This window comes from Achromobacter sp. Root83 (assembly GCF_001428845.1).
Lineage (GTDB): Bacteria > Pseudomonadota > Gammaproteobacteria > Burkholderiales > Burkholderiaceae_B > Achromobacter.
Window position 1 is genome coordinate 57,462 of sequence record NZ_LMIU01000009.1, and the last position, 57,671, is coordinate 115,132.

A 57,671-nucleotide genomic window follows, 5' to 3' on the forward strand; every position below is an offset into this window, starting at 1 on the left:
CCGCCTCTGCAGCCCGGCCCGCCAGTTCTACGAAGTAACTTGGATTGCAGGCCAAGTGCTGGACGCCCGTTTCGGGGTTGCCGGCGGTCGCATTCAACGCGCGTTCGAACTGCGCGGCAGCGGTCGACAAGGTGGCGTTTTGCGGGTTAGCGGCGGATATGCCGTCCTTGAACAATGCCAGGGCGGCGAGGGCGCTTTGGCGCAACTCGGCGTTTGTCTGAGCTGCATGGCCATGCAGCATGATGGCGTCGCGCACCACGTCCAGCGCCTTGGCACCGGGATAGACGTGGCTGTCGAGATACAGGATGCCCTGGGGCGACAACAAGCCGGCGCAGGCCGTCAGCAGCGCCTGCGCGGCGTCCGCCGGCAGATAGCTGTACACGCCCGTAACAATGATGTAGTCGAAAACGCCGAGCTGGCTGCCCAGGTCTGTCGCCTGGCCCACATACAGGGCCAGGTTGGCCGCGCCCATGCGTTTCGCCGTTTCCGTGCCTTGCGCGATCAAGGCTTCCGATACATCCACCCCGACCGCTTGCGCGTCGGGGTAGGCGAGGACGAAAGGAAGCAGTCCTTCCCCGGTGCCGCAACCGACGGCCAGCACGCGGGCGCGCTCGAGCGCGCGGGTTTCGACCCCATATAAATGCGCGGTGGCTCGCAACCTGACCGGGGAGTGGCTGGGCGACAGCGGTCCCGGATCTGCAATGGCTTGTCTGCTGGAAAAGGCCGGATAGGACATGTAGCGGTGGGGCTGGTCAAAGCTAGGGGAGTCTGATCCGGGAATTCTACGAAGGGTGGCGTCTCCGCATTCGTCGAATCAGCATCGGAATATCCGTCCAGTTTGGACAAAGCCCTGATCCGGGAAGACAAAAAAAAACCCGCCGTGAGGCGGGTTTTCGTGGTGGCCAGGTCCGGGGCGAAGGCTTGGACCTGGCTGCCAGCCAGGGGAAACCGGAGTTTCCCCTGCCGACCGTAGCCGTTGCTGAGAATTAACGCAGCAGCGACAGAACGGTTTGCGGCACTTGGTTGGCTTGAGCCAGAACCGAGGTACCAGCTTGTTGCAGGATCTGAGCCTTGGACATGTTCGACACTTCCGTGGCGTAGTCGGCGTCTTGAATGCGCGAACGAGCGTTGGAGAGGTTGTTGACCACGTTGTTCAGGTTGGAGATCGTCGATTCCAGGCGGTTTTGCACAGCGCCCAGTTCGCCGGTCAGCTTGTCCAGCTTGGTGAAGGCGGCGTCCAGCGTCTTCATCGGGTCCGTGGTCTTGGTGCCCTTGCTGGTGTCTTCCGTGGTCAGCTTGCCCGAGCTGTTGACCTTGGCTTCAGCGCCGACCTTGGCGGCGTAGTCGCCCGTGCCCGTGCCGCTCTTGACCGTAGCCTTGCCCGTGTTGGGGTCGACGGTGTAGGTCGTGTCGTACGTCTTGGTCGTGGTGAACGTGCCCTTGTCGTCAACCCAGGTGTCGGTCGACTTGCCGCTGGTGAACGTGACGTTGGCGCTGGTGATGCCTTGACCCAGCTTCACAACCACGGCGCCGGCGGTGGCGTTGGCCTTGACGTTGGCCAGCAGAGCATCGCTAGCGATGGTGTTGGTGAACGACAGAGCGTTGGCGGTGCCGGTGCTGGAGTACGTCTTGCCGCCGATGGCGACCGACGACGAACCAGCTGCGCCGGAGGTGGCAGCGGCGGTCAGCACGGTGTTCAGCGTGGCGGCCGTTGCGGAGGCGTTGTTGGTGGTCAGGTTGCCAGCGGCATCCAGGAAGGCGGCTTGGCCGCCGATGGTGACCTTGCCCGTAGCGTCAACTTCGAACTCGGTGGAGCCGCCGCTGTTGTGCGTGAAGGTAGCGGTGGTCGTGCCGGTGGCCGGACGCAGCGAGGTGGCGAGCGCCGTGATGGCGCCAGCGTCCGAAGCCGACTTGTCGGTGAACGTGAAGTTCTTGTTCGTGGCGTCGTACGTGTAGGTGGTGCCGGCGGAGCCGCCAACGGTCACGGTGTTGCCGTTTTCCAGCTTGGCGAACGTTTGGTCAGCGGTAGCTTCGGCGTGCGTCGTCGTAACCTTCCAGTCGTTACCGGTGGCCGCGCCGCCAGCAGCTTGCAGATCGGACACGGTGGCCGAACGGTTTTGGGTCACGCCCGAGCCGTTGACGTTGAAGCCGTCCAGACCCAGCGTCTTGACGCTGATTTCCGACAGGTTCAGGGTGATGGTTTCGCCGTCGTTGGCGCCGACTTGCAGCGTCAGGGGCTTGGCCGAATTCGACAGAACCTTCACGCCGTTGAAATCGGTTTGTTCCGAGATACGGTCGATGTCCGACAGACGCTGGTTGATTTCGTCTTGCATCGAGTTAAGCTGTTCTTGCGAGTAGCTGCCGTTCGAAGCTTGCACCGACAGTTCGCGAACGCGTTGCAGGTGGGTGTTGATTTCGGAGGCGGCGCCTTCCGTCGTCTGGGCCAGCGAGATACCGTCGTTGGCGTTACGAGCGGCTTGGGTCAGACCCTTGACGTTCGCGGTGAAGCGGTTGGCAATGGCCATACCGGCAGCGTCGTCCTTGGCGCTGTTGATGCGCAGGCCCGACGACAGGCGCTCGATGGCGGTGCCCAGGGAAGATTGCGACTTGTTCAGGTTGTTCTGAGCAACGAGCGACAAGTAGTTGGTATTAATGACTGCAGCCATGTGTAGGCTCCCAAGAGAGAAAGGCTTCTTCAAACCGGGCAGCGGGGCCGCCCATCGTGTTAACGGGAGAATTCGCTTTCTTGCGTCTTCGAATTTCTCCGTTGCCAGGATTACGGCAGTCGTAAATCAATCTTTAGGCTTTTTTTTTCTGTAGACGTAAATATGGTGCCGAAAGTTGATGTCCGGCTGCGGCGCCTGGGCGGCGAGGCAGCCGGGAGCTGGGCAGGTCAGTTCAGCAAGAGGCCGGAACGGCGCAGTTCGGTCAGCAGGGAGTTCAGGAATTCCTGTGCCACGGGCTCCAGATTGCGGGCGCCCTTATAGGATTGACCGTTCGGGTGGGGGTGGCGTCCGGAGGTCAACGCATCGCGGACCGCGCTGCGTAACTCGGTGAGGCTGCGGGCGCCGTCGATCTGGCTCAGGATATGCCGACTCAAGGCGTCGGCAGGCGGGGTCACGCCCTGGTTCCAGAGATTGTGCATGCTGACCTGGCAGCCGGCCTTGCTGACTTCGCGCAGCAGTTCCTGGGCACCCGCGATCAGGGCCGGCTTGGACTGCGGCGCCTGATACGCGGCGGGTTCCAGGCGGTATTGCAGAGCGTTGGACTGCACCAGGGCGATGATGTGGCTCAGAATGGCGCTGGTGAGGTCTTCGTCCTGCATGCCGGGAGCGTGCACACGGGCAGCCTCCAGAATTGCCTGGAAAGGCACTGTCCTCGGCCATGCCTCGGCCAGCATGTCCATGATGGTGTGTGCGATCGGGTCGTGTGAGGTCAGGGTGGCGCCGCGAGGGCTGCGATATTGGCGCTGCAGAGCCGGAGCGCCCGTCGCGGCGGGCAGGGCTTGCAGATCGGCGGCAAGCACCATGCCGGTGAAGGCGCTGCCTTCAGGCTGGTCCAGTATGGACGCGGCCCGCTCCGAATGCACGAGCAGGCTTTTGCGGAAGGAACGGCCCACCGCGAAATCCAGATACTGTTCCCGCATTTCACGCCCGGCGTTCACCGACAGCTTGTTCAAACCCAGCGCCACTTTCGTGCCGTACGTGGATGGGAAGGTCAGTTGGGGCTCGGCGTCCGTCACGTAGGCTAGGCCGGCCTGCTGCGCGGCGGCGGCGAATTCCAGAAAGTAGCAGGGGGTGTTGATGGCTTCCAGGTACTCGTGGACCAGATAGTGATCGGTTTGGCTGCGCAGCTTGTGCGCCGTGTGCCGTAGCGCCGATTGCAATGGGTTTTCGTCCCACAGGCCGTCTTCGATCAGTTCCAGCATGTCCTTGGCGCGAGCCAGTTTTTCCTGCGGGGTCTCGGCGCCGAAACTGTTGAGCATCATGGCGTCGCGTATGACGTCCGACGCCTTCCAGCCCGGGTAGATGTTGTAACTGATATAGGCAATGCCCTCGGGCGCAAGGTTCGTCCGGCAGATGCGGAAGATGGCGTGGCGCACCTCGGGCGGCACCCAACTGAACACGCCGTGGCAAATGATGTAGTCGAAGGTGCCGAAATCGGGGGTGATATCGGTCAGGCTCATTGCGCGCAGATCGAGATTGCGCACGCCCGCGGCTTCAGCCACGCGTTGGCCGGCCTCGATTTGCTGGGGCGACAGGTCGATGCCGACGGCCTGGGCCTCTGGATGGGCCAGCGCGAACGGCAGCAGATTGCCGCCCGCGGCGCAACCCAGTTCCAATACCCGGGCGCGATCAAGCGCGGGGGCTGTCAGGCCATACAGGCTGGCGACCGCGCGCAGGCTGCCGGGTGCCGTATAGGAAAAGGGCAGGGAGATGTAGGGGGTTTCGTCGTAGGCGTCAGAGATGGCCTGCGTCAAGCGGTCGGGTGCGCTCATGGCGAAATTCCGGGAAGGTCGTGGTGCGCCGCGCCGCCTTCGGGCGGATTGCCGCGCACAAGTTAGTGGGCTGGTTCGAAAGGCTAGCAGGCCGCTCGGGCGCCGGAAGGCTTGAACAAGGTCTGAATTCCCCCCGATTCCGCGACAGCGCCGAGGCGCCCGGAGACGGGTTCCGGGAATCAGATGATCTGCGCGATCTGCCCCTCCTGGGGCAGCGCATGCCACGCCTGGTCTTTCAGCTTTGCCCGGATGCGGGCCGTCGCCTGCGATCGCAGTTGGCACACGCGCGCTTCGGTCACGTTCATGATCGCGCCGATTTCCTTCAGATTCAGACCTTGCTCGTAGCACAGCGACAGCAGCAGCTTTTCGCGGTCGGGCAGGGCGTCGATGGCGTGGATCAGTGCCTGGCGGAAGTCGCCTGCCAACAGCGAGTCCAGCGGATTGCCGCCGGCCGATCCGTGGTTCAGGGTGGCCGACCAATCGGCCTGGCTGGAGGTCGAATCGGGCTCGGTCGTGAAATCTTCGTAATGAACGATCTGCACGCCCTGGGCGTCATGCAGGAGCGCTTGATATTCATTTAGCGGGACGTCGAGCTGTGCCGCGATCTCTGCCTCGGTGGGCGCGCGCATCAAACGCTGTTCGAGCTGCTGTATGGCCTGGTCGATCTTGCGCGCCTTGGTGCGCACGCTGCGCGGCAGCCAGTCCTGGCCACGCAGTTCGTCCAGCATCGCACCGCGGATCCGGGTCGTGGCGTAGGTCTCGAATTGGGCGTCGGCGGTTTCCTGATAGCGGCGTACGGCGTCGAGCAGGCCAATCATGCCGGCCTGTATCAGGTCGTCGAGTTCGACGCTTGCGGGAAGCCGGGCGAGCAATTGCAGGGCCAGCTTCCGCACTAGCGGCGCATATTCGACCAAGCTGTCATCTGCGTGGGGCATTGCGGGAATGTCGGGCGGTGTCCATCGTGGGGCGTTGTCGAATGTTGTCAATTTACGACATTGTCGACAAACGCGCGGCTGCGGTGAAGCTGGCGATTCTTAGTACGGGAAGTTGCCATTGTCGGCAATGGGAGGCCTTTCATTCCAAGAAGTACGCAACGTTTTGAATGCTTGTTTGGCAAATTGGCGCAAATTTGTCACTAAGTTATATGTCAAGGTGTATCGAAAACAGCACGTTGCGCAACATCAACAAAGATTTGTCATATAAGTCATAGAAAATGACATGACCTGTGGTAAATTTTACTTAATTTGCGAACAAATGATACATTTCGCATTAAAACAGGATGGATTGGGCAGCAGGCAACAAAACGTTGTTTGCGCTCTTGTTTATCGAGCCCCTTGGGTGGGATAGGGATAGGGAGTACGGCGTGCAACAAGTCGAAAATTCATTGCTGGCAGACATTCGCGAAGTGAATCTGTCATATCTGTTACTTGCGCAGCGGATGTTGCGCGATGACTATGCCGCATCGATGTTCCGCCTGGGGTTCAGCAATGAAGTCGCTGACATCCTCATGCGCCTCTCGCCGGCCCAACTGGTAAAGCTGGCAAGCTCCAGCTCGTTGCTGTGCCGGTTCCGCTTCGACGATTACAGCCTGCTGTCGGCGCTGACTCACGATGTACTCGGCGGGGCGCTGCAGCAAGCGCACGCGACCATCCTGCTGGCCAAGCAACCTGTTGAAGAACTGGCCTGACGGCCTGATGCATTCCTCCCGGAAAAACACGTAATGGCCTCCAAGAGCGTTTCCCAGGAAGCGGACGACATCCTGCTTGCCAGCTCCATGATCACCTTGGGCGCCCGGCTGCAGGTGCTTGAGGCTGAAACCAGCCTTAGCCACGACCGCCTGGCCCGCCTGTATAGAGAAATACGCGGTTGCTCGCCACCCAAGGGCATGCTGCCATTCTCGGTTGACTGGTTCATGACCTGGTTGCCGAACATCCATTCCTCGCTCTTCTATAACGTGTATTCATTTTTGAATGCACGCACCAGCAGCAAGGGCATCCGGGCCACGATCGACGCCTATCGCCTGTATCTCGAAAACGCCGGCCTGGATTCCTCGGAATCCGCCGAACCCGTCCTGAGCTTCACCCGGGCCTGGATGCTGGTTCGCTTCTTCGACAGCGGCATGCTGCAGCTTTCCGCCTGCCGCCAGTGCGGCGGCCACTTCATCGCTCATGCCCATGATCCCCAATCGGATTTCGTGTGCGCGATCTGCCGTCCGCCTCCTCGCGCCGGAAAGACGCGCGCGGCGGCCAAGGCGCGCGCCGGCAGCCGGTCCGCTCCCGTCGCGGAAGCCGTCCGGTCCTGACCGGCGGTATCCAAATACATCAACAGCCCTGGAAAACTCCCCCTAACCCGCCTTTTTGGGTCGGGGGGGACAGGGGATCATTGACGCCAGTTTTTCAGACTTCGTTGGCAGGGGCCGGATGTGTTGATTGTTATCGGTTTTCTCGTGGTGATCGTGTCGGTCGTCGGCAGTTTCATAGGGCTGGGCGGCCATTTGGGCGCGCTTTATCAGCCTTTTGAGCTGACGCTGATCTTTGGCGCGGCTTTTGGGGCTTTCCTGGCAGGCAACAGCAAGAAGTCGCTGATGCTGGTGAAGAAGGCGCTGCCCGATTCGCTGAAAAGCTCGCGCTACGGCAAGGACGTCTACATGGAGCTCATGGCGCTTCTGTACGTCCTGCTGAACAAGGCGCGCCGCGAAGGCCTGATGGCCATCGAATCGCATATCGAGGACCCGGGCTCCAGCCCGATCTTCAGCGAATACCCTCGCATCGCCAAAGACGCGAAGCTCATGGAGTTCATCACGGACTACCTGCGCATCATGATCAGCGGCAACATGAGCTCGTTCGAAATCGAAACCCTCATGGACGAGGAAATCGAAACCTACCGCCATGAACGGCACGTTCCGGCCCACGCCCTGCAGCAGATGGCCGATGGCCTGCCGGCCTTCGGTATCGTCGCCGCGGTGCTGGGCGTGATCAAGGCGCTGGCCGCCGTGGACCAGCCTCCGGCCATCCTGGGCGACCTGATCTCCAAGGCCATGGTGGGCACGTTCCTGGGCATTCTGCTGGCCTACGGCTTCGTGGGTCCGCTGGCCTCGCGTATCGAGCGCCGTACCGACGAAGCCGTGAAAGTGCTTGAGTGCATCAAGACGACGCTGCTGGCCAGCATGAACGGCTACCCGCCCCAGTTGGCGGTGGAATTCGGCCGCAAGGTGCTGTTCTCGTCCGTGCGTCCGACCTTCGGTGAGCTGGAAGAGCATGTCCGGCAGACCAAGTCGACCGGCAAGGCCTGACGGAGCGGGCAATGAGCACGGTAAACAATCACCGTGTGGTGGTCCGCCGCAAGAAGGTCAAGGGCGGCGGGCACCACGGGGGCAGTTGGAAGATCGCATACGCCGACTTCATCACGGCCATGATGGCCTTCTTCCTTGTGATGTGGCTGATCAGTGTCGTGCCGCGCGAGGAACTCAAGGGCATCGCGGAATACTTCCGCATGCCTTTGCGCGTGGCCATCACGGGCGGCCCCAGCAGTTCGGCGGAAACCAGCGCGGTGCCCGGCGGCGGGCGCGACCCGCTGCGTAGCGAAGGCGATGTGCGCCGCGGCCAGGGTAACCGGGTCGAGTCCCAGCCCATGGGCGACGCCGAGCGCCGCGAACAGCACCGCCTGGAAAACCTGAAAAAACGCCTTGAAAACGTCATCGAGTCCAGCCCGGTCCTGAAAAGCTTCCGGCCGCAGCTGCTGATCGACCTGACCACGGAAGGCCTGCGCATCCAGATCATCGATAACCAGAATCGTCCGATGTTCGCCACGGGCCGCGCGGAAGTGCAGCCCTACATGCGCGACATCCTGCGGGAGCTGGGGCCGGTGCTCAACGAACTGCCCAACAAGGTCAGCATATCGGGCCATACGGACGCGTCGCAGTATGCGCGCGGCGAGCGGGCATACAGCAACTGGGAGCTCTCGGCCGACCGGGCGAACGCCTCGCGCCAGGAATTGGTGGCGGGCGGTATGAGCGAAAGCAAGGTCATGCGTATCCAGGGTCTGTCTTCCAGCATGAGTCTGGTTAAAGATGATCCGTATGCGGCCGTTAATAGACGCATCAGCCTGGTGGTGCTCAATCAGAGCACCCAGCGGCGCATCGAGAACGAGAACGCCGCCGCGGCGGACGTTAGCGCCAAGGATGCGCGCGAGGTGGGAACGGCCGTGCAGGCGGTGCAAGCCGCCGGACAGGCCGTAACGGCAACCAAGCAAGGCGAGGCGGAGAGCATCCCGCCTGCTGAAGGGGTTCGATAGCAATGGCGGCAACGATTCTCGTGGCGGACGACTCTGCAACGATGCGGATGATCGTGCAGGCGACGCTGACTGGCGCGGGCTGGAAGGTCTTGACCGCCAGCAATGGCCAGGAAGCGCTGGAAATGGCCAAGGTCCACCCGGTGGATCTGGTGGTCAGCGACTGGAACATGCCCGTCAAGGGCGGCCTGGAGCTGATTCAGGGTCTGCGCGAAGAGGACAGGTACATGGACGTGCCGGTGCTGGTGCTGACCACCGAGGACGACGTGGATAGCAAGATGGCGGCTCGGGATCTGGGCGTATGCGGCTGGCTTTCCAAGCCGGTGGATCCCGATGTGCTGGTCGAATTGGCGACCGAACTGCTCGATGAGCAGTCCGGCGCGTAAGCAGGTTCATTTATGAAGGCGTACGGGTCATGAGTTCTGGTTTGGATCTCAGTCAGTTTTACGAGACCTTTTTCGACGAGGCGGACGAGCTGCTTGCGCAAATGGAGCAGCTTTTGCTCGAGCTCGATGTGGGCGCGCCCGACATCGAGCAGCTCAACGCCATCTTCCGCGCGGCTCACTCGATCAAGGGCGGTGCGGCCACGTTCGGCTGTTTCACGCAGCTGGCGGGCACCACCCACTTGCTTGAAAACCTTCTGGACGCAATCCGTCGCGGCGAAATGGCGCTGCGCACGGACATGATTGATATTTTCTTGGAAACGAAAGACGTGCTCAAAAGCCAACTGGATGCCTATCGGGCCTCCGAAGAGCCCGATGATGCCGTGTTTGAGCGTATCTGCGCCGTATTGAGGCAGCTTGCGCTGGAGCATAAGGATCCCGCCGCGGCTCCGGCGCCCGCCGCGCCGGCGCCCATTGCGGCCCCGGCCCCGGCCCCGGCCCCCGTCCCGGTGCAGCAGGCTCCCCAGCCCGCTCCCGCCGAGCCGTCCGCCGGTGCCGATGGCCTGCCGCTGCGCGTCCGGATCACGAAGGTGTCGGACAAGGACGCCGCATCGCTGCTCGAAGAAATGGGCAACCTCGGCACCGTCAAGGCCAGCGAACGCGCCAATGGCGTGCTGACTGTCTGGGTCGAAAGCACTTGCACGCCCGACGATATCGAGGCCGTGTGCTGCTTCATCGTCGACGGCGACCAACTGAACATCGCTCGCGAAGCCGTACCCGCGAGCAGCGCCGCGCCAGCCGAGGCCGCACCGGTCGCGGAAGCCGCAGCGGCGCCCGCGCCGGCGGCGCCGGAGGCCCCCGCGGCTGAATCGGCCGCTGCCGCCGACGTGGTGACGACGGGCGCCCGTGCGGCGGCTCGGCCCGCCACCGCCGCGCATGCCGACAAGGAATCCACGTCGATCCGCGTCGGCGTTGAAAAAGTCGACCAGGTGATCAACCTGGTGGGCGAACTGGTCATCACGCAGGCCATGCTGGCCCAGACGGCTTCCACGCTGGACCCGGTGCTGCACGACCGCCTGCTGAACGGCATGGAGCAGCTCGAACGCAACGCCCGCGACCTCCAGGAAGCGGTCATGTCGATCCGCATGATGCCGATGGACTATGTGTTCAGCCGCTTTCCCCGCCTGGTGCGCGACATCGCCGGCAAGATGGGCAAGCAGATCGAACTGCAGACTTACGGCCGCGCGACCGAGCTCGACAAGAGCCTCATCGAACGCATCATCGACCCGCTGACCCACCTGGTCCGCAACAGCCTGGACCACGGCATCGAGACGCCCGAAAAGCGTGTCGCGGCCGGCAAGGACCCGGTTGGCCAGCTGGTGCTGTCCGCGCAGCATAACGGCGGCAACATCGTGATCGAGGTCAGTGACGACGGCGGCGGCCTCAGCCGCGAGAAAATCCTGAAGAAGGCGATGGCGCAGGGCTTGGCCGTCAACGAAAATTCGCCCGACGACGAAATCTGGCAGCTCATTTTCGCGCCGGGCTTCTCCACCGCCGAAAAAGTCACCGACATTTCGGGCCGCGGCGTCGGCATGGACGTCGTCCGCCGGAACATCCAGGACATGGGCGGCCACGTGCAATTGTCGTGCGAGCCGGGCAACGGCACCACGACGCGCATCGTGCTGCCGCTGACGCTGGCGATCCTTGACGGTATGTCGGTGCGCGTGGGCGAAGAGACCTTCATCCTGCCGCTGAACCACGTCACGGAATCCCTGCAGCCCACCAACGACCAGATCTACTCCGTGGCCGGCAACGAGCGCGTCATGCATGTGCGCGGCGAGTACCTGCCGCTGGTCGAGATGCACCGCGTGTTCTCGGTGGGCCAGGCCCAGACCGATCCCACTCAGGCCATCGCGGTCATCATGCAGGCTGAAGACCGCCGGTTTGCGTTGCTCGTCGATCACCTGATCGGCCAGCACCAGGTCGTGGTGAAGAACCTCGAATCGAATTATCGCAAGGTCCCGGGCATCTCCGCCGCCACCATTCTTGGCGATGGCAGCGTAGCCCTGATTGTCGACGTATTTGCGCTTGCGCGCGCCAACCGAGAGCGTTGGTCGCAGCCCGAAGCCATTCTGAATTGATGGAGCACTAAAAATCATGGCAGCCAAACCGCAAGCGCAAGCCGCGCGCAATGAAGATGTCGGCAGCGAATTCCTGGTCTTCACGCTGGGCGACGAGGAATACGGCATCGACATCCTGAAGGTGCAGGAAATCCGCGGCTACGACGCCGATACGGTCACGCGCATCGCAAATGTCCCGCCGTTCATCAAGGGCGTGACGAACCTGCGCGGCATCATCGTGCCGATCGTCGACCTGCGCATCAAGTTCAACCTGGGCCGCGTCGAATACAACGAGCAGACCGTCGTCATCATCCTGAACCTCGACCGCCGTGTCGTGGGCATCGTGGTCGATGGCGTGTCGGATGTGCTCATGCTGAACTCCGGCCAGATCCGCCCGGCGCCCGAATTCGGCGCCACCTTGTCCACCGAGTACCTGACGGGTCTGGGCACCGTGGACGAACGGATGCTGATCCTGGTGGACATCGAAAAAATGATGACCAGCGATGAAATGGCGCTGGTGGAGAAGGTCGCTTCCTGATCGAAGTTTGACCTGAATGCGGGGTAAAGGCGCCATATTGTTTCCGATGTGGCGCTTTCCTTTAACGATTGCAGTCAAGGGGTGGTTCTTGTGATGCGCAAGTTTTTCGCGAACATGACGATACGCAGCAGCCTTTTGTGGGTGCTGGCGTTCTTCTCATTCATGTTGGTGATCGGAGCGGCGCTTGGCGTGCTGTCTCTGCGAATCAGCAATGGGACGTTGGCCGAAATAAAGCAATCACAGGAACTGAATGACGCGGTCAATCGCATTGTCCTGAGCTACAAGGACACCTTGAACGGCCTGGGCCGCTCGGCGTCGGCCAACTATTCGGACATCGTCCGCAGCGTGGGCCAGCCCACCTTGCTCGCGCAGGGGCTGTCCAGCGAGGCCGCCGGCCTGCTGGATCGGGCCAAGGCCTCGATGAACAAGGGCCAGGCCGAGTTCGACTACTACAAGTCCTTGCCCCGGCCCGCCGAGGCGGCGGAATCGCTGAAGGAAATCGAAGACTCCTATTCGGCGCTCTCGCAGCAAGGCCTGGGCCCGTTGGTGGCGTCCCTGGAAAAGGCGGACATGCCTGGCTACCAGGCGCATATCCAGAAGGTGCAGGATGCGCTGGAAGGCCGCTTCGCGCGCGCCGTCGAAGGCTTTGACTTCTGGCGCGCCAGCAAGATGCTGGACGCCTACGAAGTCGCGCAGGTGCGCTACCAATTCGTATTGATGGCGGTCAGCGCCGGCGGTGTGATCGCTTCGCTGCTGGTCTTTGCCACCTATGTCTTCCTGCGCCGCCGCGTGTTGCAGCCGCTGAAGGATGCTGGCCACCACTTCGACCGTATCGCCGGCGGGGATCTCACCGCCCGCGTGGAAGCCAATAACACCAACGAGATCGGCCAGTTGTTCGCGGCCCTCAAGCGCATGCAGGAAAGCCTGACCCGCACGGTGGCGTCGGTGCGCCGCGGCGTGGACGAGATCAATGTCGGTTCGCACGAAATCGCGGCCGGCAACACGGACCTGTCCAGCCGTACGGAACAGCAGGCGGCCTCGCTCGAGGAAACCGCGGCCTCGATGGAACAGCTTGCCTCCACCGTGAAGCAGAACGCCGACAACGCGCGCCAGGCCAACCAGTTGGCGGCCAGCGCGTCGGACGTGGCGGAGCGGGGCGGNCACGGAACAGCAGGCGGCCTCGCTCGAGGAAACCGCGGCCTCGATGGAACAGCTTGCCTCCACCGTGAAGCAGAACGCCGACAACGCGCGCCAGGCCAACCAGTTGGCGGCCAGCGCGTCGGACGTGGCGGAGCGGGGCGGCTCGGCGGTGTCGGAAGTGGTCAACACCATGCACGGCATTTCGGCCAGCTCGCGCAAGATCTCCGAAATCGTGTCGGTGATCGACGGGATTGCCTTCCAGACGAACATCCTGGCGCTGAACGCGGCGGTGGAAGCGGCGCGCGCGGGCGAGCAGGGCAAGGGCTTCGCGGTGGTGGCGGGCGAAGTCCGTTCGCTGGCGCAGCGCAGCGCGCAGGCGGCCAAGGAAATCAAGAGCCTGATCGAAGATTCCGTGACGAAGGTGGGCGCGGGTTCGCAGCAGGTGGAACGCGCGGGCGCGACGATGCAAGAGATCGTGGCGTCGGTCAAGCGCGTGACGGACATCATGGGCGAGATCTCGGCGGCGTCCGAAGAGCAGTCCAGNGGCGGCCAAGGAAATCAAGAGCCTGATCGAAGATTCCGTGACGAAGGTGGGCGCGGGTTCGCAGCAGGTGGAACGCGCGGGCGCGACGATGCAAGAGATCGTGGCGTCGGTCAAGCGCGTGACGGACATCATGGGCGAGATCTCGGCGGCGTCCGAAGAGCAGTCCAGCGGTATCGACCAGGTGAATCGTGCGGTGTCGCAAATGGATGAAGTGACGCAGCAGAACGCTGCGTTGGTGGAAGAAGCGGCGGCCGCGGCCGGTTCGCTGCAGGAACAGGCGCAGCGCCTGGCCGAAGCAGTGGCCGTGTTCAAGATCAACGCGGGCGAAGTCATCGAAGTGCCGGCGCATCGCCTGTCTTCGGTGTATTCGTCCGATGACGATGTCCGGTTGCATGCGCATGACGCGCTTGCGCTGGAACGCTAGAGGACTCTAGTGGCAACCTCGGCAAATACGGCCCCGTCCATTCCGGTGGACCGCCAGTTTGATTTCCGTGACGCGGACTTTTCCCGCGTCCGCAAGATGATCCACGCGCGCGCGGGTATTTCGCTCGGCACGCATAAGCGCGAGATGGTCTACAGCCGCCTCGCGCGCCGTCTGCGCGCGCTGGGCGGGCAGGACTTCGGCAGCTATCTGGACCGGCTGGAAGATGAGCCGGATGCGGCGGAGTGGGAAGATTTCATCAATGCCCTCACGACCAACTTGACGGCGTTTTTCCGCGAGTCGCATCACTTCCCGATCCTGGCCGACTTTGCGAAGAAGCGCGGCGGACCGGTATCGGTGTGGTGCTGCGCGGCGTCCACGGGTGAAGAACCGTATTCCATCGCCATGACGCTGGTGGAAGCGCTGGGCCCGCGCGCGGGCGGATCCACCGTCCTGGCGACCGATATCGACACCAATGTGCTGAACCGGGCGCGGACGGCCGTCTATCCGAACGAGCGCGTCGCGAAGATGGAAGCCGAGCGCCTGCGGCGCTTCTTCCTCAAGGGCCGCGGCGCGAACGAGGGGCAGGTGAGGGTGCGTCCCGAGATCGCGGAAATGGTGCGCTACGAAACGCTGAACCTTCTGTCGCCCTCATGGGGGATCAACGAAAAGTTCGACGTGATCTTCTGCCGCAACATCATGATCTATTTCGACAAGCCGACACAGGCGAAGATTCTGGAGCGCTTCGTGCCGCTGATGAAGCCGGGCGGCCTGCTGTTCGCGGGCCACTCCGAAAACTTCACCTATATCAGCCGGGATTTTCGTCTGCGCGGACAGACGGTCTACGAATGCGCAAATAAGGCCTGAACGGGCCAGGGCAGCAAAAGATGAAAAAAATAAGCGTTTTGTGTGTGGATGACTCCGCGCTTGTGCGCGGCTTGATGACCGAGATCATCAATAGCCAGCCGGATATGGAAGTGGTTGCGACCGCGCCCGATCCGCTGGTGGCGCGCGACCTGATCAAACGCCATAACCCGGATGTATTGACGCTCGACGTGGAAATGCCCCGCATGGACGGGCTGGATTTCCTGGAAAAGCTGATGCGCCTGCGGCCCATGCCGGTGGTGATGGTGTCGTCGCTGACCGAGCGCGGCGGGGAAATCACGCTGCGCGCGCTGGAATTGGGCGCGATCGACTTCGTGACCAAGCCCAAGCTCGGCATCCGCGACGGACTGCTTGAATACACTGAAATCATCGCCGACAAGATCCGGGCCGCGTCCCGCGCCAAGCTGCGCGCGCCGACGCCGCACGCGGAGCAGGCCGCACCGGTGCCCATGTTGCGCCGGCCGCTGTCCAGCTCGGAAAAGCTGGTGATCGTCGGCGCCTCCACGGGCGGCACCGAAGCCATCCGCGAAGTGCTCCAGCCCCTGCCGCCGGACAGTCCCGCGATCCTGATCACGCAGCATATGCCCGCCGGGTTCACGCGGTCGTTCGCGCAGCGCCTGGACGCGCTGTGTGCCGTGACCGTGCGCGAAGCCGTGCATGGCGACCGCGTCCTGCCCGGCCACGTGTATCTGGCCCCGGGCGGCGACACCCACATGCGGCTGGGCCGCAGCGGCGCCAACTACGTGATCGAGCTGGAAGCCAGCGAACCCGTCAACCGTCACCGCCCGTCGGTGGACGTGTTGTTCAACTCGGCCGCCGTTGCCGCGGGCAAGAACGCCATCGGCGTCATTCTCACGGGGATGGGCAAGGACGGCGCCGCCGGCATGCTGGCGATGCACCGGGCAGGCGCGCATACGATTGCGCAGGACGAAGCCAGTTGCGTGGTCTTTGGCATGCCCCGCGAGGCCATCGCCATTGGGGCCGCGACTGAAGTAGTGCCGTTGTCGGCGATGAGCGAACGCATTCTGACTCGCCTGGGCGACCGTGGACACCGCGTCTGACGCGGACCCGTACCACGATCGGTCTCAAGCAAATTTTTTCTGGAGTGAAAGATGGTAGACAAGGGCCTGAAGATTCTGGTGGTGGATGACTTCCCCACTATGCGGCGGATCATCCGCAACCTGCTCAAAGAGCTGGGTTTCGAGAACGTCGATGAGGCCGAGGACGGCGCCATTGGCCTGGAGAAGCTGCGCAATGGCGGCTTCCAGTTCGTCGTGTCCGACTGGAACATGCCCAACCTGGACGGCCTGGAGATGCTCAAGCAGATCCGCGCCGACGCCTCGCTGGCTTCGTTGCCCGTGCTGATGGTGACGGCGGAAGCCAAGAAGGAAAACATCGTTGCGGCGGCCCAGGCCGGCGCCAACGGTTACGTGGTCAAGCCTTTCACGGCGGCAACGCTGGAAGAAAAGCTGGTCAAGATCTTCGAGAAAATTGCCGGCTGAGGTGTGTGATGAGCTCAACGGAAAATGTTGACCCGGCGGAATCCCCTGACCTGATCCACCGGATCGCATCCCTGACGCGGATGTTGCGCGACAGTATGCGCGAGCTGGGTCTGGACCAGGCGATCAAGGACGCAGCCAACGCCATTCCCGACGCCCGCGACCGCCTGCGCTACGTGGCGCAGATGACGGAGCAGGCCGCCAACCGGGTGCTGAACGCGACCGAGCAGGCCGGCCCGATCCAGGACGGCATGGCCCGGTCGGCGCAGGCGCTGGATAGCCGCTGGCAGCAGTGGTATGACCAGCCCCTGGAAATGCCCGAGGCCCGCGAACTGGTAAAGGATACGCGCGCTTTCCTCAGCGACGTGCCGAAGCAGACGCAGCAGACCCAGTCCAAGTTGATGGAAATCATCATGGCGCAGGATTTCCAGGACCTGACGGGCCAGGTCATCATGCGCATGATGGACGTGGTGGGCGCGATCGAACGCGAACTGCTGCAAGTGCTGCTGGACAACGTGCCGCAAGAGCGCCGCGACGAAGCCAACAGCCTGCTCAACGGGCCGCAGATCAGCCCGCAGGGCAAGACCGACGTGGTCACCAGCCAGGACCAGGTCGACGACCTGCTGGCCAGCCTGGGCTTCTGATCCCCGGCTCCCGCCGCCGGACCGCGTCCGGCCGGCGGGGCGCACCCGCATCGCGACGCGCGGGACGGGCCGCGCCATGAACGTATTCCCTAAGGGCGGAAACACCGCCTGGCCGATAGACTGCCTGCCATAAGAATCGGGGCCTCGCAGCACGAGACAAGGCGCGCCCTGCGCGCCAGGCAACGGATGCCCAAAGAAGGCAATCCGGGCCAGCACAAGGAGGTTCATCTTGGCCAGATCCGTATTCCGTTTTGGCGGCATGTGGGGCTTGTTGCGGCGGCTCAACCGGGGCGACGCGATGCTGTCGGAGCGCGCCCTGTCGCTCAGCCCGTCCGCGTGGCCGCTGTACCGGTTTCTCGGGCAGATCCGCCGGCGGGTGATGACCGTCCGCCAGTCCAGCATAGAAATCGCGCTCAACGCGGCGCGCACGCAGTTCCAGGCGGGGCGATGTTCGCTGCTCGCGCAGGAGCAGGCGCGCGCGGCCGAGGCGCTGGCGTCGAGCGGCGCGCAGATCGCGGCCCTGTCCGCGACCACGTCCACGCAGGCGCGCGGCATCGCCGAGATCTCCGGAAACAACCTGGACGCCGCACAGCGGGCGCTGGCCGACCTGTCCGACGTCAAGGAGCGCGTCGACCGCATGACGCGCGAGATGGCGGCCTTTACCGAAGTCGTGGGGCAGTTGGCCATTCGGGCACGTTCGGTCGGCGACATCAGCAAGCTGATCAAGGACATCGCGCTGCAAACCCAGCTTCTGGCGCTGAACGCCGGCGTGGAGGCGGCCAGGGCGGGAGACGCGGGTCGGGGTTTCGCGGTCGTGGCCAGCGAGGTCGGGCGCCTGGCCGAACGCGTCAATTCGGCCACCAGCGATATCGGCCGGCATACCACCGAGATGCTGGACCTGGTGGATACCACGCAGCGCCAGACCGGCACGCTGCGCGAAGACGTGGACGCCTCCGGCGCGGTGCTGAACCGGACGTGCTCCGGCTTCGAGCAGTTCGTGCGGGACTTCGGCGGCATGAACCGGCAGGTCGGCGACGTCGTCCAGGCGATCGGCGAGGTCGACGCGACCAACCACGGCATGAGCCAGGAGGTGGGACGGATCGCCGCGCTGAGCGCGGACGTGCTGGAGCGCGTGGGCAGCATGTCCGGCGAGATCGACCGTATCCGCCGCCAGACCGAGAGCGTGCAGGAAGTCCTGGCGGACATGCGCACGGGCGCCACCGCCTTCGACAGCCTGTCGGAGGCGGTCGAGGCATTTCGCGACGCCGCCGCGGACTTGCTGGAAGACGCCCGAGGGCGGGGCGCCGATGTGTTCGACCGGCACTATCAGCGCATTCCCGGCAGTGAGCCGCCGCGCTATCACACCGTCTATGACCGCGGTATCGAGCAGCCGCTGACCCGATTGCTCGACAGCGTGCTGGACGCGGTGCCGGGTGGAATCTACACCATCCTGGTGGACAGCCGTGGCTACGCCCCTGCGCACAACAGCCGCTTTTCGCATTCCCCGACAGGCGATCCGAAGCAGGACATCGCCCGGGTCCGGCACAAGCGCATCTTCGACGATCCCGTGGGCGCGCGGCTGGCGGCCAATACCGGGTCGATCCTGTTCCAGACCTATTCCCGCGATACGGGCGAAATCGTCAACGACATTTCCGTCCCCATTTATTTGGGGGCAGAACACTGGGGAGCCGTGCGGATTGGCCTGGATTATGTGCGCTTCCAGGCCGCGGTCGAGGCCGACGGCGGGCGGCGCCGGACCGTCGCGGTGGCGGGCTGAAGGGGCCGGCGCGCCGCCCGCGCGGCGTGCATTGAAGGCGGGCTTGGGGCGGCCCGCGGGCGCATCCGCGAATAGCGCCGCTTTCCCCCCGTTTCTTGGCATATCGCCAAACCTCCGCGCCTCCTAGAATCTCGGCGGGCGGCTCGCAAACTCAAATTCCGCGAGCCCCAACGACACCGCAGAGCATGTCCGAAGAAAGCGACCTCGAAAAATCCGAAGCCGCCTCTCCCAGGCGCCTGGAAAAGGCGCGCGAGGAGGGGCAGATTGCGCGTTCCCGTGAATTGGGAACGTTCATGATGCTGGCCGCCGGTGTCGGGGCGATCTGGGCGGGCGGCGGTACGATCTACCAGGGCCTGACCGGGGTGCTGCGCAACGGCCTGGCGTTCGATCAGCGCGTCGCGATCGACCCGGGCGTGATGGTCGAGCAGGCGGTTTCCGGGTTTGGCCACGCCCTGATGGTGGTCTTGCCGATATTTGGCCTGCTGGCGGTGGTTGCGGTGCTGTCCAGCGTGTTGCTGGGCGGTATCGTCATTTCGGGCCAACCCCTGCAGCCGAAGTTCTCCAAGCTCAGTCTGTTCGCCGGCCTGAAGCGCATGTTTTCGTCGCAGACCGTGGTGGAGCTGATCAAGGCGCTGGCCAAGGCCCTGCTGGTGGGCGGCGTGGCGGTCTGGGTCATCTGGCGCCATCACGACGACATGTTGAGCCTGATGAACGTGGCGCCGTCGGCCGCGCTGACCAAGGCCCTGACGCTGGTCGCGATGTGCTGCGCCTTCATCGTGGCGTCGTTGCTGATCATCGTCATGCTGGACGTGCCCTGGCAGATCTGGAGCCATCTGAAGAAGCTGCGCATGTCCAAGGAAGATGTGCGCCAGGAACACAAGGAAAGCGAAGGCGACCCGCATGTCAAGGCGCGCATCCGCCAGCAGCAGCGCCAGGCAGCCCGGCGCCGCATGATGTCCGATGTGCCGAAAGCGGACGTGGTGGTGACGAACCCCACGCACTACGCGGTGGCGCTGAAGTACGACGAATCGAAGGGCGGGGCCCCCCGCGTGCTGGCCAAGGGCACTGGCCTGATCGCGGCCAAGATCCGCGAGCTGGCGGCGGAGCACCGCATACCCACATTGGAAGCGCCGCCCTTGGCGCGCGCCTTGCATCAACACGTCGACCTGGGACAAGAAATCCCGGCCGAGCTGTATACCGCAGTGGCGGAAGTGCTGGCATGGGTCTTCCAGCTGCGCTCCTGGCGCTCGGGATGGGGGGGCGAACCGACTGCCCCTACCAAACTGAACGTGCCAGAAGCACTGGACCCGCAGGCAAAAACCGCAGCACAAGGAGTTTAAGGAATGAGCGCTTTGCTCACCATGTTGAAGAGTAACGGCGGCACGCACGCGCGCCTGCTGGCGGGTCCGATCCTGATCGTGATGGTGTTGGGCATGATGGTGCTGCCCCTCCCCACGTTCCTGCTGGACCTGCTGTTCACCTTCAACATTGCGTTGTCCGTGATGATCCTGCTGGTGGCCATGTTCACGCGCAAGCCGCTGGACTTTGCCGCGTTTCCGGCCGTGCTTCTGTTCGCCACGCTGCTGCGCCTGTCGCTGAACGTCGCCTCCACCCGGGTGGTGCTGCTCCATGGCCATACCGGCCCCGATGCGGCGGGTAAGGTGATCGAGGCCTTCGGGCACTTCCTGGTGGGCGGGAACTTCGCCGTCGGGATCATCGTCTTCGTGATCCTGACCATCATCAACTTCATCGTCATCACCAAGGGTGCCGGCCGTATCGCGGAAGTGGGCGCGCGGTTCACGCTGGACGCCATGCCCGGCAAGCAGATGGCGATCGACGCCGACCTGAACGCGGGCCTGATCGGCGAAGACGAGGCGCGCAAGCGCCGCGCGGAGGTTTCCCAGGAATCGGACTTCTTCGGCTCGATGGACGGCGCCAGCAAGTTCGTGCGCGGCGACGCCATCGCCGGCCTGCTGATCATGGCGATCAACATCATCGGCGGCCTGATCGTGGGCGTCGCCCAGCACGATATGTCCATGAGCGATTCGGCGCGCGTGTACACGCTGCTGACCATCGGCGACGGCCTGGTCGCCCAGATTCCGGCCCTGGTGATTTCCACCGCGGCGGGCGTGGTCGTGTCGCGCGTGTCGACCGACCAGGACATCGGCCAGCAGATCATCAGCCAGCTCTTCTCCAACCCGGCGGTTCTGTTCCTGACGGCCGGCATCATCGGCATCATGGGCCTGATCCCCAATATGCCGCACGTCGCCTTCCTGACCCTGGCCGGCGCGCTGGGGTGGGGCGGCTGGGTGCTGCACAAGCGCAGGCAGGCCGCGGCGGTAGCCGCCGAGGAGGTCCCGCCGCAGGCGATCACCCAGGCGCAGGCTGCTGCCGCGGAGGCAAGCTGGGAAGACGTTTCCATGGTGGACCAGCTGGGCCTCGAGGTGGGCTACCGGCTGATTCCCCTGGTGGACCACGCCCAGAACGGCGAACTGCTGCATCGCATCCGGAGCTTGCGCAAGAAGTTCGCGCAGGACGTGGGTTTCCTGCCGCCGGTGGTTCACATCCGCGACAATCTGGAACTCAAGCCCAACGACTACCGCATACTGTTGTCCGGCGTTGAAGTGGGCAACGGCGTCGCGATGCCCGGCCAGTGGCTGGCCATCGACCCGGGCGGCGTGACGATGCAGATCAAGGGCACGCCCACCACCGACCCGGCCTTTGGCCTGCCCGCGCTGTGGATCGACGGTTCGCTGCGTGACCAGGCCCAGGTGGCCGGTTATACCGTGGTGGACGCGGGCACGGTCGTCGCCACGCACCTGAACCACCTGATGCATCGCCACGGCTCCAATCTGCTGGGCCGCCAGGAAGTCCAGCAGTTGCTGGACCGCATCGGCCGCGACGCGCCCAAGCTGGTCGAGGACCTGGTTCCCAAGACGCTGTCGCTCACCGCGCTGCAAAAGGTGCTGCAAGGCCTGCTGTCCGAAGAAGTGCCGATCCGCGACATGCGCACCATCATCGACACCCTGTCGGAACACGGGCCGCGCCTGGCCGCGCAGGCCGCGGGTTCGGGCGGCCAGCCCGATATCAACGAACTGATCGCGTTGACGCGCCGTTCGCTGGGCCGCGCGATCACGCAGCAGTGGTTCCCGGGCGAGGGCGAGTTGCGCGTCATCGGGCTGGACGTGAAGCTGGAGCGGGTGCTGTCGCAGGCCATGACGACCAGTGGCGGCCTGGAGCCGGGCCTGGCCGACACGCTCCTGCGCGAAGCGCAGGCCGCGGTCGAACGGCAGGAATCGCAGGGCAATGCGCCGGTGCTGCTGGTGTCGCCGGTCCTGCGCGCGCCGCTGTCGCGTTTCCTGCGCCACCACCTGCCGCAGTTGGGCGTGTTGTCGAACACTGAAATACCCGATGAGCGCATCGTCCGCGTGACGGCGCTGATCGGCGGGAGCAACGGGCAATGAAGATCAGCCGCTTCTTCGGGGCAAACAGCAGGGATGTGATGCGCCAGGTGCGCCAGATCCTGGGGCCGGACGCCCTGATCGTGTCGAACCGCAGTGTCGATGGCGGCATCGAGGTGCTGGCCACCGTCGATGGCGCATTCGACGACGATGCGGGTGCTTCGCCGCGCGAAACGGCGGCGCACGCGCCGTCCGTGCAGGAGCGGGCGCCGTCGCCGTCCAGCTCCCCGTTTGGCGCGCCGGCCCCGGCCGAGCGCCCGCCGGTCCCGCCCGTGGCCATGCCGCAGACCGGCTACTCGGCGCCGCCGCAGACCAGCTACATGGCCCCGGCGCGGTCCATTGCCGCTTATCAGTCCGCGTACGCCTCTTCGACACTGCCCGAGCCCGAGCACTCGCCGGATCCGGCCGGCTCCTTGGCGCCGGCATCCGCCGCGGCAGACGCGGCGGCAATTCCGCCAGGCACGGTTGATCCTTTGGCATACGTGCCGGCCGGGTCTGCCCATGGCGCGTTTGCTCCTGGCGTGTCGGCTCATGGCGCACCTGCCCAGCCCGCGTTTACTCCATCCGCGCCTCAGCCGGCCGCGCCTCAGCCGGCCGCGCCTAAGCCGGCCGCGCCTAAGCCGGCCGCGCCCATACGCGTCGAGCTGCCGGCCTTGCCGCCTGCGCGCCGGCCAATGGACGCAGGTGGTTCCGCCGCTGCACCGACGCGTGCGCATGCCGCTTCGATGGCGGCCGCCGCGCCCGCTTTCCACGTGCCGGCCGCTCCCGCGTCCGGCCTCGCCACGCCCGACGCCTACGTGCCGGCCAGGGCTTCTGCATATACGTCTCCAGCGGCGCCCGCAGCCGCTCCCGCACCCGCCGCGCCGTCCATGGCCCGCATGCCGGACGCGCCCGTGCGCCAGCCGCTCATGCCGCAGGCGGCGCTGCCCGTCGATACGGCGGCCGGATTGCAGGACGCGATCAGCGCCTTGCGCGGCGCGCTTGAAACCCGCATGGACGGCCTGCTTTGGGGCGGGCGTCAAGGGGCCGGCCGCGAACCCGCGGGCGCCGCGCTGTTCCGCAGCCTGCTGGATGCCGGCTTCAGCACGAAGCTGGTGCGCACGCTGGTCGAGCGTCTGCCGCAAGGGCTCGCGCCCGAGGCCGCGCTGAGCTGGGCCCGCAACGAACTGGTGACGCACCTGCCAGTGGTGCGTTCCGAAGATGAATTCCTGGCCGGCGGGGTGTATGCGCTGGTCGGTCCGACCGGCGTGGGCAAGACCACGACGCTCGCCAAGCTTGCCGCCCGCTGCGTTGCCCGCGAAGGCCGGGAGCAGGTCGCGATGCTGACCACCGACCTTTTCCGGATCGGGGCGCTGGAACAACTGCAGATCTACGGCCGGCTGATGGGCGTGCCGGCGCATTCGGTGCGCGACGCCGGCGAGCTGCGACGCATCCTGGCCGAGCTTGGCAATCGCAAGATTGTCTTGATCGACACCACCGGCATCAGCCAGCGCGACCGCCTGGTGGCGGAGCAGGCGGCGATGCTGTGCAATGCGGGCAAGCCCGTGCGCCGGCTGCTGGTCCTGAACGCCGCGAGCCAAGGCGACACGCTGGATGAAGTCGCGCACGCCTACCGCAATGGCGTGGGCGAGGACGTGGCCGGATGCATCATCACCAAGCTGGATGAGGCCACGCGTCTGGGAGCGGCGTTGGATACGGCCATCCGTCATCGGTTGCCCATCCACTACACGTCGGTCGGGCAGAAAGTGCCAGAACACATGGAACTGGCGCGGGCGGACACGCTGATCGACCGGGCTTTTTCGATGGTCGAGCGTGCCCGTGCCCTGTACACGCCCAGCGAAGCAGACCTGGCATCCCTGGTTTCGTCGTCGCGTGAAACCGAGGCCGTGGATCCCGTGCGCCGCCGCCAGTTGCTGGCGTCGGCCATTCTGCGTCCGCAAGGCGGGTCGGCCTCGATCGCCGCTGCGCAGAACCTCGATGACACCATCGCCTGGCTGGACAATGATCCGGCCTGCCTGCAGGCGCGCGCCGCCTGGCGGGAATACGTCAGCGATGGCGCCGGTTCCAGCCTTGCCGCGCTGGGCGACGATCCGCTTGCAATGGTGCGCCGCGAATTTTCCGCGGCCTGCGCCAGGAATCTGCTTGTCATGCACGGCAGGACCAGCATGAAGGGCGACGCTCTGCCCGGCGGCACCTTGCTCGGTTCGCTTCTGATGAGCGACCGCGGCGCGGCGCTGGCCGCGCCCTCGCAGCAGCTGGTGCTGCCGCACGGCATGCTCAGCTCGTTCGCGCCCGCCGCGCCTGCCCAGCCGGATCCCGTCCTGGCATTGGAAGCGCGCGTGCGCTGGCTGGGCGAGCGCCTGCCGGCTCTGCCTCTGGTGCACATGCTGGAGGCGGGCACCGTCGCATTGTGGCAGACCTTCAGCGAGCAGGACGTTTCCTGGGTGGCCCGCTGCCCGGGCGGCTTGCGCGTGATCCAGGACGAATGCCCCACCAATCTGAACGCCGTGGGCAAGAGCGTAGGCTACCTGCCCGTGGGCCAGCCGGGCGATATGCCCGGATTGCGCAGCGTCAAGGATGGCAAGGCCGTGCCGCTGGCGCTTTGGGCGTCGGGCACCGAAATCGTCCTGCCGGGCAAGGGGCAGGGCGCCGCCGTGCGCCTGATCTGCGCCCGGCTGATCGACACGGTCAGCGGTGAAGTCACCGGACAATTGTTCGGCACGACGAATCTCTCCGCGTCGCAGGCGGATGCCGCTACCGTCGCACGCTGGCTGGTCTTGCAGGACGAAGCCAAGGCCGGCTTCCGCTACATGGCCAACGCCTGGCAGGCCCTGCCAGCCGTGGACGGCGCGCACACGCTGGCGCGGCAATCGCTGATGGCGGGCCAGTTGGGCGCGGCATGTTGGCAGTTGGCGCATTCGGCGGCGGCGGAAGTCGCGCGCGGCCCCTTGTCGGCCATCGTGGGATCGGAACGCAAGCTGTCCGGCCGGATGTTGCCCGTGGCCCTGCTGAAGATGTTCGCCATGCTGGAGATGACTGGCGGGGCTTGATGGGGCCCGCTGGATGCTGGCCTGAGTGGGTTTCGTTTATTTCGAATTTCGAATATTTCGTTTAAACTGGGCATTGTTTCCCGCACTATCGGAGCCTCTCATGCCCCAGACTGCCCTGTCCAAAATGACGCTTCCCGTCGAGCGCGAGGTGGAAGCGGCTGTGCACGGCCAGCGTGCCTTGGCGGCCTATCTCGCGACCAAATTCGAAACCCAGAGCATTCAGATCTTCGACGAGCAGAACCAGGCCCATCAGGTGGAATTGCCTACCTCGGCGTTGCGTCTGCTCGTGGATATCCTGGCCGAACTGGCCGATGGCAATGCCGTCCAGGTTGTCCCGATCCATGCCGAGTTGACGACTCAGGAAGCAGCCGATCTGCTCAACGTTTCGCGGCCCCATATCGTCAAGCTGCTGGAAGAGGGCCTGCTGCCGTTCCACCGCACTGGCAAGCACCGCCGCGTGCGCTTCGCGGACCTGATGAAGTTCAAGACCGAACGCGAGCGCACCAGTGAGCAAGCCTTGGAAGAGCTGGCGAAGCAGGCGCAGGAGTTGGCGATGGGATACGAATGAGGCATTCGCCGTTCACCGCCATCTATGACGCCTGTGTCCTATATCCCGCACCGTTGCGGGATTTCCTTATGTGGCTCGGACTGTCCGGGCGTTTCCGTGCGCGCTGGAGTGCACAGATTCACGATGAGTGGAAACGAAATCTGCTGCTAAACCGTCCGGATCTCGCGCCCGAGCAACTGGACCGTACTTCGGCGTTGATGGACCGGGCCATCCCCGACGGTCTGGTGACCGGGCACGAAAGCCTCATTGATGGGCTGAACTTGCCCGATCCCGATGACTGCCATGTCCTGGCCGCCGCGATCCGCTGCAGCGCCAGCGTGATCGTCACGTTCAACCAGAAGGATTTCCCTGCCGCTGCGCTCGCCCCGTTCGGCATCGAGGTGCAGCACCCGGATGAATTCATCGAGAATCTGTTGGATCTGGATCAGGCCGCGGTCGTGTCAGCCGCTCAGCGTCAGCGTGCGCAACTCAAAAATCCGGCGATGGATGTGGATCGTTATCTGGATGCGCTGTTGAGGCAGGGGCTGGTTCAGACCGTCAAGGCGCTGACTACCTATCGCGCCATTCTGTGACGCATCGAGCAGATCGGCGCGGACGAACGCAGCCGGAACCTCGGTAAAGCGGGGACTCGGGCCCCGGACAGCCAAGGCTCGTGCCCAATGCGCGGTGAAATAAAAAAGGCGGCGTGTGATGCACGCCGCCATTTTTTTTACCCGGGTATTTCTTCAGCCGGCAACGATCGGTTTGCGGCCAGGAGCCCCGCGGGCGCCGCGGCCTTGGGCGTCGTAGGTCGACGCGCTGCCCACGCCGATGTTGCGCAGGGCGTCCAGCGACTGCTGCGTATAGCGCAGGTGCACGTCTATCAGGGCGCCGTTGCGCATGTTGATTTCGTTCGCCGAAGCCGATTTGGACAGCAGCGCCTGCCAGACGCCGGAAAGCTGAGGGTATTGAACGGCTGCCTGCTCGGTGCCGGCGTGCCCGGCGGGCAGGCCGATTTCGGTGAGCAGGCCGTCGCGCGTCTGGCTCAGGTCGACCAGCTGCTGGGCGACGCCGCGCTTGCGCTCGGTGATCTCATGCAGCGCGTCGACGTTGCCCTGTCCGACCAGCACCTCGGTTTCTTCTTCCAGGATGGCGGAGAACGCGGTGATCAGGACATCTTCCTGCTTCATGCAGGATTGCAGGGATTCGACGAGGCTCATGTGATGCGGCTCAGGTGCGGGGTGAAGGGGGCAGGCTACTTCAGCAGATCGCGGGCGCTGGCGATCAGGCTGTCGGCGATGCGGCCGGTGTCGATCTTGAGCTGGCCCGAGGCGATGGCGGCGCGAATGGCGGCAACGCGTTCGACATTGACGTCGTTCGAGCCGTCTTGCAGGGCGAGCATCTTGCGCGATGCGGAGCTCAGCGCCACTTGCGAGCTGCTCGAGCCGCTGGCGCTGCCGGCGCCGTAGGCCTGGCTGACCGCGGATTCAGCGCGGGCACCGATGGCGTCGGCCGATAGGGGCCGGTTGGTGGTCGAATTGATTTTCAAGGTTTTCTCCGCAGGGCGTCCTGGGTCGGTTTGCGACGGATCCGCCTACTCATGTCTCAGTAACGACAAGGTCCGAAGGAACTTTAGGGTATGTGCTCGGCCGTCGCAACGCGATATGTAACATTAACTACAGTTGTATTTCAACCAGCGTGGAGTTCCGGACAACCCCGCTGACCACCTGGCCGCCCGCGGTGCGGACCTGGACCATCGCGCCGGGCGCGGCATTGTCCATGGCCTCGCCCTCGCTGCTGACCACGAAGCCATTGCCTCGGGCGTTGATCCGGACATTCGTGCCCCGCGTCACCGACTGGGCGTTTCGCAACGAGGAGCCCCGGACCGGCTGGCCGGCGTTGATGCGGTAGGCCGCCGTCATGCCCACGACGGTCTGCGGGTCGGTGATGGCGCCCGGGGGCAGGGTGACCAGATCGCCGTCCCGGGGGGCCAGGTCGGCGGGGCTCAAGGCCTGCCCGGCGGCAATCATACGCGACGCCACGTAATAGGAGCCGGGCACGCTGACCGTCGCCTGCACGTAGGCCGTCCAGGGCTTGGGCGCGGTGCAGCGCACGCCGACGGTCATCCGGGAGCGCAGCTTCATTCCGGACGGCATAAATGGGGACATGGCATCGCACGGCGCCAGGCGTTCGACGCGCGGCGGGTCGATGGCGATGGCCGGCTGGCCGGGCAGGGCGGCCAATTGTTCCTGCAGGTAGGTCTGCGCCACGATGACGACCGCTTCGGGGGCTTGGAAAACCGCTTCCTGCGCCTGAACTGCGGCCGTGGAGGCCAGCAGCAGGGCGGCGAGGCAGCCGGCGCGCGCGCGGAGGTGTCGTGCGGAGATATTCATGATGGATGAATTGTAGAAGTGGATGGCGTTCGGCAATACGTGAATTGGATGAGAAATGACGGGTTATTTGGCTGATTGTGTTCCGCCCCTGGCCCCTATCATGCCGTCATCCAATGGGATAACGGTGTGCCCGGCATCCCGGGTTTCATCCGAATTGCAACGTACGAAGGCGCCACGATGCTCGACAGGCTTAACGAAGATTTCAAGTTCTACCAGCAATCCCTGGGACTGCGCGCGCAGCGCCAGGAAGTGCTGTCGTCGAACATCGCCAACGCCGACACGCCCAACTACAAGGCGCGCGACTTCGATTTCAAGGCGGCGATGCAGAACGCCATGGAAGGCACCATGCGCCTGCCCGACACGTCGCTTGCGCTGACGTCGGCGCGCCACATCCCCGCCAAGGCCGTGTCGCAGGGCCCCACCGAACTCCTGTACCGCCTGCCGTACCAGCCCAGCCTGGACGGCAACACGGTGGACATGGACATCGAACGCGTGCAATTCGCCGATAACACCTTGCACTATCAAAGCACGATGCAAATGATCTCCGGTCGCATCCGGACCATGCAGACCGCTATTCAGGATTGATCCTTAAAGGGAGCGACAGGCAATGTCCTTGTTGAGCATTTTCGATATCGCCGGTTCGGCGCTTAGCGCGCAATCGCAGCGCATGAACGTGGCGGCCAGCAACATGGCCAACGCCGACAGCGTCGTCGGACCCGATGGCCAGGCCTATCGCGCCCGCCAGGTCGTGTTCCAGGTCAATCCGGCCCCGGGGCAGGCCCTGGGCCAGGAAATCGGCGGCGTGCGCGTCGCCGGTGTCGTCCAGGACCAATCGCCCTTGAAGCAGGTCTACGACCCCAAGCATCCCATGGCGGACGCTCAGGGCTACATCAGCATGCCCAACGTCGACCCGGTGGCCGAAACGGTCAACATGATCGCGGCGTCGCGGTCGTACCAGGCCAACGTCGAGGTGCTCAACACCGCCAAGGCGCTGATGCAGAAGACGCTGACCATCGGTCAATCCTAATTTCCTGACAGAGTGAATCCATGACCACCGTCGACCAAAACACGAGCACCACCGGCCTGGGCCTGGCTCAGACCGGCGCCAACAGCGCCAGCACGGCGCAGGGCCTGCAGGACCAGTTCCTGAAGCTGCTGGTGACGCAGCTCCAGAACCAGGATCCGCTGAACCCCATGCAAAACGCCGAGCTGACCTCCCAGCTCGCGCAGATCTCCACGGTGGAAGGCATCACCAACCTGAAGAACACCATGCTCGCCATCAGCGGGCAGATCGACGTGTCCCAGTCGATGAACGCGGTCGCGATGATCGGCAAGGGCGTGCTGATTCCCGGCGCCAAGGTCAAGGTCGGCGTGGACAGCGACAATCCGGCTGACCGCGTGGTCACCCCGTACGGCCTCGACCTGCAAGGCGACGCCGCCAAGGTGCAAGTGCGCATCTCGGACGCGAACGGCGCGGTCGTGCGCACGATCGAACTGGGCGAACAGAAAACCGGCGTGTACACCCTGGAATGGGACGGCAAGAACGACAGCGGCGTGGCGCTGGAGGCGGGCGCATACAACGTGTCCGTGCTGGCCACCGACGCCGAGGGCACGAAGGTGAATTCGGAAGTGCTGAGCTACGGCATGGTCAAGAGCGTGGCGTATTCCACGAACGGCCTGCGTCTGGATCTGGGCCTTGACGGCCAGACCAGCATGCTGGACGTGCGCAAGGTGATCGGCGCCTGAACCGGGCGGAATTGAATAGGTGCCGGCGCACGGGCGGCGGCTCATCCACTAAAGATTAGCGAGAGAAAACATGGGCTTCGGACAAGGATTGAGCGGCTTGAACGCCGCTGCGCAGAACCTGGACGTCATCGGCAACAACATCGCCAACTCCGGCACGGTCGGCTTCAAGTCGTCCACGACGTCGTTCGCCGACGTCTACGCCAGTTCGCGCGTGGGCCTGGGCGTGAAGGTCGCGGCCATCAGCCAGCGCTTCACCGTGGGTACGGTGAACGGCGGTGGCGGCGAATACGACATCGCGATCGACGGCGCCAAGGGCATGTTCCGCGTAACGGACCAGAGCGGCGCGGTCATGTATACCCGCAACGGCGAATTCCTGGTCGACAAGAACAACTTCATCGTCAACGCGCAGGGCTACCGCATGACCGGCTACCCGCCCGGCGCCGTTGGCGCGAACCCGGTGGAACTGCAGCTCCCGACCGCCAACGTGGCGCCGGTGGCGACGTCCACGGCCACCACCGTGGCCAACCTGGATGCCAACGCCAAGGTCATCTACCTGACCGACACGGTGACGTCGCCGGCCGTCAACGGCTCGGTGACACTGACCGCTGCGGCTCCGCCTGCGGTCACCGGAAACTATACGTTCACTCGCAATCCCGCAGGCGACATCGTTTGGGAGACGGCGGCGCCCGCGCTCGGCGCGCCGCCGGCGGGCACTTACGGCACCGCGCCCAACCTGATCACCGTGGACGGCACTGGCGCCATCACCGCCGGCGACATCACGCAGGTGCCCGGCTACACCAACTACACGGCCGCCGTGACGGAATTGGCCAAGCCCTTCGATCCGAAGATCGCGGGCAGCTACACCAACGCGTCGCCCATGACCGTGTTCGACTCGCTGGGCAACTCGCACCAGGTGATGCAGTACTTCGTCAAGCGTCCCGCCGACGCCACGGGCAGCGTCTACGACGTGTACTACACGATGGACGGCCAGGCCATGGCGCCGACGACCGAAGTGGGCGGCGTGTGGGGCAACCCGCAGAAGTTCACGTTCAACAACGCCGGCACGATGACCAGCGCACCGACCGTGACCCTGAGTTTTGCCCAGCCCGGCGGCACGGCTACCCCTGCCGACCCGCTCAGCATCGCCGTCAACTACACGGGTACCACCCAGTACGGCAGCAACTACAAGCTGGTTGCCAAGCCCGACGGCTACACGTCCGGCGAATTCAGCGGCATCAACATCAGCGGCGACGGCAGCCTGGTCGCCAGCTACACCAACGGCGAAACCCAGGTGGTCGGCACGATCGTGCTGGCGGACTTCGCCAACCTGCAGGGCCTGCAGCCGGTGGGCAACAACGCCTGGAAGGAAACGGCGGCTTCCGGCCAGCCCATCCTGGGCCAGCCGGGTTCCAACGGCATGTCGAACGTGGTCGGTCAAGCCACCGAGGCCTCCAACGTCGACATGAGCAAGGAACTGGTCAACATGATCATTGCCCAGCGCACGTACCAGGCCAACTCGCAAACCATCAAGACCCAGGACGAAATCATGCAAGTCCTGATGAACCTGAAGTAATGCCGGGCAGGCACGCGACGACACCGACGGAATAGGCAATGGATAGAATCATCTACACCGCCATGAATGGCGCAGCGCGGATCACTGAGCATCAGGCCGCGCTCTCCAACAACATGGCCAACGTGAACACGGCGGGATTCCGCGAGCAGATCGCGCTTTACCGCTCGGTTCCGGTGACGGACGGGGTGAGCCTTCCTACGCGCGTTTCGACGGTGGCGTCCACGCCAGGCAACAGCTTTCAGATGGGCACCATGCAGACCACGGGCCGCGACCTGGACGTGGCCCTGTCCAGCGAAAACGGCTGGATCGCGGTGCAGACGCCGCAAGGCGAGGCCTACACGCGCGCCGGCAGCCTGCAGGTCGGCATCAACGGCCTGCTGCAGACCTCGTTGGGGCAACCCGTCCTGTCGGATCAGGGCGGCCCCATCGACGTGCCCGACCAGGCCGCGCTGACCATCACGTCGGACGGCACCATCACCGCCATCGGCGCGGGCGATGCGCCTAACAACATCCTGAACCTGGGCCGGCTCAAGCTGGTCAACCCGGACAACGCGCAACTGGTGCATGGCGACGACGGCGTCTTCCGCATGGCGCCCGTCAATGGCCAGCCGGCGCCGCCGGTGCCCGCGGACCCGGGCCTGCGCCTGTTGTCGGGCGTACTGGAAGGCAGCAACACCAATCCCATGGCGTCGATGGTAGGCATGATCGAAAACGCCCGCCGCTTCGAGCAGCAGATGCAGGTGATTCAGCATTCGGACCGCAACGCGGAACGCGCCAACGGCATTTTGTCCGTCAGCTGATTTAAATAAACAATACGCTCGCGGCCGGGCCGCGGCACCAGGAGTACTTCATCATGATGCGTTCGTTGTGGATTGCCAAGACGGGCCTGGAAGGTCAACAGACCTCCATGGACGTGATTTCCAACAACTTGGCCAACGTCTCCACCAACGGGTTTAAGCGCGGCCGTGCCGTGTTCCAGGACCTGATGTACCAGACGCTGCGCCAGCCCGGCGCCCAGGTGGGCGACGCCACGCAGCTTCCGTCCGGCCTGCAGTTGGGTACCGGCGCCCGCGTGGCCGCCACCGAGCGCATCCATTCTTCGGGCAACCTGAACAACACCGGCGGCGAAATGGACGTCGCCATCGACGGCCGCGGCTTCCTGCAGATCGAACTGCCCGACGGCACGCAAGCCTACACCCGGGACGGCGCCCTGCAGCGCGACCAGAACGGCCAATTGGTCACCGTCAGCGGCTATGTCATCCAGCCGCCGATCAACGTGCCGGACAATGCCTTGTCCCTCACGATCGGCAAGGACGGCATGGTGTCGGTGACGCAGCCTGGCGCCGCCGGGATCAACGTCCAGATCGGCCAGCTTCAGGTCGCCACCTTCATCAACCCGACCGGCCTGCAAAGCATCGGCGAAAACCTGTACCTGGAAACCGACGCTTCCGGTCCGGCCAACCTGCTGCAGCCCGGCGTGGACGGCGCGGGTTCGATCATGCAGAACTACGTCGAGACGTCCAACGTGAACGTTGCCGAAGAACTGGTCAACATGATCACGACGCAACGCGCTTACGAAATGAACAGCAAGGCCGTCAAGACTTCGGACGAAATGCTGGCCCGCCTGACCCAACTGTGATGCCCATGTCTGTCCTGCGTCTGGTATTTGCTGCCGCCCTGGCTATGCTGGCGGCGGGTTGCGCCATGATTCCGCCCGAACCCATCGTGACCGGGCCGACGACGGCGGCGCCTCCGCCGCCGCCCATGCCCATGGCGCAGCCCACGGGCTCCATATACCAGCCCACGACTTACGGCAATTACCCGTTGTTCGAGGACCGCCGCCCGCGCAACGTTGGCGACATCGTCACCATCGTCCTGAACGAGCGCACCAATGCCTCGAAGAACGTGGCGACGAACACCAACCGCACGGGTTCGACCACGCTGGGCATCGCCGCCGCGCCGTCCTTCATGGATAGCTGGGCGGGCGCCAACCTGAACACGGACGCCAAGGGCGGCAACGTGTCGCAGGGCAAGGGCGACAGCACGGCGAACAACGCCTTCACTGGCACCATCACCACGACGGTGGTGGGCGTGATGTCCAACGGCAACCTCCAGGTCGCCGGTGAAAAGCAGATCGCCATCAACCGCGGCAGCGAATACGTGCGCTTCGCGGGCGTGGTGGATCCCCGCTCCATCACGGGCACGAATACCGTGTCGTCCACCCAGGTGGCCGACGCCCGCATCGAATACCGCAGCAAGGGCGTCATGGACGAAGTCCAGACCATGGGCTGGCTGCAACGCTTCTTCCTGATCGCCTCGCCGTTCTAAGACATGAAACAACCGACTCCGATATCCGCCGTGCTGTCTCTGTTGGCGCGCGTCTGCGTCGCCGTCGGGCTGGCGGCTGGCGCCGGTACGGCGCAGGCTGAACGCCTCAAGGACCTGGCCTCCATCCAGGGCGTCCGAGGCAACCAGTTGATCGGCTACGGCCTGGTCGTGGGCCTGGACGGCAGCGGCGACCAGGTGCGCCAGACGCCCTTTACGCAGCAAAGCCTGACCAACATGCTGTCCCAGCTGGGCATCACGGTGCCCGCCGGCAGCAACATGCAGTTGAAGAACGTCGCGGCCGTCATGGTGACCACGACCTTGCCCGCGTTCGCCCGGCCCGGACAGACGCTGGATGTAGTGGTGTCGTCCATGGGCAATGCCAAGAGCCTGCGGGGCGGCACCTTGCTGATGACGCCGCTCAAGGGCGCCGACAGCCAGGTCTACGCCATCGCCCAGGGCAACATCCTGGTGGGTGGCGCGGGCGCGTCCTCGGGGGGCTCCAGCGTTCAGATCAACCAGCTCAACGGCGGGCGCATCAGCTCGGGCGCCATCGTCGAGCGCGGCGTCCCGACCACGTTTTCGCGCGACGGCTATATCCACGTCGAGCTGAACAATACCGATTTTGGCACCGCCCAGAACGTGGCGACGGCGTTGAACCGCAAGTTCGGCCAGGGTACGGCCACGGCGCTGGACGGCCGGGTCGTGCAGGTGCGCACGCCGATGGAACTGGCCTCGCAGGCCCGTTTCCTGTCGCAGGTCGAAGACCTGCAGGTGACGCGCGCGCCCACGGTCGCCAAGGTCATCATCAACGCCCGCACGGGGTCGGTCGTCATGAACCGCACGGTCATGATCGAAGAGGCCGCCGTGGCGCACGGCAATCTGTCCGTCATCATCAATCGCCAGAACGAGGTCTTCCAGCCGGATACCCCGTTCACGCAAGGGCAGACGGTGGTCGTGCCGAATACCCAGATCGAGGTGCGCCAGGACAACGGCTCGCTGCAGCGCGTGAATACCAGCGCCAATCTGGCCGATGTGGTCAAGGGCCTGAACGCGCTGGGCGCCACACCCCAGGACCTGCTGGCTATCCTGCAGGCGATGAAGACCGCGGGCGCCCTGCGCGCCGAACTGGAAATCATCTGACGGCCATGGCTTACACCAATGATGCGGCTCGCGGCGCCACTCGGCAGGATTCGGTCTTCGACATGGGCCGCCTGTCCGACCTGAGGCGCGACGTCAAGAAAGACCCCGCGGGCACCGAACAGCAGAAGCAGGTGGCCAAGCAGTTCGAGGCCCTGTTCCTGCAGATGATGGTCAAGCGCATGCGCGAGGCCACGCCCAAGGAAGGGCTGTTCGACTCGCAGCAGACCCAGATGCTGCAATCCATGGCCGACGAGCAGCTTGCGCTGCATCTGGCCTCGCCGGGCATCGGGCTGTCGCAATCCATCCTGGCGCAGATGCAGCAAGGCAAGCCCGGCGATGTCTCCGCCGACGCCGTGAAGAGCATCGGGCAGGGCGGCGACCTGGATTTCCGCCCGGGCGGCTCGCGCGAAGTCTCGGCGCTGCTCAATGTCATGCGCAACAACCGCCCCAGCGACCGCGCGCTCGCGGCGGCCGAAGGAGCCCCGGACCACGTGGTCAGCTTCGTATCCAGGATGTCGCGCGCCGCGAACCTGGCTTCGCAGCAGAGCGGCGTGCCGGCGCGGCTGATCATGGGCCAGGCGGCGCTGGAGTCGGGCTGGGGGCAGCGCGAGATCAAGCACGAAGATGGCCGTACCAGCTACAACCTGTTCGGCATCAAGGCGGGCTCCAGCTGGAAGGGCAAGGTCGTCAACGTGCTCACCACCGAATACGAAGACGGCGTCGCTAAAAAGGTGACGCAACCTTTCCGGGCCTATGCCTCGTACGAGGAATCGTTCGCGGACTACGCCCGCCTGATCGGTAACAGCCCGCGCTACGAAAGCGTGACGCAGGCCCGCAACGAGATCGACGCGGCGCGCCGGATCCAGGACGCCGGCTACGCGACCGACCCGCGCTACGCGCAGAAACTGATCGGCATCATGGGCCAGCTGCGCGGCGCGGCATCCAGCGTGGAAAATTCTCGCCAGATGCTGGAAGGACTCTAAATTTGGGTGGGCTCCTGCCGTAAACGGAGTATCCAGAGATATCAGCTGCGGTTACATACGGGGTTGTCAGCATGAATTTGTACAAAACGGCATTGGGTGGGTTGAACGCGGCACAGGCAGGTCTGGCGACCACTGGCCACAACATCAACAATGCCACCACTGTGGGCTACAACCGCCAACGCGTGATGACCTCGACCGCGGGCGCGCAAGCCACCACCAACGGTTACATCGGCCGCGGCGTCCAGGTCGACACGGTCGAGCGCAGCTACGACAGCTTTCTGTATAAGCAGCTTGTCGGCGCGAACGGCAGCGGCGCCCAGTTGCAGGCGCAGTTGGACCAGGTCTCGAAGATCAACAACCTGTTCTCCGATCGCACCGTCGGCATCGCGCCGGGCCTGACCAATTTCTTCACCAGCATGAACACGGTGGCCAGCAAGCCCGCCGATCCCGCCGCGCGCGCCGATCTGCTGGGTCAAGCCAATAGCCTGACTACCCAGATCCGCTCGGCCTACCAGGAAATGCAGAATCAGCGCGAAGGCCTGAATACGCAGATCACCACCACGGTCGACCAGGTCAACAGCTACCTGTCCCGCATCGACGACCTGAACCAGCAGATCTCGCTGGCTTCCGGCAAGGCCGGCGGCAGCCCCCCCAACGATCTGCTCGACCAGCGCGATCAGGCCGTGATGGAACTGAACCAGTTGATCGGCGTCACCACCTACGAGCAGGGCGACAAGATCAGCGTCTCGCTGACCAAGGGCGGCCAATCCCTGCTGTCGGGCACCACCATCTATCCGCTGCAAGCCGTTTCCTCGGCGGCGGACACCAGCCGCACCGTTCTGGCGTACACGCTGCCGGCGGGCTCGGGCAAGACCATCGCCGTCGAAATGAGCGACAGCGAAGTCACCGGCGGCAAGCTGGGCGGTCTGTTGCAGTTCCGCGCCTCGTCGTTGGACGTGCTGCAGAACCAGCTTGGTCAGATGGCTGTCGGGCTGGCGATGTCCTTCAACGAGCAGCACAAGCTGGGCCTGGACCAGAGCGGCAACCCGGGCACGGATTTCTTCAGCATCGGATCGCCGCAGGGCGTTCCGAACGCACAGAACAAGAGCAACGCGCAGATCTCCGGCGAATTCACGAACCTGGCGAACGTCAACGCCAAGGATTACGAGATCTCGTTCGACGGCACCAACTACCAGGTGCTGCGCATGCCGGAAGGCGCGCAGATCTACAACGGTCCGGCCACCGGCACGCCTCCTACCGCCACGTTGAACCTTGAAGGCGAGATGGGCGTCACGTTGACCATCAACGCGCCGCCCCAGGCGGGCGACAAGTGGTCGCTGTCGCCCACGCGCGATGCCGCGCGCGATATCAACGTCCTGATCACCGATCCGGAAAAGGTCGCGGCGGCCGATGCCGAGGGCGGTGACGCCAACGGCAAGAACGCCCTGAAGCTGGCGCAGTTGCAGAACGGCAAGCTTCTGGCGCACGGCACCATGAGCATCAACGACATGTTCGCCCAGGTGGTGAACACGGTGGGTGTGCAGACGCAACAGGTCAAGACGGCGGCCACGGCGCAGGTCAACCTGATCAAGCAGACCACGGCGGCCCAGCAGGCGGTGTCGGGCGTCAACCTGAACGAAGAGTACGTCAGCCTGTCGCTGTACCAGGAACAATATCAGGCCAGCGCTCGCATCATCGACGTGGCCAGCACGATTTTTGACACGCTGTTGGGCCTGCGCGGCTGATCGGCTCGTTGAACTGTGATTACTAAAAAGATTTTCGGAGTTGCACCATGCGCCTGAGCACCACGATGATGTACACGAACGGTCTGAGCGGTGTTCTTGCTCAGGAATCCGACATGAATCGCCTGGTCGAGCAGGTCGGTAGCGGACGCAAGTTTCTGAGCCCGGCGGATGATCCGCTGTCGGCGTCCCTGTCGATCGGCGTCGCGCAGACGCAGAGCATGAACAGCACGTATGGCCTGAACCGGAATACCGCAAAGACCAATCTGGGCCAGGAAAGCAACATCCTGGATTCGGTCACGACCGCCTTGCAGGACGTGCGTACCCGCGTGGTTCAAGCCGGTAACGGCACCTTCGCCGACAGCGATCGCCAAGCCCTGTCGACCGCGCTCAAGAGCGCCCGCGATGCGCTGCTGGGCCTGGCGAACAGCACCGATGGCAACGGCCAATACCTATTCTCGGGTTATCAAGGCGGCGTGGTGCCTTACGCCCAGGACGCCACGGGCAAGATCGTCTACAGCGGCGCCACCGGCGAACGCACGGTGCAGGTCGACCAGTCGCGCCAGTTGTCCACCAGCGACCTCGGCAGCGACATCTTCAATCGCGCCAATCCGGGCTCGCAGGCGTATGTCAGCACCGCCGCGCCCGGCAATACGGGTACGGCCCAGTTCAGCACCGTGTCGGTCACGCCGGGCAGCCCCAACATCGGCAAGAATTTCAGCCTGCAGTTCGAATCGGATCCCGCCACGGGCAACATGGGCTATCGCGTCATCACGACGGACCCCAATGCGACCCCGCCCGTGCCGCCGGTGATCACACCCGCGCCTCCCGCCACCCCCACGGTCTACACCCCGGATTCCAGCATCGATTTCGGCGGCGTCGCGGTGGTGATCAAGGGTACGCCCCAGAACGGCGACGTGATCAACGTCGAGAGCATCCAGTCCGCCGACGTGGACATGTTCAACACGCTCGACAACCTGATCAAGGTCCTGGATTCGCCTATTGCCGGCGATGAAAAGGCACTGGCCAAGTTGAACAACGAACTGGCCACCGCGAACAAGAAGCTGTCGTCCAACTACGACAACGTCCTGACGGTGGCCGCTTCGGTGGGTGCGCGCCTGAACGAACTGGATGCGCTTGACGCAACCGGTACGCAAAAGGGCCTGTCGTATTCCAAGTCCTTGTCGGATCTCGAAGACCTGGACTACTACGCCGGCGCCAGCCAGCTCGCATTGCGCCAAGTGGCATTGCAGGCGGCTTCGGCGGCTTTCATGACCATTCAAGGGTCCAGTCTGTTCAGCCGCAAGTAATGCGGTAGGCCTCAAGACCGCGTTCCACGGGGCGCGGCAAGTTGCGCATTTGCGGACGCTGCTGGCAAAAGCCGGGGCGTCCGTGGTTGCGTGTAGGGTAGGAAGTGTTGTTTCACGCTGCTTAACGTTCGCTCGGATATTTCATGCTTGGTAATTTGAAAGTTCGCACCTGTATCGTTCTGGTGCTGTTGCTCTTCACGGGCGCCATGTTCATATCCAATGGCGTGGCGTGGATGGGTTTGAACTCCAGCAATGAAAAGCTGGAGCGTGTGAACGACGCCTACTCCAATCAGGCGACGCAGCTCAATCGCGCCTACATGGCCTTCCTGCGGGGCCGGCTGCTGCTTGCCACGTCGCTGATGGACATGCAGCAGGGCAAGACCGAACAGGCCGCGTCGCAGACCAAGCGGGCCGAAGCCCTCATGCAGGAAGGCGGCAAGTCGCTGGATGCCTTCCGCAAGGCGCCGCGCATGGCCGGTTCTGAAGCGCTGGTGGAAAAGCTGGAAGCCGCCTACAGGCAGTTCGACGACGTCTACAAACGCCAGGCGGCCGCGCTGTCGACCATGGCCATTCAGCAGTACCTGGATCTGAACGACGCGGGCAGCGCGGCCAACACCGCCTTCCGCGAAGCCGTCAACGGCGTGCTGCAGTTCGTGGACGAACGCACCAACGAACTTGTGGTCCAGGCAGAGGCCGACCACCGCATCTCGCGCACCGTGACCATCGTGCTGCTGGCGATCGCGCTGATGCTGGCCGTGGGCTGCTGGCTGTTCATCAATCGCACCGTGCTGCGTCCGCTGCACGAGGCGGGCGATCACTTCGACAAGATTTCGGGCGGCGATTTCACGGGCCGCATCGAGGTCCGCAGCACCAATGAAATCGGCCATTTGTTTGGCGCGATCAAACGCATGCAGGAAAGCCTGACCCGCACGGTGGCATCGGTGCGCCGCGGCGTGGACGAGATCAATGTCGGTTCGCGTGAAATCTCCGCGGGCAACACGGACCTGTCCAGCCGCACGGAACAGCAGGCGGCCTCGCTCGAGGAAACCGCGGCCTCGATGGAACAGCTTGCCTCCACCGTGAAGCAGAACGCCGACAACGCGCGCCAGGCCAAGCGCGCCAGGCCAACCAGTTGGCGGCCAGCGCGTCGGACGTGGCGGAGCGGGGCGGTTCGGCGGTCTCTGAAGTGGTGAACACCATGCAAGAGATTTCCGGCAGCTCGCGCAAGATCTCCGAAATCGTGTCGGTGATCGACGGGATCGCCTTCCAGACGAACATCCTGGCGCTGAACGCGGCGGTGGAAGCGGCGCGCGCGGGCGAGCAGGGCAAGGGCTTCGCGGTGGTGGCGGGCGAAGTGCGCTCGCTGGCACAGCGCAGCGCGCAGGCGGCCAAGGAAATCAAGGGCCTGATCGAAGACTCCGTGACGAAGGTGGGCGCGGGTTCGCAACAGGTTGAACGCGCGGGCGCGACGATGCAAGAGATCGTGGCGTCGGTCAAGCGCGTGACGGACATCATGGGCGAGATCTCGGCGGCGTCCGAAGAGCAGTCCAGCGGTATCGACCAGGTGAANGATGCAAGAGATCGTGGCGTCGGTCAAGCGCGTGACGGACATCATGGGCGAGATCTCGGCGGCGTCCGAAGAGCAGTCCAGCGGTATCGACCAGGTGAACCGGGCCGTGTCGCAAATGGACGAAGTGACGCAGCAGAACGCGGCGCTGGTGGAAGAAGCGGCGGCCGCGGCGGGTTCGCTGCAGGAACAGGCGCAGCGCCTGGCCGAAGCAGTGTCGGTGTTCAAGATCAACGCGGGCGAAGTCATCGAAGTGCCGGCTCGCCAACTGGCGCAGCAACGTACGGCTCCGCGCGTTTCCGCGCCGCAGGCCGCTCCTGTCGCCGAACCGGAACAGGCTGCGACGAAGGCGCCACAAGCGCCTCGCTTGACGCAGGTTGCCCGCCCCAAGCCCGCAAACGCATCCGCGGCGCGCCCGCTGCGCCGGCCGGCCACGGCGCGGTCTGCCGAGACGGCAAACGCGGTCCCGGCCACGCCGTCGCCGGCTGCTCGCCGGCCGCCGCCCTCGGATGACGATTGGGAGTCCTTCTGACGGGGCATCCCGCCAGTGCATTGAACAGGCAGTAGAAAAAACCCCTTTTACGGTCCGGCGGCCAAAAGCGCGTCGCCGGGACGACTACCGGAATATACGGAAATGTTTAGCAATTTGAAGGTGCGCACGGGCTTGATGCTTGCCCAATTAGCCGTCGCCCTGGCCGCGCTTGTTGCCATTGTCCTGGGTTGGAACAGCATGCAGTCCAATGCCCGGGCGATCAACGCACTGGATGCCTTGAGCGTGCAGCAGAGCAATCTGATCAAGGATTCCTACACGCAGATGCTGCGCGCCACGATACGCGCCGACATCGCCGCCGCGCAACGCGCGGCGGGCGACACGAACGGCGCCGCCGAAAACTCGCGCACCGTGCAGCAGCTGGTCACGGACGCCAAGAAAAAGATGGAGACCTTCAAGGCCATCCCGAAGACCACCGAGCTCGGCAAGTCCTCCGAGGGCGAGCTCGTTGCCTCCTTCAACGGTTTCGCCGACGCCCTGCAATCCATGATGGCGGCGCTGGACAAGGGCGATTCGGCGACGTATCTGTCCCTGAAGAACACCAAGGCGGGCGCGGCAAGCGGGCTTTTCTTCAAGCAGCTTGGCGAATTCGCCGCCGACATCAATACCTACAGCGAAGAGATGGTGTCGTCGTCGCGTGCGCAGGCATCGACGATGGCCTACGTCTACATCGCACTGGCGGTGCTGATCCTGGCGGTTTCGCTGGGCGCCTTCCTGTTCATGAACCGCGTCGTCCTGCGCCCCTTGCGCGCTGTCAGCGACAGTTTCGACAAGATCGCCGGCGGGGACCTGACCGTGCGCGTGGAAGTGAATTCCAGCAATGAGATCGGCGTCCTGATGGCCGCCGTCAAGCGCATGCAGGAAAGCCTGGCCCGTACCGTGTCGACGGTGCGCCGTGGCGTGGACGAAATCAATGTGGGCTCGCGCGAGATCTCCGCGGGCAACACGGACCTGTCCAGCCGCACCGAAGAGCAGGCGGCCTCGCTCGAGGAAACCGCGGCCTCGATGGAACAGCTTGCCTCCACCGTGAAGCAGAACGCCGACAACGCACGCCAGGCCAATCAGTTGGCGGCCAGCGCGTCGGACGTGGCGGAGCGGGGCGGCTCGGCGGTGTCGNGCCTCCACCGTGAAGCAGAACGCCGACAACGCACGCCAGGCCAATCAGTTGGCGGCCAGCGCGTCGGACGTGGCGGAGCGGGGCGGCTCGGCGGTGTCGGAAGTGGTCAGCACGATGCAGGGCATTTCGGCCAGCTCGCGCAAGATCTCCGAAATCGTGTCGGTGATCGACGGAATCGCCTTCCAGACGAACATCCTGGCGCTGAACGCGGCGGTGGAAGCGGCGCGCGCAGGCGAGCAGGGCAAGGGCTTTGCGGTGGTGGCGGGCGAAGTCCGTTCGCTGGCGCAGCGGAGCGCGCAGGCGGCCAAGGAAATCAAGGGCCTGATCGAAGACTCCGTGACGAAGGTCGGCGCGGGTTCGCAGCAGGTCGAACGCGCGGGCGCGACGATGCANGCGCAGGCGGCCAAGGAAATCAAGGGCCTGATCGAAGACTCCGTGACGAAGGTCGGCGCGGGTTCGCAGCAGGTCGAACGCGCGGGCGCGACGATGCAAGAGATCGTGGCGTCGGTCAAGCGCGTGACGGACATCATGGGCGAGATCTCGGCGGCGTCCGAGGAGCAGTCCAGCGGTATCGACCAGGTGAATCGCGCCGTGTCGCAGATGGACGAAGTGACGCAGCAGAATGCGGCACTGGTAGAAGAAGCGGCTGCCGCCGCCGGTTCGCTCCAGGACCAGGCGCAGCGCCTGGCCGAAGCGGTGGCCGTGTTCAAGATCAATGCAGGCGAAGTCATCGAAGTGCCGGCACGGCAGTTGGCGCAGCAGCGCCGGCCCGCGCCGCGCGTCGTGGCGCCGGCGCCCCAGGCGGAGCCCGCAACGGCCGCCGCGGCGCCGAGGGCGGCTCCCGCCGCGCGCCTGACGCACGTTGCGCGCGCCAAGCCGGAAGCATCGGCCGGGGCGACGGCGGCGCGTCCGCCCCGCCGTCCGGCAGCGCGTCCTTCGGCGACGGCTCAGGCCGATCCGAAGCCGGCGCCCGCGGCCAGCAGCCGTAGGCAAGCGCCGTCGGACGACGATTGGGAATCTTTCTGATGCCGGCGACGCCGGCAAATGGGTAGAGGGTATGCGAGGCTATATACATCTTCTGGCGACGGCCGCGATTGCGGTCTTTCTCGCCGGCTGCGCGGCAACGGGTCACAATTTCGACCCCGGCAAGCTGTCGACCCTGACGCCCGGGCAGACCACGCTGGAAGAGGCCTCGCGGGCGCTGACCGCCCCGCCCGCCAAATTTTTCAAACAAAGCGACGGCACCTTGCTGGCGCTTTGGTCTTTCAAGATCACTTTTGTCACCGACGGCCTGTACAGCCGTAAGGAAGCCCTGTTGCAGTTCGGCCCCGACGGCCGGCTGATGCGGCTGGTCGACAGCACCAATATTCTGCTGGAACCTTGGGAACGCCAGAAATTGCTGGGACCCGCGCCTGCGCCTGAGTTGACTCAGGACTGGGCGAAGCCCGCGATGGAACCCGAGGTGCAAACCATCTATATACCCGGACCGGGCGAACCGGCCGGATTGGCGCCTCAGGGCAAATAGCCCTGCAGTTCAGTAGAGAGCATTGCGGCGCAAGCCGCAATGTACGTCGCCCTGAGTGTATGCCCCGTGTAACAGGGCGTGTCCACAGGGTGGTTTTTCATTTGGTCAGAGCAGTTCCTGAGGGATGGGGAAATACATGGAAGCGAGTCTCGAATCCGGTTCAAAGGCCGGCAAGGCCGGCAAGAAAAAAGCCGCGCGCGCACCCAAGGTCAAACGCAAGCTGCGGTTGCGCGATGCCCGCGTCGGCACGATGCTGCTGTGGGTCATGGCGTTCTTTGCGTTGTTGATCGCGGCGGTTGGAGGCTTGGCTGCCTACTTCCTGCAAAGCAATTATGAGTCGATACGCGAGGTCAATGCCCTGACCGAACGCGCCAAGCAGGTCGAGATCATCAATAGCGACATGCTGCGCGCGCGCGTGGGCTTGATGGTGGCCGCGCGTCACCTGCAGGAATCGGGCTGGGGCAGTGGCGAGAATTCCGCTCGCGACGCCGCCGCGGCGCTCAAGGGTTCGACGGACCTGCTGACTGGCGTGCGCAGCCGTTTCGCCGACTTCCAGAAGAACATGCTGCAGGACGACACCGGCCGCCAGCTTTCCATGAACCTGGTGCGCCGCTATCGCTCCTATATCGACGATGGCGTGGACACCATGGTCGAAGCCTTGCGCAGCGAAGACTATTCGACGTTCTATATGGTGAACAACGAATACGGCACGCCGCGCAGTGCCGCCTTCATCGAGGCGATCGGCCAGTTCGACAAGTACATCGCCGATCAGCAGCAGTCCACGATCGAACAGGCCGAAGCCAACTTCAACCTGGCCATGGTGGCTGTCGCCGGGGCGGTCGGTTTGGCGCTTCTGCTGATGGTGCTTGCGCGTATCCTGTTTGGCCGTCTGGTCGTCCGCCCCTTGGTGGAAGCCGGGCAGCATTTCGACAAGATTGCGGCGGGCGACCTGACCAGCCGCGTGGAAGTGCGTTCGCACAACGAGATCGGCCAGCTGTTCGCGGCCCTCAAGCGCATGCAGGAAAGCCTGACCCGGACCGTCTCGACGGTGCGCCGCGGCGTGGACGAAATCACCGTGGGTTCGCGTGAAATCTCCGCGGGCAACACGGACCTGTCCAGCCGCACCGAAGAGCAGGCGGCCTCGCTCGAGGAAACCGCGGCCTCGATGGAGGAATTGGCCTCCACCGTGAAGCAGAACGCCGACAACGCACGCCAGGCCAATCAGTTGGCGGCCAGCGCGTCGGACGTGGCGGAGCGGGGCGGCTCGGCGGTGTCGNGCCTCCACCGTGAAGCAGAACGCCGACAACGCACGCCAGGCCAATCAGTTGGCGGCCAGCGCGTCGGACGTGGCGGAGCGGGGCGGCTCGGCGGTGTCGGAAGTGGTCAGCACGATGCAGGGCATTTCGGCCAGCTCGCGCAAGATCTCGGAAATCGTGTCGGTGATCGACGGGATTGCGTTCCAGACGAACATCCTGGCGCTGAACGCGGCGGTGGAAGCGGCGCGCGCGGGCGAGCAGGGCAAGGGCTTTGCGGTGGTGGCGGGCGAAGTCCGTTCGCTGGCGCAGCGGAGCGCGCAGGCGGCCAAGGAAATCAAGGGCCTGATCGAAGACTCCGTGACGAAGGTCGGCGCGGGTTCGCAGCAGGTCGAACGCGCGGGCGCGACGATGCAGGAGATCGTGGCGTCGGTCAAGCGCGTGACGGACATCATGGGCGAGATCTCGGCGGCGTCCGAGGAGCAGTCCAGCGGTATCGACCAGGTGAATCGTGCCGTGTCGCAGATGGACGAAGTGACGCAGCAGAACGCGGCACTGGTGGAAGAAGCGGCTGCCGCCGCCGGTTCGCTGCAAGACCAGGCGCAACGCCTGGCCGAAGCGGTGGCCGTGTTCAAGATCAACGCGGGCGAAGTGATCGAAGTGCCCGCGCATCAACTGGGCGGCTATTCCACACCCACGCTGAACTAAGCGTCACGCTCCGGGCCGCGCCCGATTCCGCCTTGGCGGAGTCGGGCGCGGCCTTTTGCATTCAGGAAGAAAATGGCCGTGCAAAAGCGCGGCCATTTTCTATATGCATTTCAGATATAAGTGATGGATCAAAAGTCATAAGCACGTTAAGTTCCGGTGAATATGACCGTTAATAATAATAGCGCCCGATTTTGGGCGATAAACAGTGTTCGATGGCTGCGCGCGTCAGCGCGGGGACCAGCCAGACGGAACGGGCGGACGGAACGATGCGGGGCGTCGGGAGGTTTATGCGCCGTTATTCAATCGCTGTCGTATATGTTGTAACCGGAGACAAGCCGTGCGCGTCAACCTACCCGCCACTGATGTGGAAACCAAGCTGCGCGAAGATCAATACCTGATTTCGCGCACCGACAGCAAGGGCCGCATCGTTTATGCGAACCCCGCTTTCATCGAGGTCAGCGGCTTTTCGCGGGACGAACTCATCGGCAAGCCGCACAACATCGTGCGCCATCCCGACATGCCGGCCGAAGCGTACGCGGATCTCTGGGAGACCCTGGAAGCCGGGGAGTCGTGGCTGGGCGTGGTCAAGAACCGGCGCAAGGATGGCGGTTACTACTGGGTGCTGGCCAACGCCACGCCCATCATCGAGAACGGCGAGGTCGTGGCCTATTCCTCGGTACGCGTGTGCCCCTCCGAAGAACAGATCGAAATGGCCGAGGAGCTGTACGCGCGCATTCGCGAGGGCCGGGCCAAGGGCGTGCGCATCTCGCGCGGGCGGCCTGTGCGGGCAGGGTGGCGCCGCAGTGTAGACGTGCTGGCGTTTCCTTTCGGGCGCGGCGTGCGCAGCCGCATGCTGCGTCATGCGTCGCTGTCAGCCGGGATCGTGGCCGCCGCCGGCGCCTATGGCTTGCACGCCAACTGGCCGAACCTGGATACGTGGGGCGCCGCGCTGGGCTGCGGCGCGATTGCCGTGGGCGTCGTGGCGATCTTCTACATGGGATGGAGCCTGTCGCGTTCCCTGCTGGAGCCGATGCTGGACGCCGCGAACATGGCGCGGCAGGTGGCCGCGGGCAACCTGACCACGCAGATCGTGGCGGAGTCCGACGACGAAGTGGGCAGCCTGAAGTTCTCGCTCGACGTCATGCGCAAGAGCCTGATCGGCATCGCCCAGGACGTCTACCGGGGCATCGAAGGCACGACGCATGCGGCCGTGCACATCGCGCGCGGCAACCAGGAGCTGGCCGGCCGGACGGAAGGGCAGGCCGCCTCGCTTCAGCAGACCGCGGCCAGCATGGAACAGCTTACGTCCACGGTGCGCCAGAATGCCGATAATGCGCGGCAGGCTAACCAGTTGGCGGCCAGCAGCATGGACGTTGCGCGGCGCGGCGGCGTGGCGGTCGGGCAGGTCGTCGATACCATGCACGGCATCTCCGACAGTTCGCGCAAGATCGCGGACATCGTCACCATCATCGAAGGCATCGCCTTTCAGACGAACATCCTGGCATTGAACGCCGCGGTGGAGGCTGCGCGCGCGGGCGAGTCGGGCAAGGGATTCGCCGTGGTGGCGGGCGAGGTGCGCAGCCTGGCCCAGAAGAGCGCGCAGGCCGCCAAAGAGGTCAAGACCCTGATCGAGGATTCGGTACAGCGCGTCACGGAAGGTTCCGCGCAAGCCGAGCAGGCGGGCGCGACGATGCAGGAGATCGTGGCGGCGGTGCATCGGGTCACCGACATCATCGGCGAGATCTCTCAGGCTTCACAGGAGCAATCCAGCGGTATCGAGCAAGTGGATACCGCCGTGTCGCAAATGGACGTGATGACGGTGCAGAACACGGCGCTGGTGCAGGAGCTGGGCGGCGCGGTGAAGCAATTGGGCAACCAGTCGGGCGCGTTGCGGGAAACCATCCGCGTGTTCCGCGTGGTCGGGCAGTCCTAGCTACCGGCCGGCAAGCGCGTTCACGACGCGGCTCATGGCCGACAGGCCCGATTCGAACAGCGATTCCAGAAACGGCCCGGCATGCGGTAGCACGACGGTCAGGACGGCCACCCCGATGATCAGCGTCACGGGGAAGCCGACCGAAAACACTGACAGCTGCTGGGCCGCGCGATTCAGGATGCCCATCGCCAGATTGATGGTCAGCAGGGCGCAGATCAGCGGCAGCGCCAGCAGCAGGCCCGATACAAAGATGGTCTTGCCCCATTCCACCACCGCGCCCCAGCCATTCTGATGCAGCTGGATCATGGCGATGGGCAGGGTGTCGAAGGAGCGCACCAGCGCGGCCAGGACCAGCAGATGCCCGTCCAGCGCCAGGAAGGTCAGCATCGCGACGATGTTGAACAGCCGCGACAACACGGCCGTGTTGGCGCCGGCGCTGGGGTCGAAGAACGAGGCGAACGACAGGCCCATCTGCAAGCCGACGAACTCACCCGCCGTCTGCACGGCGGCGAACACCATGCGCATGGTGAAGCCCATCGCGATACCGATCAGCACTTGCTGCATCACCATCCAAAGTCCGGCGAACGAACCGGGCGAGATGGGCGGCATGGGGTCCAGCGCGGGACTGATGGCAACGGCCAGGACGAACGACAGGCCGACCTTGACCTTGATCGGTATCAGCGATTCGGAGAACAGGGGCGCGGTGCCCACCAGGGCCAGGATGCGCACGAACGGCCAGAGAAACTGGCCTATCCAGCCATTGAGCTGTTCGAGCGTGAAGGCGATCATGGCGGGAGGCCGGGCGTCCTGCGGCGGGCGCCGCTCAGGACACCAGCATGGGGATCTGGCTGATAAGCTGCCGGATGTAGTCCACCATGACGCCGATCAGCCACGGACCCAGCAGCACCAGCACGCCGCACATGGCCAGCAGCTTCGGAATGAACGACAGCGTCATTTCGTTGATCTGCGTGGCGGCCTGGAAAATGCTGATGACCAGACCGACGACCAGGGTGACGAGCAGGAGCGGGCCGGCCATCGCCAGGACGATCTTCATCGCCTGGTAGGTCATGGTCATGACGGTTTCCGCGGTCATGGCGATTCTCCTTCAGGCGTTACTGGTAGAAGCTCTGGGCCAGCGAGCCCATGAGCAGGTTCCAGCCATCGGCCAGCACGAACAGCATCAGCTTGAAGGGCAGGGCCACGGTCACGGGCGGCACCATCATCATGCCCAGGGCCATCAGGACGCTGGCGACGACCAGGTCGATGATCAGGAACGGGATGAAAATGGTGAAGCCGATCTGGAAGGCCGTCTTCAGTTCGCTGGTGATGAAGGCGGGCACCAGGATGCGCATGGGCACCTGCGATGGATCTTCCAGGGCGGGCTGCTTGGCCAGGTTCGCGAACAGCGACAGGTCGTTCTCGCGGGTCTGATGCAGCATGAACGTGCGCAGCGGCCCCGCGGCGCGTTCCACCGCCGTTTCGAATTGGATCGTTCCCTCGGACAAGGGCTTGTAGGCGTCGGCGTAGATCTTGTCGAACACCGGCGACATCGTATAGAAGGTCAGGAACAGCGCCAGGCCGATCAGGACGTGATTGGGCGGCGACATGGCAGTGCCCATGGCGCTGCGCAGCAGGCCCAGCACGATGATGATGCGCGTGAAGCCCGTCATCATCAGCAGCGCGGCCGGCAGGAACGACAGCGACGTCATCAGCAGCATGGTCTGCATGCTGAGCGAATACGTTTGCGAACCGTCCGCCCCGGGCGTGGCGGTCAGCGCGGGCAGCGTGGCCTGCGCAACGACACCGGCCGGAAAGAATGCCAAGCCCAAGATCGCCGCGGCGGCCAGCAGGGGCAGCGCGCGTTGGCGGGCGCTGGCGGATGTCGTGCTTGTGAGCAAACTCATGGGTGTCGCTTGAATCGCGCCGCGGCGGGAGGCCCTATCGGCGCTTGAGTGCCTGGCCCAGCTTGGCGGCGAAGGCGGCAGTGGGCAGAGGCGAACCCTCCGGCATTTGGCCGGCGGGCAGGGTATGCAGGGTGGTGAGCTGGTTCGGGCCTACGCCCACCACCAGCCAGGTGTCTTCGATTTCAACGACGACGATGCTTTGGCGCGGGCCGACCGGCAGGCTGGCGACCTGGCGGAGCAGGTTGCCGCCGCCGCGCTGCATCAGTCCGGCGCGCTTGGCCAGCCACGCCGAAACCAGAATGGCGGCCACCACCAGCACGAGGCCGACGATGACGCGCAGCAGGGCGGGTTCGGTCATGGCGCCAGGCGTCAACGACGGTTGTTCAAGCGGTTGATCCGCTCGGACGGGGTGATGATGTCGGTCAGGCGGATGCCGTACTTTTCTTCGACGACCACGACTTCGCCCTGGGCGATCAGGTAGCCGTTGACGAAGATGTCCATGGGCTCGCCCGCCAGGCCGTCGAGCTCGACCACGGAACCCTGGCCAAGCTGGAGCAGGTTCTTGATGGTCAGGCGGGTACGTCCCAGTTCAACCGTCAGTTGGACGGGCACGTCCATGATCAGGTCGATGTCGCTGCCATTGCCGGCGGCGGCGCCGGCCAGGGGCTTGAATACCGACTGCGCCGCCGATTGCGCGGCGGGGGCAGGGGCGGCCGGTGCCGGTGCCGGCGCGGCGGGAGCCGGCGCCGCGGGCGGCGCGGCGGCGGTCTGTTCAGCCATCGCGGCAGCCCAGTCGTCCTGCGGCTTCAGACCGTCGGCTTGCGTGGGCGGCGTGGCGCGGGATTGTTCGGCGAGCGCGTCGGCCCAGTCGTCGGCCGGGGACGAGCCGGTGCCGGGCTCGTTCTTGTCAGTCATGGTCAGAGGCCTCGTTGGATTCTGTATCGTGGGTAAACATGTTCTGTACGCGCAAGGCGTACTGGCCGTTGAAGACGCCGTAGCCGCATTCCATCAGCGGCACGCCATCGACGCTAGCGATGATGGATTCCGGCACGTCCACGGGAAGGACGTCGCCTGCCTTCAGGCTCATCAGCTCGCGGATCGACGACGGAATGCGCGCGAATTCGGCGACGACGTCGATGTCGGCGCTGCGCACCTGGCGGGAAAGCTGCTGCGACCAGCGCTGGTCCACTTCTTCGAGCGTGGTTTCCTGCAGCGGCCGCGTCAGCAGATCGCGCACAGGCTCGATCATGGAATAGGGCAGGCAGATGTTCAGGTCGCCGCCGGTCGCGCCGAATTCGATGTGGAACGAGGTGACGACCACCACTTCATTGTTGCCGGTGATGCTGGCGAACTTGGTGTGCATCTCCGAGCGCACGTACTCGAACTCGATCGGATAGACGGGGTCCCAGGACTTGCCGTAGCTTTCCAGGGTCAGGTTGAGCAGGCGCCGGATGATGCGCTGTTCGGTGGTGGTGAAGTCCCGGCCCTCGACGCGCGTGTGGTAGCGGCCATCGCCGCCGAACAGGCTGTCGATGACCAGGAACACCAGGTTCGGGTCATACGTGAAGAGCGCCGTGCCGCGCAGCGGCTTCATCTGAATCATGTTCAGATTGCTCGGCACCGGCAGGTTGCGCTCGAAGTCCGCGTACTTCTGGATCTTGATGGTACCGACGGTGATGTCCGCGCTGCGCCGCATGAAGTTCAGCAGCACGTTGCGCATGTGGCGCGCAAAGCGCTCGTTGATGAGCTCCAGCGTCTGCATGCGGCGGCGCACGACACGCTCGGGCGAGCTCAGGTCGTAGGCGCGCGCGCCCCCGGCCTGGCCAGCGGATTCCTTCTTACTATCGCTCTCGCCGGTGACGCCCGCCAGCAGCGCATCGACTTCGTCCTGCGAAAGAAATGCCTCGTAGGCCATGCTTATTGCACCACGAACGCCGTGAACAGCACGTCGGTGACATACTGGCCGTCAGGCAGGGGCGAGAAGGGACGGTTGACCGCTTGCTTGATGGCCGTGACCATGTCGTTCTTGCCTTGCTGCGTCTGCACGCCGGTGGGCGATTGAGCCGACAGCACCATCAGGATGCGGCTTCGCACTTCAGGCATGTACTTTTCCAGGCGCGTGCGGGTCTGTTCATCGCTCACGCGCAGCGTCAGGCCCACGTGCATGATGCGCTCGGTTTCGGCGTTCTGCAGCGTGACGGTGAACGCTTCGATGGGAACGAAGATCGGGGCGGGCACGGCAATGGGCGTGGCAGACGGCGCGACGAAGGTCGTCGGCGTGGCCTGGGGACCCTGTGCGGGCTGACCCGGCTGGCCGGGCTGGCCGGCGGGCGTCTGTCCGACGCCAAGCTGCACCGTGGCGCCGTTCTGCTGCGGTTGCATGCGCTGGGTGATGAACCAGGTTGCTCCCGCGCTGGCAGCAGCCACGATGAGCAGTACCAGGATCGCCAGCAACGGGCGAAGGATACGGCCGATGCCGCCGGAGGTCGTCGCGCCGCGCGACGGTGCGGGAATTGGTTTGATTGTCGCCATCTGGGTATCGATGCGTGTTGTGCCGCCGGTGAAAACGGATTCTTAGTGGATGAAAGCATTCTGCCCGAAATCCCGCCTCGGCTTGGAGGCGAAAAACAGGGCGAAAGCCGCGTATCTCAAGCTATTGCTGCAGTGCCCGCATCCGTTGCCGGCCGCGGGCGCCTGTTCATCATCACGCGAAGGTGTCGACCAGCGCGTTGGCGTTGCGCGCCACCGTCACCGCGGGCTGCGCGACATCGGCCGCGCCATCCGCGCCGTTGGATCCGCCACCTTGCTGGCGCTGCGATCCATTACCGTTCTGTTGCGCGAATTCCTGCTGCGCGGCCTGCTCTCCCACGCTGGTCTGACCCAGCGAGATGCCTGCCTGAGCGAGTGCCTGCTGCAGTTGGGGAATCGCGACTTCGATGGCCTGGCGCACCGAGGCATGCGCGGACACGAACGAAGCGCTGGCCACGCCGTCCGCCAGATTCAGGCTGACGCGCAGCGGCCCGAGATCCGGGGGATCCAGACGCAGTTCCGCGGTCTGCATGCCTTGGCGTGCGTTGCTGCTCATCATGACCATCTGCTGGCCGAGTTCGGTGCCCCAATGGGTGGCGCCGACCGGGGTGGCGACCTGCAGGACGACCGGGACGACCGGCACGGCGACGGCAGCCTGATTGACGGCCGGAGCCGCCTGGCGTTGCGTCGCGGCGGCGAGCGCCTGAGCGAGCGTGTCCTGGGCGGAAGCGCCGTGCTGGGGCGCCTGGAATTGCTGGGCCGTGCTGGTCAGCAGTGCGGCCTGCTCTTCGTCGCTGGCGTGCACGGGCAGAGTGGCGGCGGGCTCGGCTTCGGCGCGCGTGTCGCGCGCGGGCCGCGGCAGAGAGATTTCAGGCGCGACGCGCGGCGTCTCGGCCTTGGCGGCTACCTTGGTGTTGACGGGCGCTTCGGCAACCGTTGCGCTGCCCGGCTTGACGGCGGCGGTCACGACCGGCAGCGCGGCTGCCGCGTCGCGGGTGGCCAGCGCGGCGGCGGCTTCGGCCTGCGGAGCGGTGGCCGCCACGGGAACCTGGGCGGCTTGCGGGGTCTGCGGGGCGGCGGTGTCGGCGGCGTTCAGCGCGGCGGTCAGCACGGCGGCGCCGTTGCTCATCGCGGTGGCGGCGGCCGCGGCGTTGCCGCGTGCCAATTGCACTTGCTCGGCGGCCTGGGCGGCGATTTCCAAAGCCTGCTGCGGCAGCACCGGGGCAGCGGGTTGCTGCGCGGCGACGGCCAGGGCGCCGGCCTCGGCCTGAGCGGCGGTCTGCAAGGCGCCATCGATCGCGCCGGCGGCTGCGCCTTCAGCGGCGCTGGCTGCGTCGTTCGCTTCTTTGCCGCTGGCCGAAGGCTTGGAGCCGCTGCCCGCGGGACGCGAGTCGGCGGACTGATTCGGGCGCTGCTGGGCCGGACGCTGCTGGGCCAGCACGTCCGAGAAGCTGGGGCCTTTCTTGTCCGCGGACTTGTTCGCGGAGGAGGACTTGGCGCCAAGCGTGTCGGCGATCGACGTCTGAGGGACGGGCGCGATCGAGGGCAAGGGCAGGGGAGCGGTCATCTTGGGCTTCCTGTGAGGTATTGCTTAATGCATGCCGCCGGCTTGGCGCTGGACCAGGCGGGCGGAGTATTCGTCGTTGGCGCGCTGTTCGCGGCGGGACTCCACGACGGCCCGGGCGCGCATTTCGCGCTGCGCCAGGGTGTCGTAGGAGTTGAGTTTGCGTTTTTCCTGCTGCCAGTAGAGGCGGCCCTTGGACAGGTTTTCGTCCGCCTGGAGCAGCACGCCTTGCTGTTGGCCGATCGCGTCGTCGAGCGTGCCGATGAAGCGCTGGTAATTGTGGCAGTCGCTCGCCGCCATGCCGCTGGTCATTGCCTGCTGCAGGCGTTCCAGGTAGTCCTGGCGGTAGTCGTGCAGCATGGAGAGCTGGCGTTCGGCGTTGCTGCGCTCGGCGCTGAGCCGGCCCAGCAGGCGCGCGGCTTCATCCGTGCTTTCCTTGGCCAGGTTGATCAGCATGTCCAATGGCAATTGGCTAGGCATAGGTGTCCCTTGACTCGAAACTGGCTCGAAGTTGGTTGACGGCATCTTCATAGCCGATGTTCTCGCCGATGTCCTGTTGCAGGAAGGCTTCCAAACGGGGATAGCGGGCAATGGCGTCGTCGAGCTGCGGGTCATTGCCGGCGGCATAGGCGCCCACGGCGATGAGGTCGCGGTTGCGCTGGTAGCGCGACAGGCTTTGCTTGAACCGGCGCACCACGGCGAATTGCTGCGTCGAGATCAGCGAAGTCATGGCGCGCGAGATCGACGCCTCGATATCGATGGCGGGGTAGTGGCCCGCTTCGGCCAGGTGGCGCGACAGCACCACGTGGCCGTCCAGGATGGCGCGCGCGGAATCGGCGATGGGATCCTGCTGGTCATCGCCTTCGGCCAGCACGGTGTAGAACGCCGTGATGGAACCGGCCTTGCCGGAAGGACCGGGCGCACCCATGCCGGCGCGTTCGACCAGCATCGGCAGCTTGGCGAACACCGACGGCGGATAGCCCTTGGTGGCGGGCGGCTCGCCGATGGCCAGCGCGATTTCCCGTTGCGCCATCGCGTAGCGGGTCAGCGAGTCCATGATCAGCAGCACGTCCAGGCCCTGGTCGCGGAAGTGCTCGGCCAGGCGCGTGGCGTAGGCGGCGCCTTGCAGGCGCAGCAGCGCCGAGACGTCGGCGGGCGCAGCGACCACGACCGAGCGCGCCAGGCCTTCGGGGCCCAGGTTGTGCTCGATGAATTCCTTGACTTCGCGGCCCCGTTCACCGATCAGGCCCACGACGATGACGTCGGCCTTGGTGTAGCGGGCCATCATGCCCAGCAACACGCTCTTGCCCACGCCGGAACCCGCGAACAGGCCCATGCGCTGGCCGCGGCCGACGGTCAGCAGGCCGTTGATGGCGCGCACGCCGGTGTCCAGCACGGTATCGATCGGCGCGCGCGACAGCGGGTTGATGGGCTGGGCGGAAAGGGGAGCCAGTTCGGCGCCCGTCAGCGGGCCCAGCCCGTCCAGCGGGCGGCCCGCGCCATCGAGCACGCGGCCCAGCAGCGCGTTGCCCACCGGCAGGTGACGGCCTAGCTGGGGCTTGGCATTGCCGTTCAATTCAGCCTTGCGCGGCAGCGGGATCTGGCGCTGCACAGGCGGTTCGCCGGGCACGACACGCGCGCCGGGGGGCAGGCCGGAGATATCGGCCTGGGGCATCAGGTACAGCGTATGGCCGTCGAAACCGACGACTTCGGCATCGGCCCAATGGTCGTGGCCGCGCGCGATCTCGATGCGGGCGGCGGCGCCCACCGGCAGACGCAGGCCGGTCGCGTGCAGCACCAGGCCGGTGGCCCGCGTGATCTTGCCGCTGACCAGCCATGGGTCGGTCGACGCGGCGCGGATCGAACCGATCTGCAACTGGGTCTGCCAGCGGTCGATGACGGGAGCCGCCGACGCCGGCGCGGCCGGCGGCAGCGCCGCGGCCTGGCCGGGTTGCACGGGGACCGGAGCGCCGTTCACGCCGGTTCCTCCCAGGATGCGTTACGACCCAGCGAGGCCGCCACGCGCCGCCAGCGGGTCTGCAGCGTGGCGTCGATGTCGCCGAAGGGCGTTTCGGCGCGGCAGCCGCCGCGCGTGATGGATTCATCGGCCAGGACGCGCCAGTGGCCTTCTTTCAGTTCGTCCGCCAGGTGCAGGCGGATCAGTTCGATGTCGTCCGGGTTGGCCCACAAACGCATCTGGCCGCCCGCGGTCGGATTGATGTGCAGCACATCGCGCACGGCGCTGGCCACGGTGTCGGGCTGTTCGGCGAGGGTGGTGCGAACGACTTGCTGCGCAATATCCAGAGCCAGGGTCAGCAGGCTCTGGCCCATCTTTTCTTCCAGCGCGCCGAGCGACAGGGCGCAGGCTTCGACCAGGGCGTGCAGGCGCTGCGCTTCCGTGGCGGCCTGCGCGCGGCCCTCGGCCAGGCCTTCGGCGTAGCCCGCCTCGCGTCCGGCGGCAAAGCCGGCTTCGTGGCCGGCCTGCTGGCCCGCTTCGTGACCGGCGGCGTGGCCGCGCGCCATTCCTTCTTCGTGGCCTTCCGCAATGGCCTGAGCGCGCAACTGCGCCATCACCACAGCGGGATCCGGGCCCGGATCGGGTTCGGGTTCGGGCTCGACTTCGACGGGCGCCGGCTCGTCGAACGACAGCATCTGCCAGCGCCGCCAGGCGGCGCTGCGCGAGATGAGCGTCGTCGCGCCGTGGTCCGCTTCAGACATACGCGTCGTCTCCGGAGTTGCCCAGGACAATCTGGCCGCTTTCGGCCAGGCGGCGGGCGATCTGGAGGATCTTCTTCTGTTCGGTCTCGACCTTGGACATGCGGATCGGGCCTTGCGCTTCCAGGTCCTCGCGCAGCATTTCGGCCGCACGGCTGGACATGTTGCGCAGGAACTTCGCGCGCAGCTCTTCCTGGGCGCCCTTGAGCGCGACCATGAGCGTGTCGTTGTCGATTTCCTTGAGGATGAGCTGGATGGCGCGATCCTCGACGTCGAGCAGGTTGTCGAAGACGAACATCTCGTCGATGATCTTCTGCGCCAGGTCGTTGTCGCGTTCGCGCAGGCTGGCGACGACCGTCTCTTCCTGGGTCGAGTTCATCATGTTCAGGATCTCGGCCGCGGTGCGCACGCCACCCATCTTGCTGCGCTTGGCGCCCTGGCCGGCGAGTACCGAATTCAGCACTTCGGTCAGTTCGGACAGCGCGGCAGGCTGGACGCCGCCGAACGTGGCGATGCGCAGCATGACGTCGTTGCGCAGGCGTTCGGTCAGCAGCGCCAGTACGCCCGCGGCGCGGTCGCGCTCCAGGTGCACCAGGATGGTCGCGATGATCTGCGGATGCTCGTCGCCGATCAGTTCGGCCACGGTGTTCGGGTCCAGCCAGTTCAGCGCGTCGATGCCGCTGCCGCCGTCGCCGGCTTCCAGGATGTCTTCGATCAGGCCGGCGGCGCGGTCGCTGCCCAGCGCCTTGGTCAGCACACTGCGGATGTAATCGTCGGAACCCAGCGTGACGGCCATGAACTGGTCGGCTTCCTGGCGGAACTCTTCCAGCACCACGGCGACGTCGTTGCGCGTGACCTGCTTCAGGCTGGCCATGGCGCCGCCGACCTGCTGGACTTCACGGGCGCTGAGGTACTTGAAGACCTCGGCTGCGGCGTCCTCGCCCAGCGACATCATCAGGACGGCGCTGCGCGTCATGCCGTCCATGGGTAGGGAATCATTTTTCATCTTTGCTCATCCAGGTGCGCAGAACCATTGCGACAGCGCGCGGATCCTTGTTGGCCATGGTGCGGGCGCGCTCCAGGTTGTCCTGGTAGCGGTCCGTTTCCTTGGCGCGGGCCAGGTCCTGGGCCTCGCGCGCCGCTTCGACGCGCTCGGCTTCAGCCATTTCCGGATCGACCGGCGGGTACAGGTAGTCGCCCACCGTGCGGCGCAGCTTGCGATACAGCCACAGTGCCAGCACGCCACCCAGCAGCCACGCCAGAATCGTCTTGAACAGCGAGATCATTTCGGGAT

The 57,671-nt window shown here is 65.0% G+C and carries 53 protein-coding genes and 7 pseudogenes (2 of these 60 cut by a window edge); 40 read left to right on the forward strand and 20 right to left on the reverse strand.

Going from position 1 to position 57,671, the window contains the following annotated elements:
• The 4 genes from ASE30_RS11180 to ASE30_RS11195 all read right to left on the reverse strand — a co-directional run.
• Positions 1-736, reverse strand: the 5' portion of a protein-coding gene (locus ASE30_RS11180) for a bifunctional class I SAM-dependent methyltransferase/glycosyltransferase (protein WP_057284386.1). It extends 2,678 nt beyond the left edge of the window; only the first 736 of its 3,414 coding nucleotides appear in the window; its start codon is at positions 734-736; its stop codon lies beyond the left edge, outside the window.
• A 250-nt stretch (positions 737-986) separates the two neighbouring features.
• Positions 987-2,666, reverse strand: coding sequence for a flagellin (locus ASE30_RS11185; protein ID WP_057284387.1), 1,680 nt, complete (start codon positions 2,664-2,666; stop codon positions 987-989).
• Between the two features lie 227 nt (positions 2,667-2,893).
• A complete protein-coding gene (locus ASE30_RS11190; RefSeq protein ID WP_057284388.1) occupies positions 2,894-4,498 on the reverse strand; it encodes a methyltransferase regulatory domain-containing protein in 1,605 nt (534 codons plus the stop codon).
• A 179-nt stretch (positions 4,499-4,677) separates the two neighbouring features.
• Complete coding sequence (locus ASE30_RS11195) at positions 4,678-5,433, reverse strand: RNA polymerase sigma factor FliA (RefSeq protein ID WP_057284389.1); 756 nt, start codon at positions 5,431-5,433, stop codon at positions 4,678-4,680.
• 428 nt (positions 5,434-5,861) lie between these two features.
• On the opposite strand from ASE30_RS11195, the gene flhD reads away from it, so the two are divergent.
• The 20 genes and pseudogenes from flhD (at position 5,862) to ASE30_RS11290 (ending at position 26,390) form a co-directional block, all read left to right on the forward strand.
• Positions 5,862-6,185 carry a flagellar transcriptional regulator FlhD gene (gene flhD, locus ASE30_RS11200; RefSeq protein ID WP_006219025.1) on the forward strand — a complete coding sequence of 108 codons (324 nt, stop codon included), beginning with the start codon at positions 5,862-5,864 and terminating at the stop codon, positions 6,183-6,185.
• 33 nt (positions 6,186-6,218) lie between these two features.
• Entirely contained in the window at positions 6,219-6,800 is a 582-nt protein-coding gene (gene flhC / locus ASE30_RS11205; RefSeq protein ID WP_057284390.1) for a flagellar transcriptional regulator FlhC, read from the forward strand.
• A 120-nt stretch (positions 6,801-6,920) separates the two neighbouring features.
• Positions 6,921-7,790, forward strand: coding sequence for a flagellar motor stator protein MotA (gene motA, locus ASE30_RS11210; RefSeq protein WP_057284391.1), 870 nt, complete (start codon positions 6,921-6,923; stop codon positions 7,788-7,790).
• Between the two features lie 11 nt (positions 7,791-7,801).
• Positions 7,802-8,791: a flagellar motor protein MotB gene (motB, locus tag ASE30_RS11215; protein ID WP_057284392.1), complete on the forward strand. Its 990-nt coding sequence runs from the start codon at positions 7,802-7,804 to the stop codon at positions 8,789-8,791.
• A gap of 2 nt (positions 8,792-8,793) precedes the next feature.
• Positions 8,794-9,174 (forward strand): response regulator, encoded by a 381-nt coding sequence (locus tag ASE30_RS11220; RefSeq protein WP_057284393.1) that lies wholly within the window; start codon positions 8,794-8,796, stop codon positions 9,172-9,174.
• A 29-nt stretch (positions 9,175-9,203) separates the two neighbouring features.
• Positions 9,204-11,312, forward strand: coding sequence for a chemotaxis protein CheA (cheA, locus tag ASE30_RS11225; RefSeq protein WP_057284394.1), 2,109 nt, complete (start codon positions 9,204-9,206; stop codon positions 11,310-11,312).
• 16 nt (positions 11,313-11,328) lie between these two features.
• Positions 11,329-11,829, forward strand: a complete 501-nt coding sequence (gene cheW / locus ASE30_RS11230) for a chemotaxis protein CheW (protein WP_008159692.1) — start codon at positions 11,329-11,331, stop codon at positions 11,827-11,829.
• 93 nt (positions 11,830-11,922) lie between these two features.
• On the forward strand, positions 11,923-12,989 hold a 1,067-nt coding region (locus ASE30_RS11235; protein ID WP_156407619.1), incomplete at its 3' end, for a Tar ligand binding domain-containing protein.
• Position 12,990: 1 nt separating this feature from the next.
• Positions 12,991-13,512, forward strand: a pseudogene (locus ASE30_RS29515) (methyl-accepting chemotaxis protein); the annotation flags it as partial.
• Position 13,513: 1 nt separating this feature from the next.
• A pseudogene (locus tag ASE30_RS28485) lies at positions 13,514-13,937 on the forward strand (methyl-accepting chemotaxis protein); the annotation flags it as partial.
• A 9-nt stretch (positions 13,938-13,946) separates the two neighbouring features.
• Complete coding sequence (locus ASE30_RS11245; RefSeq protein ID WP_057284396.1) at positions 13,947-14,801, forward strand: CheR family methyltransferase; 855 nt, start codon at positions 13,947-13,949, stop codon at positions 14,799-14,801.
• 20 nt (positions 14,802-14,821) lie between these two features.
• Positions 14,822-15,880: a chemotaxis response regulator protein-glutamate methylesterase gene (locus tag ASE30_RS11250; RefSeq protein ID WP_057284397.1), complete on the forward strand. Its 1,059-nt coding sequence runs from the start codon at positions 14,822-14,824 to the stop codon at positions 15,878-15,880.
• Positions 15,881-15,931: 51 nt separating this feature from the next.
• Positions 15,932-16,321 (forward strand): chemotaxis response regulator CheY, encoded by a 390-nt coding sequence (gene cheY / locus ASE30_RS11255; protein WP_057284398.1) that lies wholly within the window; start codon positions 15,932-15,934, stop codon positions 16,319-16,321.
• 8 nt (positions 16,322-16,329) lie between these two features.
• Entirely contained in the window at positions 16,330-16,962 is a 633-nt protein-coding gene (gene cheZ / locus ASE30_RS11260; protein WP_057284399.1) for a protein phosphatase CheZ, read from the forward strand.
• Between the two features lie 229 nt (positions 16,963-17,191).
• Entirely contained in the window at positions 17,192-18,739 is a 1,548-nt protein-coding gene (locus ASE30_RS11265; protein ID WP_235515250.1) for a methyl-accepting chemotaxis protein, read from the forward strand.
• A gap of 185 nt (positions 18,740-18,924) precedes the next feature.
• A complete protein-coding gene (gene flhB, locus ASE30_RS11270) occupies positions 18,925-20,079 on the forward strand; it encodes a flagellar biosynthesis protein FlhB (protein WP_057284400.1) in 1,155 nt (384 codons plus the stop codon).
• Between the two features lie 3 nt (positions 20,080-20,082).
• Positions 20,083-22,203 (forward strand): flagellar biosynthesis protein FlhA, encoded by a 2,121-nt coding sequence (gene flhA / locus ASE30_RS11275; RefSeq protein ID WP_057284401.1) that lies wholly within the window; start codon positions 20,083-20,085, stop codon positions 22,201-22,203.
• Positions 22,200-25,250, forward strand: a complete 3,051-nt coding sequence (gene flhF, locus ASE30_RS11280; protein WP_057284402.1) for a flagellar biosynthesis protein FlhF — start codon at positions 22,200-22,202, stop codon at positions 25,248-25,250. Before flhA ends, flhF begins: the two co-directional genes overlap by 4 nt.
• A gap of 100 nt (positions 25,251-25,350) precedes the next feature.
• Positions 25,351-25,818, forward strand: a complete 468-nt coding sequence (locus tag ASE30_RS11285; protein WP_057284403.1) for a helix-turn-helix domain-containing protein — start codon at positions 25,351-25,353, stop codon at positions 25,816-25,818.
• A complete protein-coding gene (locus ASE30_RS11290; protein WP_057284404.1) occupies positions 25,815-26,390 on the forward strand; it encodes a PIN domain-containing protein in 576 nt (191 codons plus the stop codon). Before ASE30_RS11285 ends, ASE30_RS11290 begins: the two co-directional genes overlap by 4 nt.
• Positions 26,391-26,543: 153 nt before the next feature.
• Here ASE30_RS11290 and ASE30_RS11295 read toward each other — a convergent pair whose 3' ends face one another.
• From ASE30_RS11295 to flgA, 3 genes are all read right to left on the reverse strand, one after another.
• Entirely contained in the window at positions 26,544-27,017 is a 474-nt protein-coding gene (locus ASE30_RS11295; RefSeq protein WP_057284405.1) for a flagella synthesis protein FlgN, read from the reverse strand.
• 35 nt (positions 27,018-27,052) lie between these two features.
• On the reverse strand, positions 27,053-27,346 hold the full coding sequence (gene flgM, locus ASE30_RS11300) for a flagellar biosynthesis anti-sigma factor FlgM (RefSeq protein WP_057284406.1): 294 nt from the start codon (positions 27,344-27,346) through the stop codon (positions 27,053-27,055).
• A 127-nt stretch (positions 27,347-27,473) separates the two neighbouring features.
• On the reverse strand, positions 27,474-28,190 hold the full coding sequence (gene flgA, locus ASE30_RS11305) for a flagellar basal body P-ring formation chaperone FlgA (RefSeq protein ID WP_057284516.1): 717 nt from the start codon (positions 28,188-28,190) through the stop codon (positions 27,474-27,476).
• Between the two features lie 177 nt (positions 28,191-28,367).
• Here flgA and flgB point away from each other — a divergent pair, with 177 nt between their 5' ends.
• From flgB to ASE30_RS11385, 20 genes and pseudogenes are all read left to right on the forward strand, one after another.
• Positions 28,368-28,775 (forward strand): flagellar basal body rod protein FlgB, encoded by a 408-nt coding sequence (gene flgB, locus ASE30_RS11310; RefSeq protein WP_057284517.1) that lies wholly within the window; start codon positions 28,368-28,370, stop codon positions 28,773-28,775.
• Between the two features lie 22 nt (positions 28,776-28,797).
• Positions 28,798-29,217: a flagellar basal body rod protein FlgC gene (flgC, locus tag ASE30_RS11315; protein WP_008159664.1), complete on the forward strand. Its 420-nt coding sequence runs from the start codon at positions 28,798-28,800 to the stop codon at positions 29,215-29,217.
• A gap of 20 nt (positions 29,218-29,237) precedes the next feature.
• Entirely contained in the window at positions 29,238-29,936 is a 699-nt protein-coding gene (locus ASE30_RS11320) for a flagellar hook capping FlgD N-terminal domain-containing protein (RefSeq protein ID WP_057284407.1), read from the forward strand.
• Positions 29,937-30,006: 70 nt separating this feature from the next.
• On the forward strand, positions 30,007-31,509 hold the full coding sequence (locus ASE30_RS11325; RefSeq protein WP_057284408.1) for a flagellar hook-basal body complex protein: 1,503 nt from the start codon (positions 30,007-30,009) through the stop codon (positions 31,507-31,509).
• 38 nt (positions 31,510-31,547) lie between these two features.
• Complete coding sequence (locus tag ASE30_RS11330; protein ID WP_057284409.1) at positions 31,548-32,309, forward strand: flagellar basal body rod protein FlgF; 762 nt, start codon at positions 31,548-31,550, stop codon at positions 32,307-32,309.
• Positions 32,310-32,362: 53 nt separating this feature from the next.
• Positions 32,363-33,148 (forward strand): flagellar basal-body rod protein FlgG, encoded by a 786-nt coding sequence (gene flgG / locus ASE30_RS11335; protein ID WP_057284410.1) that lies wholly within the window; start codon positions 32,363-32,365, stop codon positions 33,146-33,148.
• Positions 33,148-33,837 (forward strand): flagellar basal body L-ring protein FlgH, encoded by a 690-nt coding sequence (locus tag ASE30_RS11340; protein WP_057284411.1) that lies wholly within the window; start codon positions 33,148-33,150, stop codon positions 33,835-33,837. Before flgG ends, ASE30_RS11340 begins: the two co-directional genes overlap by 1 nt.
• A 3-nt stretch (positions 33,838-33,840) precedes the next feature.
• Positions 33,841-34,977, forward strand: coding sequence for a flagellar basal body P-ring protein FlgI (locus ASE30_RS11345; RefSeq protein ID WP_057284412.1), 1,137 nt, complete (start codon positions 33,841-33,843; stop codon positions 34,975-34,977).
• Positions 34,978-34,982: 5 nt separating this feature from the next.
• Entirely contained in the window at positions 34,983-35,960 is a 978-nt protein-coding gene (gene flgJ / locus ASE30_RS11350) for a flagellar assembly peptidoglycan hydrolase FlgJ (protein ID WP_057284413.1), read from the forward strand.
• A gap of 71 nt (positions 35,961-36,031) precedes the next feature.
• A complete protein-coding gene (gene flgK / locus ASE30_RS11355; protein WP_057284414.1) occupies positions 36,032-37,705 on the forward strand; it encodes a flagellar hook-associated protein FlgK in 1,674 nt (557 codons plus the stop codon).
• A gap of 47 nt (positions 37,706-37,752) precedes the next feature.
• Complete coding sequence (flgL, locus tag ASE30_RS11360; protein WP_057284415.1) at positions 37,753-39,012, forward strand: flagellar hook-associated protein FlgL; 1,260 nt, start codon at positions 37,753-37,755, stop codon at positions 39,010-39,012.
• Positions 39,013-39,155: 143 nt separating this feature from the next.
• Positions 39,156-40,581 (forward strand): annotated as a pseudogene (locus ASE30_RS11365) (methyl-accepting chemotaxis protein); the annotation flags it as partial.
• A 1-nt stretch (position 40,582) separates the two neighbouring features.
• Positions 40,583-41,111 (forward strand): annotated as a pseudogene (locus ASE30_RS29520) (methyl-accepting chemotaxis protein); the annotation flags it as partial.
• A 102-nt stretch (positions 41,112-41,213) separates the two neighbouring features.
• On the forward strand, positions 41,214-42,245 hold a 1,032-nt coding region (locus ASE30_RS29525), incomplete at its 3' end, for a Tar ligand binding domain-containing protein (RefSeq protein ID WP_235515251.1).
• Position 42,246: 1 nt separating this feature from the next.
• Positions 42,247-42,638, forward strand: a pseudogene (locus ASE30_RS29530) (methyl-accepting chemotaxis protein); the annotation flags it as partial.
• 1 nt (position 42,639) lies between these two features.
• A pseudogene (locus ASE30_RS29535) lies at positions 42,640-43,272 on the forward strand (methyl-accepting chemotaxis protein); the annotation flags it as partial.
• 31 nt (positions 43,273-43,303) lie between these two features.
• Positions 43,304-43,771 (forward strand): hypothetical protein, encoded by a 468-nt coding sequence (locus tag ASE30_RS11375; RefSeq protein WP_057284416.1) that lies wholly within the window; start codon positions 43,304-43,306, stop codon positions 43,769-43,771.
• A gap of 136 nt (positions 43,772-43,907) precedes the next feature.
• On the forward strand, positions 43,908-45,047 hold a 1,140-nt coding region (locus ASE30_RS29540), incomplete at its 3' end, for a Tar ligand binding domain-containing protein (protein WP_235515252.1).
• A 1-nt stretch (position 45,048) separates the two neighbouring features.
• A pseudogene (locus ASE30_RS29545) lies at positions 45,049-45,732 on the forward strand (methyl-accepting chemotaxis protein); the annotation flags it as partial.
• A 337-nt stretch (positions 45,733-46,069) separates the two neighbouring features.
• Positions 46,070-47,665, forward strand: coding sequence for a PAS domain-containing methyl-accepting chemotaxis protein (locus ASE30_RS11385; RefSeq protein WP_057284417.1), 1,596 nt, complete (start codon positions 46,070-46,072; stop codon positions 47,663-47,665).
• On the opposite strand, the gene fliR is transcribed toward ASE30_RS11385, so the two are convergent.
• The 13 genes from fliR to fliF all read right to left on the reverse strand — a co-directional run.
• Positions 47,666-48,454 carry a flagellar biosynthetic protein FliR gene (gene fliR, locus ASE30_RS11390; protein ID WP_057284418.1) on the reverse strand — a complete coding sequence of 263 codons (789 nt, stop codon included), beginning with the start codon at positions 48,452-48,454 and terminating at the stop codon, positions 47,666-47,668.
• A 34-nt stretch (positions 48,455-48,488) separates the two neighbouring features.
• Positions 48,489-48,758 carry a flagellar biosynthesis protein FliQ gene (gene fliQ, locus ASE30_RS11395; RefSeq protein WP_057284419.1) on the reverse strand — a complete coding sequence of 90 codons (270 nt, stop codon included), beginning with the start codon at positions 48,756-48,758 and terminating at the stop codon, positions 48,489-48,491.
• A gap of 19 nt (positions 48,759-48,777) precedes the next feature.
• Entirely contained in the window at positions 48,778-49,569 is a 792-nt protein-coding gene (gene fliP, locus ASE30_RS11400) for a flagellar type III secretion system pore protein FliP (protein ID WP_082601559.1), read from the reverse strand.
• Between the two features lie 34 nt (positions 49,570-49,603).
• Entirely contained in the window at positions 49,604-49,927 is a 324-nt protein-coding gene (fliO, locus tag ASE30_RS11405) for a flagellar biosynthetic protein FliO (RefSeq protein WP_057284420.1), read from the reverse strand.
• Between the two features lie 11 nt (positions 49,928-49,938).
• Positions 49,939-50,484 carry a flagellar motor switch protein FliN gene (fliN, locus tag ASE30_RS11410; protein ID WP_057284421.1) on the reverse strand — a complete coding sequence of 182 codons (546 nt, stop codon included), beginning with the start codon at positions 50,482-50,484 and terminating at the stop codon, positions 49,939-49,941.
• Positions 50,477-51,484, reverse strand: a complete 1,008-nt coding sequence (gene fliM, locus ASE30_RS11415; RefSeq protein ID WP_057284422.1) for a flagellar motor switch protein FliM — start codon at positions 51,482-51,484, stop codon at positions 50,477-50,479. Before fliM ends, fliN begins: the two co-directional genes overlap by 8 nt.
• A gap of 2 nt (positions 51,485-51,486) precedes the next feature.
• Positions 51,487-52,101, reverse strand: coding sequence for a flagellar basal body-associated protein FliL (fliL, locus tag ASE30_RS11420; protein WP_057284423.1), 615 nt, complete (start codon positions 52,099-52,101; stop codon positions 51,487-51,489).
• A gap of 172 nt (positions 52,102-52,273) precedes the next feature.
• Positions 52,274-53,665 carry a flagellar hook-length control protein FliK gene (locus tag ASE30_RS11425; RefSeq protein ID WP_057284424.1) on the reverse strand — a complete coding sequence of 464 codons (1,392 nt, stop codon included), beginning with the start codon at positions 53,663-53,665 and terminating at the stop codon, positions 52,274-52,276.
• 24 nt (positions 53,666-53,689) lie between these two features.
• Positions 53,690-54,142, reverse strand: a complete 453-nt coding sequence (gene fliJ / locus ASE30_RS11430; RefSeq protein WP_057284425.1) for a flagellar export protein FliJ — start codon at positions 54,140-54,142, stop codon at positions 53,690-53,692.
• A complete protein-coding gene (fliI, locus tag ASE30_RS11435; protein ID WP_156407621.1) occupies positions 54,135-55,595 on the reverse strand; it encodes a flagellar protein export ATPase FliI in 1,461 nt (486 codons plus the stop codon). Before fliI ends, fliJ begins: the two co-directional genes overlap by 8 nt.
• Positions 55,596-55,636: 41 nt before the next feature.
• Positions 55,637-56,380 carry a flagellar assembly protein FliH gene (gene fliH, locus ASE30_RS11440; protein ID WP_057284426.1) on the reverse strand — a complete coding sequence of 248 codons (744 nt, stop codon included), beginning with the start codon at positions 56,378-56,380 and terminating at the stop codon, positions 55,637-55,639.
• Complete coding sequence (gene fliG / locus ASE30_RS11445) at positions 56,373-57,383, reverse strand: flagellar motor switch protein FliG (protein ID WP_057284427.1); 1,011 nt, start codon at positions 57,381-57,383, stop codon at positions 56,373-56,375. The genes fliH and fliG overlap by 8 nt, the downstream gene beginning before the upstream one ends.
• A protein-coding gene (fliF, locus tag ASE30_RS11450) for a flagellar basal-body MS-ring/collar protein FliF (protein WP_057284428.1) crosses the window boundary here: on the reverse strand, positions 57,373-57,671 show its 3' end. 1,381 nt of this gene lie beyond the right edge of the window; 299 of the gene's 1,680 nt are visible here — the last part of the coding sequence; the start codon falls outside the window, past its right edge; the stop codon is at positions 57,373-57,375. Before fliF ends, fliG begins: the two co-directional genes overlap by 11 nt.

Coding starts and splice junctions, on each gene's coding strand:
- ASE30_RS11185 (WP_057284387.1), bottom strand. CDS start 2,666: ATGGCTGCAGTCATTAATACCAACTACTTGTCGCTCGTTGCTCAGAAC.
- ASE30_RS11190 (WP_057284388.1), bottom strand. CDS start 4,498: ATGAGCGCACCCGACCGCTTGACGCAGGCCATCTCTGACGCCTACGAC.
- ASE30_RS11195 (WP_057284389.1), bottom strand. CDS start 5,433: ATGCCCCACGCAGATGACAGCTTGGTCGAATATGCGCCGCTAGTGCGG.
- flhC (WP_057284390.1), top strand. CDS start 6,219: ATGGCCTCCAAGAGCGTTTCCCAGGAAGCGGACGACATCCTGCTTGCC.
- motB (WP_057284392.1), top strand. CDS start 7,802: ATGAGCACGGTAAACAATCACCGTGTGGTGGTCCGCCGCAAGAAGGTC.
- ASE30_RS11220 (WP_057284393.1), top strand. CDS start 8,794: ATGGCGGCAACGATTCTCGTGGCGGACGACTCTGCAACGATGCGGATG.
- cheA (WP_057284394.1), top strand. CDS start 9,204: ATGAGTTCTGGTTTGGATCTCAGTCAGTTTTACGAGACCTTTTTCGAC.
- cheW (WP_008159692.1), top strand. CDS start 11,329: ATGGCAGCCAAACCGCAAGCGCAAGCCGCGCGCAATGAAGATGTCGGC.
- ASE30_RS11250 (WP_057284397.1), top strand. CDS start 14,822: ATGAAAAAAATAAGCGTTTTGTGTGTGGATGACTCCGCGCTTGTGCGC.
- cheY (WP_057284398.1), top strand. CDS start 15,932: ATGGTAGACAAGGGCCTGAAGATTCTGGTGGTGGATGACTTCCCCACT.
- cheZ (WP_057284399.1), top strand. CDS start 16,330: ATGAGCTCAACGGAAAATGTTGACCCGGCGGAATCCCCTGACCTGATC.
- flhB (WP_057284400.1), top strand. CDS start 18,925: ATGTCCGAAGAAAGCGACCTCGAAAAATCCGAAGCCGCCTCTCCCAGG.
- flhA (WP_057284401.1), top strand. CDS start 20,083: ATGAGCGCTTTGCTCACCATGTTGAAGAGTAACGGCGGCACGCACGCG.
- flhF (WP_057284402.1), top strand. CDS start 22,200: ATGAAGATCAGCCGCTTCTTCGGGGCAAACAGCAGGGATGTGATGCGC.
- ASE30_RS11285 (WP_057284403.1), top strand. CDS start 25,351: ATGCCCCAGACTGCCCTGTCCAAAATGACGCTTCCCGTCGAGCGCGAG.
- ASE30_RS11290 (WP_057284404.1), top strand. CDS start 25,815: ATGAGGCATTCGCCGTTCACCGCCATCTATGACGCCTGTGTCCTATAT.
- ASE30_RS11295 (WP_057284405.1), bottom strand. CDS start 27,017: ATGAGCCTCGTCGAATCCCTGCAATCCTGCATGAAGCAGGAAGATGTC.
- flgA (WP_057284516.1), bottom strand. CDS start 28,190: ATGAATATCTCCGCACGACACCTCCGCGCGCGCGCCGGCTGCCTCGCC.
- flgB (WP_057284517.1), top strand. CDS start 28,368: ATGCTCGACAGGCTTAACGAAGATTTCAAGTTCTACCAGCAATCCCTG.
- flgC (WP_008159664.1), top strand. CDS start 28,798: ATGTCCTTGTTGAGCATTTTCGATATCGCCGGTTCGGCGCTTAGCGCG.
- ASE30_RS11320 (WP_057284407.1), top strand. CDS start 29,238: ATGACCACCGTCGACCAAAACACGAGCACCACCGGCCTGGGCCTGGCT.
- ASE30_RS11325 (WP_057284408.1), top strand. CDS start 30,007: ATGGGCTTCGGACAAGGATTGAGCGGCTTGAACGCCGCTGCGCAGAAC.
- ASE30_RS11330 (WP_057284409.1), top strand. CDS start 31,548: ATGGATAGAATCATCTACACCGCCATGAATGGCGCAGCGCGGATCACT.
- flgG (WP_057284410.1), top strand. CDS start 32,363: ATGATGCGTTCGTTGTGGATTGCCAAGACGGGCCTGGAAGGTCAACAG.
- ASE30_RS11340 (WP_057284411.1), top strand. CDS start 33,148: ATGCCCATGTCTGTCCTGCGTCTGGTATTTGCTGCCGCCCTGGCTATG.
- ASE30_RS11345 (WP_057284412.1), top strand. CDS start 33,841: ATGAAACAACCGACTCCGATATCCGCCGTGCTGTCTCTGTTGGCGCGC.
- flgJ (WP_057284413.1), top strand. CDS start 34,983: ATGGCTTACACCAATGATGCGGCTCGCGGCGCCACTCGGCAGGATTCG.
- flgK (WP_057284414.1), top strand. CDS start 36,032: ATGAATTTGTACAAAACGGCATTGGGTGGGTTGAACGCGGCACAGGCA.
- flgL (WP_057284415.1), top strand. CDS start 37,753: ATGCGCCTGAGCACCACGATGATGTACACGAACGGTCTGAGCGGTGTT.
- ASE30_RS11375 (WP_057284416.1), top strand. CDS start 43,304: ATGCGAGGCTATATACATCTTCTGGCGACGGCCGCGATTGCGGTCTTT.
- fliR (WP_057284418.1), bottom strand. CDS start 48,454: ATGATCGCCTTCACGCTCGAACAGCTCAATGGCTGGATAGGCCAGTTT.
- fliQ (WP_057284419.1), bottom strand. CDS start 48,758: ATGACCGCGGAAACCGTCATGACCATGACCTACCAGGCGATGAAGATC.
- fliP (WP_082601559.1), bottom strand. CDS start 49,569: ATGAGTTTGCTCACAAGCACGACATCCGCCAGCGCCCGCCAACGCGCG.
- fliO (WP_057284420.1), bottom strand. CDS start 49,927: ATGACCGAACCCGCCCTGCTGCGCGTCATCGTCGGCCTCGTGCTGGTG.
- fliN (WP_057284421.1), bottom strand. CDS start 50,484: ATGACTGACAAGAACGAGCCCGGCACCGGCTCGTCCCCGGCCGACGAC.
- fliM (WP_057284422.1), bottom strand. CDS start 51,484: ATGGCCTACGAGGCATTTCTTTCGCAGGACGAAGTCGATGCGCTGCTG.
- fliL (WP_057284423.1), bottom strand. CDS start 52,101: ATGGCGACAATCAAACCAATTCCCGCACCGTCGCGCGGCGCGACGACC.
- ASE30_RS11425 (WP_057284424.1), bottom strand. CDS start 53,665: ATGACCGCTCCCCTGCCCTTGCCCTCGATCGCGCCCGTCCCTCAGACG.
- fliJ (WP_057284425.1), bottom strand. CDS start 54,142: ATGCCTAGCCAATTGCCATTGGACATGCTGATCAACCTGGCCAAGGAA.
- fliH (WP_057284426.1), bottom strand. CDS start 56,380: ATGTCTGAAGCGGACCACGGCGCGACGACGCTCATCTCGCGCAGCGCC.
- fliG (WP_057284427.1), bottom strand. CDS start 57,383: ATGAAAAATGATTCCCTACCCATGGACGGCATGACGCGCAGCGCCGTC.